This is a genomic window from Dehalococcoidia bacterium, from assembly GCA_022449765.1.
In the GTDB taxonomy this organism is placed as follows: domain Bacteria; phylum Chloroflexota; class Dehalococcoidia; order Lucifugimonadales; family Australimonadaceae; genus UBA2963.
This window is the reverse complement of record JAKUPZ010000006.1, coordinates 57,672-103,251: the sequence shown is the minus strand read 5'-3', so window position 1 is coordinate 103,251 and position 45,580 is coordinate 57,672. Positions and strand designations below refer to the sequence as shown.

Here is a 45,580-nt window from a genome sequence, read left to right as displayed (position 1 = left end):
GCTATGACAGAGATTCCAGCTTCAGTCATCATAATTGCTGCAGGATTTGGCTCCCGGCTAATGCCTCTTACAGAGAATAAGCCTAAGTGCATGCTTCCTGTTCAATCTATTCCAATTTTGCACAGAGCTTTGAGTACATTTGATGAATTGGGATTGGATGAAATAACAGTAATTGGTGGGTACCAGGTAGAGAATTTGATATTACCTAGCGGTGTTCAGCTCGTAATAAACCCTGAGTATCAATCAAATAACATCCTCCATTCGTTATCGTATGCAAGGAATGAATTTGCTTATGGGATGGATACGGTTGTGAGCTATGCCGATATAGTTTTTGCCAAGCGAATTGTAGAAGAGCTTCTTTCCGATTCACGAGGTGAAATTTCACTTTTAGTAGATACGCGATGGAAGCGCCGGTACGATGGTCGAGACTTGCATATAGTTGCTGACGCGGAGTGGGCTAATTTTGACAGTAATGGCAGGCTATTAAAAATTGGTAAAGGGCTCATTGAGTCTCACATTGAAACGGATGATTGGGGTGAGTTTATAGGTTTAATGAAATTCACTACCAAAGGAGCGAGTATTTTTTGGGATACTTTTGAAGAAATTAATCAACAATTGAAGCCTGATCAATCTTTTCAATCTGCGCCAGAGTGGCAGAAATCGTACCTTGCGGATCTATTTCAAGAACTGGTAGATAGAGGGATTCCTGTTAATTGCGTTCCTGTTGAAGGTGGATGGGAAGAGATTGATACCAAAGAGGATTATGATTATGCGCAAGACTTCAATTTCTCACAATAAAGATTATGTATTTTCGATGAGCTGAATGTAGTGAAAGGATTTTTGATTGAGCGGTATTGGTTTTAAGGAAATAAGAGCCTCTATGCACGAGGCAAAACTCGCTTCCGACCGAAGGAATTTTTGGGTCTGGATTGCAATGCGCCCACTATCTTTTCCCCTTACTTGGCTTGCATTGCAGCTTCGCCTTTCTCCAAACTTTGTTACTGGATTGTATTTTCTCGCGAATATAGCAGCAGCAGTCTTTTTTATTACCGCCAGTTATGAAGGAATGATTTACGGAGCATTGCTTTATAACTTGGGTCTTGTCCTTGATTGTGTTGATGGCAATATGGCTCGGACTACCGGTAAAACTTCTCCCTTGGGATGGTTTCTTGACACCTTGGGAGCAGATTTCTTCTATGGCGTATTTTTCATTCCTATTGGGATTGGAGTCGCTTTATCAGCAAACTCCAGTAGGTTCATTGAAGAGCCTTTGTGGTTCGTTGTACTGGGTTCATCTGCGACCGTTTCAATTCTTTTATATCGGATCTCCAGGATGCGCCTGCATTTAGCCTCTCTGCAATTAAATAAACCCAAAGATAGTGAAAGATCAAATAATGCTTTTCCGCAAGGTATTCGCAAAACAATTTTGGTTGTGTATAACAATGTGATGACTGCAGGAGGTAGCATGCTTCCATTGATTATTGCAGCTGCGATCTTTGAATTGGTGGATATATTTATTCTCGCGTACGGTCTTGTTGCCCCATTAGTTATTACCATTGTGATCGCCTATCACACTATACGTTTTGTAAAGGCCTCAGCTAAATAGATACCTAAGAGCAAGGGCGGGTTATAATAGCCGCACACTAACCAATATTTGGGTCATGGGATTTTCCTCAATGAATATCTATCGTGTAAATCCAACTGAAAGACTATCGGCTCTAAAAAAAATTTTGGATTCGAAAGGATTTGCGCGAGTTTTAGAAGCTCATAGCGGACTAAGTGGAATTGTTGCTGAAAGAACCCAAGTCAAAAGTCCAGACGGGACCTTGAAAGAGTTCGATGCCATTTGGGAAAGTAGCCTGACTGACTCTGCTACTAAAGGGCTCCCTGATGCTTCCATAGTAGGAACTGAGTCCCGTATACACACGATCAATGAAATTTTACAGGTAACCACTAAGCCACTGATTGTGGACGGTGATACTGGAGGCGAGATTGCTCAGTTTGAGTTTATGGTCAGTTCACTTGAACGAATTGGTGTTTCAGCTGTAATTATCGAAGATAAGGTTTTTCCTAAAAGGAATAGCCTTGATGCGTCTGCTTCACAAGAGCTTGAAGACCCTGAACGTTTCGCGGCCAAGATTAGCGCGGGCAAAGCGGCTACGGTTTCGCCGGATTTTATGATCATATCCAGGCTAGAGAGCCTTATAGCTGGCTACGGAGTGGATGACGCCCTGAAGCGCGCAGAGGTATATATAAATGCAGGTACCGACGGGATAATGATTCACTCAAACAAACCTCAACCAGAGGATTTGTTTTCTTTCGTTGAGCGGTACGAGAAGTTATGTAAATCATTAGGTAAAAGGCCTGCTTTGGTTAGCGTGCCTACGACATACAACCAATATAAAGAAGAGGAATTATCCTCTCTGGGATTTGACATTGTCATTCATGCCAATCACCAGCTGAGAGCTTCCTATAAAGCTATGCATGAGACAGCGACAATGATTTTAGAATCTGAGCGAAGCATGGAGGCTGATAGTTCTATTGCGTCGGTGAAGGAGGTCTTTTCGGTTGTTGGGTTTGACCGTGTTGTGTCTGACGATCGCGAGAGATCTCAGATCCTTAATCTTCCAGTCATTATCCCGGCGGCCGGTAAGGATCCGGTTTTTGATCAGCATCCTAAATCTTTGATTGAGATTTCAGGAAGGCCAATTCTTGATTACCAGCGAGAATCCATAGCAAAAACGGGTATTAAGAGAATTGCCATCGTGCGGGGCCATATGGGATCAGATTTTGACAGTCTTTACAAAAAAGATGAAGGGATAAATTTTTTAGAAAATACGAAATTCCTTGAAACAGGCTCTCTTCATTCTCTTTTAGTTGCACGCGATCGAATGGACGAAGGTTTTGCTCTTGTATATTCAGATATTTTGTTTGGCGCAGATATACTCCAGCGATTGATTCAGTCAGGCAAAGATATCGTTTTGGGACTAGATAATTCCTACAGGCACCACCAACACCAAATAAATAAGAAGCTTGACCTCGTAGCCACTCAGAAGGACATTGATTTTCGCCTAAGAAGACTATCTCCTCTTGAAGTTACTCAAGTTGTCAGTATTGGGAAAAATATTGATTTGGAGAATGCGGACTCAGAATTCATAGGCATGGGCTATTTTTCTGCAAAAGGTGCCGAAGCACTTATTAGAACCTACGAAGACTGCACCCAGAAACAAACAGGCTCTTTTCATGAATCAGGATCATTTGAAATGGCTTCTATCACGGATATGATCCAAGAACTTATACGTAGGGGTTTCCCTGTCCATGGGCTAGGAGTCACTCAGGGATGGATGGAAATCCATACTAATCAGGATATTGAAATTGCTGAGTCTGAGCTAGCAGCTTCATTAAATTAGAGGAGTACGTTGACTATTAGTGGCAATGACTTTTGGGAGTTTATGGTATCGAGGGATTACACATTTTTTGCAGGTGTCCCTGATTCTACATTTGGTCCTGCCTATAACGCGCTCACTTCTAATCCGCATCTGACTTACATCCCGGCAACGAGGGAAGACTCTGCACTAGGTGTTGCCTCTGCAGCATATTTCTCTGGGCAAAAAGGCGCAGTGGTGATGCAAAACTCCGGGCTAGGGAATGTAATAAATCCTCTTACGTCATTCAGTCTGATGTACGAGATACCAATTTTGCTGATTATTGGTTGGAGAGGATTCGGAGGCCACGGATCGGATGCTCCGGAGCATTGGATCATGGGAGAAAAAACGCCATCGTTCCTTGAACTTCTGGATATACCGTATGCAGTTCTAGATACAGAGCTGCATCATGAAAAAATCGACGAGCTTCTACAGTCTATTGAAATACAGCAAAAGCCTGGTGCCTTACTTGTTCCCCCCGGGGTATTTAATTGAACTCTAGGTATGAAGCAATAAAGACTTTAATGTCCTGCGTAAAAGAAACAGATGCTGTGATAAGTACGACTGGGATGATATCCCGTGAGCTTTTTTATCATCAGGATCGCTTGGGTAATTTTTATATGATTGGCTCTATGGGATTGCTGTCGTCTTTTGGCTTGGGTCTCGCGAAATTACACCCACACAGGAAATTCTTTGTTCTGGATGGTGACGGTAGCGCACTGATGAGCATGGGCACCATGGCATTGGTAGCTGCAGAGAAGCCGAGGAATTTTATTCATATTGTGCTCGATAATGAATCGTACGAATCAACAGGGGCACAACCTACCATCAGTAGATCTGTTCCAATTGGTGAAATTGCACAGGCTTCAGGTTATGCAAGTACTGCAAGCGTCAAAAGCTGTGCAGAACTTGCTGTAGAGCTAGAGCGATGCTTGGTCAAAGATGGCCCACATTGCATTCTCATAAAAGTAGGAATAGAACCAATACCGAATATTCCTCGCATAACTTATTCCCCCAATGAAATCAGGGACAGGTTTCGGTCTTTCCTGATGGAGAATACAGATGGATAGTACGGGTGATCAGTATTGGCTGCCTACTGAAATTATTTTTGGAGAGGGTGAATTAGATCACCTTGCAGAATATGTACCAGAGTCCGCAAAAAAAATACTAATAATTAGCGGATCAAAGGCACTTCGAAGCCAGGGAGTGCATGATCGCCTTCTGACTATGCTAGGTACTGAGAGAGTAGTTTTCTACGAAGGTGTGCCGTCTAATCCCGTACCCCAAGATATTGATAATGCCGTTAATGCTGCGGTGAGTAATCAATGTGACGTGGTGATTGGAATTGGTGGCGGGAGCGTAATTGACGTAGCCAAGTGCGTTGCACTTCTAAGTACACAACCTGCACCCGTGAAAGGATTCCTGCGAGGAGATCAGGCAATAAAAATCCCAGGCATACCATGTATTGCTGTTCCCTCCACGGCTGGTACTGGTTCAGAAGTCACAAAATGGGCAACAGTATGGGATCCTATCGAGAAGAGGAAATACTCCCTCGATCATGATTTCCTTTATCCCAAGGTCGCCTTAGTTGACCCAACGCTCACGTATTCGATGCCAGATTGGGTAACAGCGACCACTGGCTTGGATGCCCTTACCCAGGCGATAGAGGCCTACTGGTCTAAGGCTTCCCAACCTACATCCGATATGTACGCTCTTGCCGCTGTTAGGAAAATCATTAGCAACTTGAAAGATGCCTTTGATTCAAATGATCCTTTGGCACGAAGGGAGGTTGCGGCTGGAAGTCTTATGGCGGGCCAAGCTTTTTCTAACACCAGAACAACGATTTGCCATTCGCTTTCTTATCCCATGACTGCTAACTGGGGAATAGTTCATGGTCAGGCAGTTTCAATCACGCTGCCTGTTTTCCTTGAGGCCAATGCTGAAGTCCTCGCCGAGAAAATTGACCCTCTTCTAGAAGCATTGGAAGTTCCTAAACTAGGTGATGGAGTTTCCAGTATAAGGAATTTAATGGAAGCAATTGGTTTAAAAATCCGCCTCAGTGATTTAGGGATCGATGAAGTTGGGTTAAGCAGGGTTATTGATGAAGGTTATTACCCCGAGCGTGCAGATAACAATCCGGTGAAGTACACATCGGAGGAAATACGCTTGCTGCTTCAAGAAATTCTCTGATTGCTTATTTATAAGAAAAGTGCACAATTGCCTTTAGACTCAAGATTGAAATATTGGCTAGCGGTATAGGAGGAGCGAAATGATTATTGACATGCATGGGCACCTTAATGCCCCATCTGAGCTCTATGCATATAAGGCTGGATTACTTTCGAGCCGAGGCGCATATACTCATTGGAACGGTATACCAGATGAGAAGTTAAAACCTGTCATAGAAAACCATATTGCTACTGTTTTGGACCAAGTTGGAACGGATATGCAGTTCCTTTCTCCTCGACCTTTTCAGTTAATGCATTCCGAGAAACCTGGCCGTTTAGTAGACGCTTTTTGCAAAGCTAATAACGACTTAATTGCTAAGACTGTGGAAATGTTTCCCGCTAGGTACCAAGCGGTCGCGGGGCTGCCGCAGCTTCATGGTGAGCCCGTGGACGTTGTGTTTGAAGAACTAGATCGCTGCGTTAATGACCTTGGCTTTATCGGGATCATGATCAACCCTGACCCTTCTGAGGGATTGGATAACGACACTCCTCCTATGGGAGATGAATACTGGTACCCGTTGTATGAAAAAATGGTCAAGTACGACGTACCGGCAATCATTCATTCTGCATCTTGCAAGAATATACGTGAATCTTATACCGGCCACTTCATAACTGAAGAAAGCATACAGACTGTTTCACTTTGCGATTCGACGGTTTTTGAAGATTTTCCTGATTTGAAAATCATTATGTGCCATGGCGGAGGGTCTATTCCTTACCAGATTGGGCGCTGGCGTGCACTTCGGTGGCGTACACCCAATGCCAAGCCTTTTGATGAAAGTCTCCGCCAGCTCTATTTTGATTCAGTCTTGTACAACAAAGAAGGACTGGAATTATTGTTCAAAATTGTAGGCACTGATCGGTGTATGTTTGGTACTGAACGACCTGGGACAGGCTCTTCAAAGGATCCCAATACAGGATTATGGCTAGACGATTTAAAACCGGTAGTAGAGAGTATAGATTGGTTGACTGATGAAGACAGGTCAAACATATTTGAGGATGTTACACGTAAAGTGTTCCCGCGGTTTAAGGGTTAAACATGATAGATACTTATTATGATGTTTTTGAAAGCTCATGGGGGTGGATTGCTGTATGCGGCTCTGATAAGGGAATCAGATATGGAACATTGCCTGAGCCTACTTTGGATCGGGCAATTTTTGATCTTGAGTCTGTTATGCGCCGCCCTTTACCTGAATTGGAGCCAGGGAGTTTCAGTGCGTTTGGTCGACAAATAGAAGAATATTTCCAAGGAACAAGAAAATCTTGGGATGTTGAGCTCGATCTTGAAGACGCAACTGCTTTCTTTCGTAGAGCATGGGACGCCTGCCAGAGTATTCCTTTCGGAGAGACAAGAAGCTATAAATGGCTGGCGTTATCAGCTGGCAATATTAGAGCTTCTCGGGGCGCGGGTCAGGCAATGGCCCGGAATAGAATTCCTATTGTAATTCCTTGTCATCGTGTAATTGGTGAAGACGGTGGACTACATGGTTTTGGTGGACCTGGATTACCAATGAAAAAAAGGCTTTTGGAGCTTGAGAAAAATAATTAGGCAGCAGAAGTGTTAGCTTCTTCCTCAACGCTAATGGTGTCACTACTTCCGGTCAGTTCAATTAACCTTTCGGATAGTTCTTCGCAGAACCCAGTACGAATAATGGGCATTTCAAGCCTCCATTGAGTACCGTCTTTATGGATCATTAGATCTACTCGATCGTTCCCTGGGTATTCTAAAAGAGTTTGCAGTATGGCCTTTAATAGAAATTGATCTTCCTCTGGTTTATCAGTTTCAGTTAAATTAACTAAAAGCATTCTTGAATGATCATTATCTGCTTGGTTTGACTCGAAATGATTGATAGTGTCCTCCGTGACATGAGTCGACGAATCTAGGTTAGATTCTTGGATTATGGTCTTTTGATTTTGGGTATCAGTCTGTTGCAGAATGCTATTCGACTCACTATCAATTTGTAGAGGAGGTTTGAGCGCAATATTTTCTGGAACATCCAATTCAGATGCTTGATCGCAATGAACAGAAATCTCCTCATCTCTTCTTCTTACAGGTCCAGTTAGCTGGAGTAATGATCCTTCAATCCATAAATGTGAAGTTTTCTCATAAGCCCGACTCCAAATCGCAATGTCTATGGTAGATCCGTCAAAAATTTCCACTCCAGCGAAGCAAATACGCCTTCCTTGGCGATCAGCAGTTATCCTGACTGATGCAACTTCACCAGCAATAATCACTCGTTCCCCATCAGAAAATGCTTCTAGGAGATCTTTTGAAAGTACAGCACCTTCAGGTGCATAACGTGGGTCTAATATCCGGGGGCCTAAGGAAACTCCTAAGAGCTCCCGTTCCCAGCCAATTTTTTCACGGTCCGTAGGTTCGGGGGAATCCAGCAGTTGTACCTCTGCAAGAGGCGTGGGCACTGAAGACCCAAAAAGGTCGAACATAGTTGATTGCCCGCTTTCTTTTAGCTGGGCTTCACGTTGCATAAGCTGGGTAATTGAGTCTACGCTTGCAACAAGCTGGCCTCGTTGCCCGAAAACGTCCAAGGCTCCGACTTTGGATAAGCTTTCAATGACGCGTCGATTTGCGGCGTCCGTTCCCCCTCGTCGTGAAAAATCTGCAAGTGACTTAAACGGACCATTCTTTTTTCTATCCTGAACCAATGATTCAATAGCCAATGCCCCTACATTCTTTATTGATGCTAGCCCGAATCTTATTGATGGTTTTTCAGAAGCGGAGGAATCAATAGAGAAATCAACGTCACTGTGGTTAATATGTGGTGGTAGTACAGGTATATCCAATCGAGTACATTCAGCTACGGCAGGCCCAATTTTCTCCGCATTGCCTTCATAGGCGTTGAGTACACAGGTCAAAAATTCAATTGGGTAATTAGCTTTAAAGTAAGCGGTCCAATAAGCAACAACCGCATAACTAACGCTATGTGCTTTGTTAAATGCGTAGCCTGCAAAAGGCTCAATCAGATCAAATACTGATCCGGCAATTTTTTCATCGTAGCCTAGCTTAATTGCTCCTTCGGTGAAGTTTTCGCGCTCCTGTTGCATGAGTGACGATATCTTTTTCCCCATGGCTTTACGGACAATATCTGCTTGTCCCAGCGTGTAGCCAGCAAATTTCCTTAAGATGTGCAGAACTTGGTCTTGATATACGATGACTCCGTAAGTCTCTTTCAGAATCTCTTCTAGTGCAGGATGCGGATATTTAATAGGAACTTTGCCATACTTAGAATCGATGTATGTTGCTATATGCTCCATCGGCCCTGGCCTATAAAGAGCTACCATTGCAGCTAATTCGGCCAGGCTGCCAGGCTTAAGGTCTTTGATATAGCGTCTCATTCCAGGGCTTTCCAATTGGAAAATTGCAGTGGTTTCTCCGCTTGCTAGCAAATCATAGGTGGTGGGGTCGTCAAATGGGATTTCGGGCAGAAGTATATTCACTCCATGCCTTTCAAGAACAAGTTTTGCCGCTTTACTCAGGATTGAATAATTTATAAGCCCAAGGAAATCCATTTTAAGCAGACCAAGTTTTGCTACTGGTTCCATCGCGTATTGAGTCATGGCAACACTGGACTCATCCCCTTTAGTGGGACGCTGTAAAGGCACATGGTCAATTAGCGGGTCTTCTGAAATTACGACTGCTGCTGCGTGTGTACTAGCGTGCCTTGTTACACCTTCAAGTCCTTTTGCAGTATCAATAAGTAAGCGTAGCCTTGGGTCATTTTCGTAGGATTCCTTCATTTCGGGTGAAAGCTCGAATGCCTGGTCAATTGTCATGCCAACCCTAGTTGGAATGAATTTAGCCACCCGATCGACATCTGCATACGACATTCCCAGTGCTCTTCCGGAATCTCGAATTGCTGCTTTAGCACCTAATGTTCCAAATGTAATGATTTGAGCAACATGATCACGGCCATATTTCTCGGTGACATACCGTATAGCTTCCTCACGCCGATCATCTTGGAAATCCATATCAATATCGGGCATTTCTTTTCGTTCAATATTCAAGAAACGCTCAAATACTAGACTGTAATCAAGAGGATCAATGTCAGTAACTCCTAAGCAATAAAGGGCTAATGATGATGCTGCGCTACCTCTCACACCAAATACTATGTCGTTTTGCCTAGCGAATTTGGCAATATCCCAAACGACTAAGAAATAGTTTGGATATTGTGTTTCAGAGATAACATCTAATTCATAGCCTAATCGTTCCTTTGATGATTCAGTTGCTCCCTCAGGATAACGGGAGTCGAATCCCTGCCAGCATAGATTCCTGAGATAAGTATCCGCATTTTCATCGTTGGGCGTTCGGTATTGTGGTAGGTGTAAAGTCGAAAAATCTAGGCTGACGTCGGTTGAATCAGCAATCAATTGCGTGTTCGAAACTGCTTCAGGAATATCAATAAAAAGCTCTTTCATTTCCTCAGGGCTTTTTAGATAAAAAGATTCATCGGAAAAGCGAAACCTTGCTTCATCTTCTACAGTAGAGTTGGTACCAATGCAAAGCAATACATCATGCAGTGTGGATTCTTCTTTATCTACATAATGAAGATCATTTGTGGCTACTAATGGAATGTCTAATTCTTCACCAAGCTTAAGAATTCCTTCATTTAAGGGATCTAAGAAATCAAGATTTTCGTGGCGTTGTATTTCTAAATAGAATTCTGGGAATGAGTCCATGCACCATTTTGCAATTTCACGGGCGTTGTTGTAGTCACCGTTAATGAGTGCCGTCGATAATTCGGAGCTAGGGCATCCTGAGAAGACAATTAATCCGTCTGCAAGCTCCTCAAGGAGTTCGTGGTCAACTCTTGGTTTGTAGTAGAAACCTTCAAGATGGCCTTTTGAAGAAAGTTTCATTAAATTCCGGTAACCCTCATTATTTTTCGCAAGTACCGTTAAGTGTGTATAGGCTTTGTCTCCAGTACGTTTGTCGAACCTGCTTCCACCGGCAACATATAGTTCACAGCCGATAATTGGTTTTATGCCAGCCTCTTTGCACGCGGTGTAAAAATCTACAACGCCGTACATTGAGCCATGGTCTGTAATCCCCAAAGAGTTCATACCTAACTCTTTGGCGCGCGTGACCATAGTGGGAATCCGGCTTAAGCCATCAAGTAGGCTATATTCAGAATGGACGTGAAGATGTGTGAAAGACAATGCAATCCGTACCTTGAAAGTCTAGGTATTATATGAACAGAACTTGCTTGTACCAAGAGTATAAAGACGTATTTATAGGCAATAAATAGCACTACTGGGTTTTATGGAAAATACGATTTTCTAGGACGCCTTTGATTCAAAGCGAGTAGATAAGGTTAATATAATTTCGTTGACCGTAGTTGCTACGGACTGCTAGCCTCAAATAGCTAGAAAGTGTACAAATTACGTGGGCAAAAATTTTACTTATAAAAGCGCGATTAGCCGGCTGTTAAGCCTCGCTGATATGGAACGAATGGCTGGTAATATTCAGCCCGAATATAAATATGATCTTTCCCGTATGTCACGGCTTGCCGATTACCTTGGATTGACGCAACCTCCTCACTTTACTGTTCACATTGCAGGAACCAAAGGTAAAGGCAGTGTGGCATCTATGATAGCGAGCATCATTCAGGACAACGGGTACCGTGTTGGGCTATATACGTCTCCTCACCTTCATACTTTTAGGGAACGAATTAGGATAAATGGTGCACCTATTTCTGAGGCTCTTTTTGCAGAGTCGCTAGGACGAGTATGGTCTTATATTGAAGATAATAATCACAATGAAATAGCTCTTCCTACTACATTTGAAATGCTTACTTCGATGGCTATGGATATTTTTAAATATGAAGAAGTAGATGTAGCGATTTTAGAGGTTGGTTTGGGAGGTAGGCTTGATGCAACGAACGTTTTTCCCTCTGATGTCGCAGTAATCACCTCGATTAGCCTTGATCACACGGCAATATTGGGGTCTACTCTTTCTGAAATTGCATCAGAAAAAGCGGGGATAATTAAGAAAGCTCAACCAGTGATATCGGCTCCTCAAGCCTTGGAAGCATCTGCAGTTATAGAAATGAAGTGCCTGGAAGTTAAAGCTGAACTTTTGCAGGTTAGTTGCGATACATCTTTTGATCAGGTCTACTCTGATCTCTCTGGTCAAAAAGTTGAAATTGTTACACCAAATGATAGCTACACCATATCTTTGCCATTGCTGGGAAAGCACCAAGCGGAAAATGCTGCAGTAGCTATAACTGCTGTTGAGCAAATGCCATTTAATTTTACTCGAGCGATTATTGAGTCAGGAATAAATAAAGTTAAATGGGATGGTCGGTTCCAAGTAGTTAGAACCAGTCCTTATTTAATAGTAGATGGAGCACATAATCCGTACTCTATGGAAAAACTTGGAATCACAATAAGCGATCATTTCCCTGAATCTAAGGTGACTGTGATATTTGGCGCATCTAAAGATAAGCAATTGGATTTATTAGCGTCGGAAGTGAGTGCTTTTGCGGATCAAGTCTACGTCGTCAATTCACGTCATCCCCGATCAGCATCACCTGCTACAGTAGAGGATGTCTTTTCAAAGTACGGAACTGTTGTAGAAATTATGCAAGAGACGGATAGAGCTATAGATAGAGCATTACGATCATCCGAACAGAATGATGTGATTATTGTTACCGGTTCTTTGTTTGTAGTTGCCGAAGCCCTCGAATGGTATTTTGGAATTCCACCTGAGTGGTATCCTGAGCTGAGTCTCCCCAAAAGCTGAGAGTAATAAAATGGATCAAATGAAAAGACGGGTTGTTGTTACTGGGATAGGTGCGGTTACCCCATTGGGAGAGAATGCAAGCGATTTCTGGAATGGGCTTGTTAATGGAGTATCGGGTGTAGGGCCTATGACTTTAGCAGATCCCAGAGATTACCCATGTCAAATTTCTGGAGAAGTTTCGGGATTTGATCCGGAAAAATATATCGAGAGGAAAGAAGCACGCCGACTTGCAAGATTTTCTCAACTTGCGATTGTAGCTACGTCTGAAGCAATTGATCAGGCTGGTATCACGCCTTCGAAAATCGACACTGAAACTATGGGTGTCTGCATAGGGAATGGCAATGGCGGTTTTCCAACCATAGATGAGAGTATGCGTATATTAGTGGAGAGAGGCGGTATGAGGCTTTCCCCGTTTTTCTTTCCGATGATTTTGCCCAATATGGCTGCAGCAAATCTTAGCCGATACTTCAGTGCAAAAGGACCAAGTAGTACTATAGTTACAGCTTGTGCTGCATCAACTCAGGCCATAGCACATGCGGTTGATCTCATAAGACTCGGACGTGCAGAAGTGATGATTTCTGGAGGAACTGAAGCTGGGATTAGTCAACTTGGTCTCGCAGGGTTTTCTGTAATGAGAGCTCTTAGTAACCGTAATGATAGTCCTCAAAAAGCGAGTCGTCCGTTTGATGCAGACAGAGACGGCTTTGTACCTGCAGAAGGAGCCGGAATCCTTATTCTTGAATCACTTGATCATGCAAAAAAACGCGGGGCAAGAATATTGGCTGAAGTACTAGGTCATGGGGAATCCTCCGATGCTAATCATCAATTTCAACCAGATGATGATGGAGGGGGAGCGGCTAGGGCGATACGCTGGGCTTTAGAAGATTCAGGCGTCGGTCCGCATGAAGTGGATTATATAAATGCACATGGGACATCAACTCCGCTCAATGACGCCTCTGAAACAATGGCCATAAAAAGAGCGTTTGGAGACCTGGCTTATAAGATCCCGATTAGTTCAACAAAATCAATGATTGGCCACGCACTTGGAGGAGCCGGTGGTATGGAGGCGGTTGCCTGCATTCAGACGTTAACTAATCAAATTATTCATCCTACTATCAACTACACTACCCCTGATCCATCATGTGACTTGGATTATGTGCCCAACGAAGCTCGAAAAACTGATGTAAAAACTATACTTTCAAATAGTTTTGGATTTGGTGGTCAAAATGCATGTGTTGTATTTAAGGCATATCAGGAAGAATAATTAATTCTTTCATTAATAATTCTGCCTGTTCCGTGCTCAACTTTAACGGTATTTTCAACAGCACCGGACCTGGTGCCAATCATAATTAATGGTTCTTCCCCTCTATTATGGAGCTGATAGAAGGATCCACCCGTTATAGTGGCCATCATACCGGGCGTAAGAGTAGCCGTACCTCCGTCAGGGAAGCTCATTGTGAGCTCACCTTCAATCACTTGAAAAGTTTGATCTTGATTATGGCAATGCATTTCATCAATTTGATCGGGTTTGTAATAATGAACCCAAGCGTGAAACCTACTAGTGTCGAGCACAACTGTTCTCTTCTTTTTCTCATGGCCAAAAGCTCTGGTGTCATAGATTTCAATAGGCATTTTTCACTCCCATTTTTTCTTTCAGATTTATGGTACCCCTGCAGGGACTCGAACCCTGGCACATGGTTTAGGAAACCACTGCTCTATCCTCCTGAGCTACAGGGGCGCATGATCACATGTAAGATTTTACCATTCTTTCAGATGATAACTTGTAGCGGTAATTATTTTATAGAGGCAGCTTGGCATAAGGAGTAGCGATGAAAGTTTTAGTAGTCGGTGGATCATCGGGAATTGGAATTGCAACAGTTAAGACTTTTGTAAATGCCAACCATGAAGTAATTGCCACTTATAGAACTAATATTCCTGAAGGGGGAGAGGGGGCTTATTGGCTAAAGGCCGATATGCTCAGTGTCGCGGATATCGAATCAATTGCTGCGAATATATCGACTATTGATCTTCTGATTCTTCTACCCGGTGTCTCTTTAGGCAAAAACTTATCTCAATATCTAGATGAAGAGATGGAAGAAGTAATAGCGGTCAATTTTACAAGTCAATTTCGTACGATCCAAAGAGTCAGGCACTGTTTAGCGCCGGATTCCCAAATCATTTTCCTTGGTTCAATCGCTGGGCAAAGAGGCTCTGCTGATCCTGTATATGGAGCAAGCAAAGGTGCGGTGCATGCCTTGGCCAAATCTTTAGCAAAATCTATGGCACCACGAACTCGAGTTAATGTTATTGCACCAGGTATGGTCACAGACACTGGCATGTATGATGCTACTGATCCGGATGTTATAAAAGGCCATTTAGAAACCTCACCTACGGGACATTTTGTCAGCGCTGACGAAATTTCTAAAATTATTATGGATATGTCACTTCCACATTGGAGGCAACTTAATGGCGCCTGTATCGACTTAAATGGCGGGCAATACTTAAGGTAATTAATGAACGAGGAATTCCTTAAGTCTTTTTAAAGCTTCACGGATTTTTTCTTGTGAATTTGCAAAAGAGATACGGACGTATCCCTCACCATATTCCCCGAATGAAGTACCTGAAAGTAAAGATATGCCCGTTTCAGTCAGGATATTTCGCTCAAACTCTTCGCTTGTGTATCCTGTACCTGTGATATTCGGGAATGCATAAAACGCACCTTTTGGCATGGGGCATGTAATTCCAGTGATACTGTTTAATCCTTCAACAAGCAGATCTCTTCGTTCTTTAAATTCTGCAACCATTTGCCGAACTGATTGCTGAGATGATTCAATGGCGGATACCGAAGCAATCTGACTGAATGCTGCAGTACATGAAACACTATTTGTTACGAGCCTAGTGACTGGTTCCACGAGGAAATCAGGGAAAATACCAAACCCTACTCTCCACCCAGTCATAGCGTAGCTCTTGGACAGCCCATCTAAAACAATTGTTCTATCCCACATACCCGGGTACTCAGTAATTGATGAATGAGTACCCTCATAATAGAAATCTTTATAAATTTCGTCTGAAAGTACAGCTGCGCCTACATCTTTAGCGAGCATAGAGATTTTTTGTAAATCAATTTCTGGTATGACGCTTCCACAGGGATTATTAGGAGAATTTACTATTATTAATTTGGTTCGTGAGTTAACTTGCCCTTGTACCTCTTCCAGATCAGGGTTATATCCCAATCGCTCATGTAGTTGCATGGGAACCGGAGTTCCCCCTGCAAATCGAATCATTGATTCATATATAGGGAATCCAGGGTTAGGGTAGAGAACTTCATCTCCTTCTTCAATTAGGGCTAGGATTGTGAAGAACATAATTGGCTTGCCACCAGGCGTAACAATGATGTTTTCCCAGGGAATATCGCGGGCATATCTACGACTTGCATCAGCAGCTATAGCTTTTCGAACTTCAGTGATGCCTGCTGAAGGCACGTAATGTGTGTAACCTGTGTCCAGTGCACTTTTCGCGGAAGCTACAATATGCTCGGGCGTATCGAAATCGGGTTCTCCTATTCCTAAGAAGATAATGTCGCGGCCCTCAGCTTCAAGGGCTTTTGCACGTGCCAATGCCTCAAAAGCTGTTTCGGTTCCTAAAAGAGACATACGAGATGCTAGATGCATTTTGCCCTCCCATCGTCAGTAATATTGAATCTATATCCAACCGACCTCAATTTTTGCGTTACCCACCCGCAATTGCAGGCAGGAAGTGCACTTCCGAATGCGACTCAAGAGGCGTTAGTAATCCCATGTTGGTGGGTTCTCCGTCAATGACTGCAGCCAATCCTTTGGCAAGTCGGGTTGTATCTTCACTGTTAAGGAGAAAACCTTTTATCCCAGGGTATAGTGAATCAAGGTTATTGATTAATTGACGCAAAGTTCCCCCTTCTACATCAATACTGGTATTTCCTCCAATATGTTTTCGTAGAGACGGCTGCATGAATACTGTTGCCAAAATCTTTAGTTGCTCACGGTTCCGTGCGTATTTTTTGTATCAGACAACGCTTCTAAAATTCGACCAGGGTTCATTGGTGTCTTGTAGAGGCGAGTACCAATAGCGTCTGCAAGTGCATTCGCAATTGCAGGGGCGGGAGGAACAATTCCCGTTTCGCCAATTCCTCTCACTCCAAATGGGTGATTAACATTTGGTATTTCAACAATGATGGTGTCGATTTTTGGAAGATCTAGTGCAGTGGGCATTCTGTAATCAAGAAAACTTGCGTTTAGCATAATCCCGTCGCCTGTTGTGTAATATTCTTCATTTAGAGCCCAGCCTATTCCTTGCGCAGCTCCACCTTGGAATTGCCCTTCCACATAAGAAGGATGCACTGCTTTCCCTGCATCTTGGGCTGCAGTATACCGAAGAATTTGGACTTTCCCTGTAGCAGGATCTACTTCTAAATCAACTAGATGTGTAGCGAAACTTCCTCCGCCAGACCCTCTGACGTTGACCGTGCCAGTTTTGGCAATAGGGCCACCAGTTTGACCGAGCTTTCCTGCGGCTTCTTTAAAACTGTACTTTTGATCAGGTGCGTCTGCATTTTCAAAATGCCCATCAGAGAAGCTTATTTTTGAAGGCTCACACTCCCAAAGCATAGCAATGCGTTCTTTTATTTCTTCTACTACCAGATTAGCAGCCTCTATTGCTGCCTGCCCGCTTGCATAAGTTGTCCTACTTCCAGCGGTGAGATCGTTGTACCCAATGCTATCGGTATCTGCGACAGACGGATGAACGTCCTCTGCAGGAATTCCCAGAATTTCAGCCGCCTGCATAGATAATGTCGTTCTGGTGCCTCCAATATCTGGATTCCCTTCGACAAGAGAAACAATACCGTCATCATTAACGTTGATTGTTACAGAAGACTTATTTCCTGCACCGTTCCAGTAACCACTGGCCATACCTCGGCCCCGTAATTTCCCGTCGGCTGTTTCGCGCGTTATCTCTGATTTGAAATGATCTGATTCTTTAATTGCTTCTAGGCAGCCTATATTTCCTATACGAGGGAAAATGGGTCCATCAGGCCTGCGGGAACCTTCCTTAGATGCATTCATTAAATGGAACTCCATAGTATCAATGCCCGCTAATTTACAAAGTTCGTCGACTAAAGCTTCGCTGGCGAAGGTCGCTTGCGGTGTGCCTGGAGCACGGTAAGCTGCAGTTTTCGACATATTGATTACGATGTCATATGCGTCAATTCTTAAATTAGGGACCTCATAGCATGCAAAAACTCCTGCAGTGGCAGCGCTGATGGAGGAACCTGGATAAGCACCAGCCATGTATTTGATGTCAGCTGTAGCTGCAAGTATTTTTCCATCCGAGTCGATACCCATCTTCACAGTAACTTCACCGCCAGGGCCGGGACCTGTGGCGTTAAATACGGCTGGTCTGTCCATAAGTATTTTTACCGGACGTCCAGATTTTTTTGAAAGTAGCGAAGCTAATGGTTCTAAGTAAAGACCAATTTTCCCCCCGAATCCCCCGCCTATCTCCATTGGTACAACTTTTATGTCAGACATCGGCATATCTAGAATGGTTGCTAAGCCTTTTCGGACACCGAAGGGAGCTTGCGTGCTCGTGTAAGCCGTTAGCTTCCCATCGGGGCTGTAAAAAGCCGTGCCATTATGTGGTTCAATATAGCCTTGATGCGCACGTGAAATGCTGTAAGTTCTCTCTAGTACAGTAGACGATTTTTCGAATCCTGCTTCTGGGTCGCCAAACTCCGCTCTGGTGTGTGCAGCTATATTTGTCTGCGTAACTGATTCACCCAGATGATCACCAACCAATGCAGGGTGGATAATTACTGCGTCTTTTGCCATGGCATCTTCAATAGTGACAACTGCTTTAAGTGGCTCGTATTCAACTTCAATGAGCTTCAATGCCTCCAACGCAGAGTTGAGATCAGTGGCTGCCACAGCGGCAACCGGATGCCCTTTATAAATTACCGTATCGTATGCCATGACCCGTTCGCTCGCCCATTTTTTTTCCAAATCAAGCTCGGCCGAAGGCTGAAGGGGCATATCCTTTCCAGTTATTACGGCATAGACACCACTCGCCTGTTCAGCTTTACTGGTATCAAGCTTTTTTATTCTTGCATGGGCATAAGGGCTTCGAAGTACGGCTCCATGAATCAGCCCCGCTAATTTGATGTCTGCACCGTACAGCGCTCTTCCGAGGACTTTATCGACACCGTCGTGTCGAATTGGGCGCGTCCCAATTACCTTAAATTTCTGTTTACTTGGTTCTGAAACGGTGGTCATTTTAGCTCCTAGTAATTTCTCTTATTCAGATGCTTTTTCTACTGCTCGGATAATTTTATCGTAGCCTGTGCAACGGCAAAGGTTTCCAGCAAGCCACATGCGAATTCTATTCTCGTTAGGATGTGGTTCGCGATCAAGCAGAGCTTTGGCTGCGACTAAAAACCCAGGTGTGCAAATACCACACTGCAAGGCTGCCTCTTCTAGAAAAGCTTGCTGTAGCGGGTGTAGTCCATCAGGAGGAGCCATGCCCTCAATTGTATCTATAGATGCCCCTTCTACCTCAGCACCTAGTACTAGGCATGAATCAACGATTCGTCCATTAATTGAGACTGTGCAGGCTCCGCAGTTACCGTCGTTACAGCCTTCTTTGGTTCCAGTCAGCCCTAGTATTTCGCGTAGCGTCTCCAGCAGGGATTGGTACGGAGCAACTAGAAATTCTACGTTTTGTCCATTGAGTTCGCAGCTTACAGCTACTTTTTTGGGTTGATTTACTGAAGTCATGGCTTTCCTATGAGTTATTCTTTGCTCTTTCCAGAGCAGTGGCGAGTGTTCTTTGCGTAAGGACACGTACTAACTGTAATCGCTGGGCGGGCGTTCCCCTCATATCGTTAATGGGTGAAGCCTCTGTCACAGCTATTTCAGCTGCCTGCTCAAAGACATTCAAATCAGGTGATTTACCTGAAAGAAAATTAGAACTTTCTTCTGCGAATATGGGCGTAGGCCCAACCGCGCCAAGCGCAATTCGGGCATTGGTAATTTTCGTTCCAGAATCATCAAGCGTTATAGCGCTTCCTACGCTTGCGATCGCAATGTCCATTTCATTACGTGGTATAAATCTTTCATAAGCTGCCCCAAATCCTTCAGCTGGGAGTGGCATTTCGACCGATATCAGCATCTCATCATCCGCTAAGGTATTTTTGCCAGGACCAGTACAAAATTCTTCCACCGGTACAATGCGTGTGCCTTTACTCGATCTAATGTTTGCTACAGCGCTATGTACGATGAGCGGGCAAATACCATCAGCGCTTGGAGAAGCATTACAGAGATTCCCTCCAATACTTGCCCGTGACTGTATCTGTATGCCGCCAATTAACGAAGCTGCATCAATTAATCCTGGATAGAGCATCGCAACATCATTATTTTCATAAATTTGATAGCACGGAACAGCTGACCCAATAATTAAAGATTTATTCAATTGAAGAGTTGTCACTTCAGGGACGCGCTTAATATCAACAATTGCGTCAATTTCAAAACGCTCTCCTCTAAGCTGTACTAGAAGATCAGTACCTCCAGCCAATATACGGGCTCTGGGGCCATTCTGGGAGAGAACAGTTAAAATTTCTTCTATCGAATTTGCCGCAATATAATTAAATGGATGCAAGAGATCACCGTAATATATGGATATTGCTGTTCATCGCTATTGGCCCATTATCTCGGAAGCTCCTTGCATCCGCAATAACATATAGATTGGCGATTGTATTCCTTAAGTTTTTTCAATTAAGGAAATGCCCGTAAATTAATCACACATTAATTGAATTCGTTATTTTTACCCATTACTTGCTACCTGTCTGCCACATCACTACAATGCCGACGTCACTTTTATTGAGTGGACATAAAGAATAGGTTTTGGACCGGGAGGTAGTGGTTCGTGGCTGAGGAAACCAATCGATTGTTTGTGGGTAATATGCCATTCCGTATGACTCAAGATGAATTGTACGATCTTTTTGCGCAGGCTGGAGGAGTAGCGTCTGTTCACGTTCCTACCGATCGTGAGACAGGTCGCCCAAGAGGTTTCGGCTTCGTGGAGATGGACGATCCAACTAGTAAGGATCAGGCGATTCAGATGTTTAACGGGTACTCTGTAAGTGGCAGATCCTTGGTAGTAAACGAGGCGCGACCTCGTGAACAGCGGTCTTATTAGTCTGTAGACTACAAGGACGTTTAGACCGGCATTGCTACATCCATATACTTGTAGCCGGTGCCTGTGTTCATTAGCAAGGTCTCGTCATCGGGAGATAAAAATCCACTAGATAGTAGTTTTTTGTACCCTGCTAACGTAGCAGCGCCCTCGGGAGCTGCCCAAATTCCTTCGGAGATACCTATTTCTCGAGTTGATTCAAGGATTTCTTCGTCGGTAACCGTTATCGCGGTTCCAGAGCTTTCGCGAACAGCATCAAGAATTAAATAATCTCCCACTGCGGAAGGTACTCTGATCCCTGAGGCGATGGTTGAGGCATTTTCCCAAGGCTCTGCGAATCGCTCACCTTTCTCAAACGCCCGAACTATAGGGGCACACCCGCTTGCTTGCACAACTATCATTTTGGGGCGCTTGCTGCCTATCCATCCCAATCGTTCCATTTCATCGAATGCCTTCCACATACCAACTATTCCTGTTCCGCCCCCTGTTGGATACACGATGACATCGGGTAAGCGCCAACCAAGGTCCAGCGCAATTTCATACCCCATAGTTTTTTTCCCTTCAACGCGGTAAGGCTCCCGGAGGGTAGATACATCAAACAATCCTAATTCTGCTGCTTTTTCGCGAGATAATTTACCCGCATCAGATATCAATCCGTCGACAAGCGTAAGGTTTGCTCCTGCTAATATAGTTTCTTTTTGGTTTGCATCAGGAGCATCTTTAGGCATGAAAACAAAGCACTCTATGTCTGCTCGAGCACAATACGAAGCAAGGGACCCAGCAGCATTCCCTGCAGAGGGAACAGTCAGTCGCTTTAGTCCGAGTTCCTTAGCCTTTGATACTGCAGCAGAAAGCCCTCGAGCCTTGAATGAACCAGTTGGGTTGATACCTTCATCTTTAATAAATAATGTTTTCACTCCGTGCTGAGCTTCAAGTTTTTTTGCACGTAGCATGGGGGTTCCGCCTTCGCCAAGAGAAACAATATTGTCTTCATTGCGAATAGGCATCAATTCGAAAAAGCGCCACATGTTTCGTGGTCGTTGAATGAAAGAGTTAGGGTCTAAGGATTGCTTGGCAGCATCTAAGTCGTAACGCGGATATAAAACCTTCTGTGCGTTTGGAGATAGGCTGTGAGGTTCGTCGGCATTAAATATTTCGCCAGTTTCAGTGCATTCGAGGTGTGAGAGAAAATTATTCATTCTTAACCTATATAGGATAGAACGCCAGCTTGCTAGCCCAGCCAGCGTCGAACTTTAGCCAAAAAGCTTTGATTATCGATTTGTTCTATAACCTGACCTCGCCATTTTTTTTCGATGATTGGAGCAGGTTTTGCAAAGAATAAAATATAAGAAGTAACCAGTAACCCCGTGCCCACTAGTGCCAGAGGTCTTGAAAAATTTTGACCACTTATTTCTAGACCAGTGGCAATAATTAGGGAAAGTATGCCTATCTTTAACGCAGATCGCGTTTTGAAGAAACTCCAAAGTGGATGGACAATATTTTTTCTTGCTTTGTTGCGCGTTATTGATCTTTTACTTTCTGGCGAGTGAATATCAAAACTATCTATTTGTCCAAGGATATCCTCTATTTCATTTTCATAGCGGTTAGGCATTTAATATTCCTTAAAGCACGCATTGATACACATTATTAGTATAGTTCTTAGGGTATAGACTCTTGATGACATGTTGGAATATTAAAGCAGGACATCATTGCACCAGTTGATAATTTTTGACATACCAGCCCTTCATTGTGATGGCTGCATAGATTCACTCAAAAGCGTTTTAGAAAATTTCCCAGGTATTTCTTTAGTTGCTGGCGACCTTGAGTCGCTTACGCTTTCAGTCAGCTATGATGAATCCTCAATTACACCAGAAGCCATCAAACTACAGCTTGCGGCTGTTGGTTATGTAGTCGCAGGTACTCAATTCCCTAATAATTAAAACTAAATACCCAAGAATTGAATAGTGCTATGTGTTTTATGCAATTTGTTCAAGTTGATTAACAATGCAGTTAGCTCTTCAATGTAACGTGAGTTCGATAAAGGACCTGCATTTACAGGCCTTAACTTAGGAATATCAGATACTAAGCTAGAAACTTGGCTCATCACTGCTTCAGAGCTACTGCAGATAGCTACGTCTCCATGTAATTCAAGTGCAGGATTGAGTAGGTCCCGGGCACTCAAATTTTGGAAAGCGGCCGCAATGGGAGATTCAGGAAAAAGGATGCTTGTTAACTCGCCTGCGGACCCTTCCTCTACATTAACTGCGTGCATTTGGCCAGCAGAAAATTCTAATGGAGCAATGATGCTAATGATTAATTTGCCTCTAGTTAAAGGCTCTAATGTTGTAGATACGGGCTTTAATCCTTCAAAAGGGACTGAAAGGATTACTATTTCACTTTTTGAAACAGCCTCCTCATTACTGGCTCCAGTCACTAAAATACCTGATGCTAAGCTGGTGATTTCTGCCGCCGCTTCTTCAGCACGAGATTGATTTCTTGAACCTAAAATTACTTGGTGCCCAGCTATTCCAAATCGAAGAGCTAATCCTTTGCCCTCGGGGCCTGTCCCTCCAATGATTGCTATTTGTTTCATGAGTCTCCTAAATTAAACCCGTTATTCTTGCTAATTGCTCAGCGTGTTTTTCAAGGTCAAAAACTGGATTGAGTAGGAACTCATCTGTACCTAATTCTGACCATTGATGTAGTAATTCTTTGATTTTTGCTTCGCTTCCCCATATAGCTGCATGGTCTGCGTTGTCAGGCCTGCCATAATAATATCCGAACCATTCTCTTAGCCGGGATTGGGCACGAGATTCATTTTCATCAATTGCTAAGTAAAGCCTTTTGGAGATAGGAAATGTAGAAGGATCTCTTTTTTCTTCCTCCATGTAATCTTTTACCAATTTGAGCTTTCGCGGGAAATCTTCTAGAGAGGAACTTCCTGCACCCATCCAACCATCCGCCATCCTAACTGACCTTCTGATTGCTGGGTCTGCATTTGCTCCAAACCATATGGGTGGGTGAGGTTCCTGTAGCGGCTTTGGGTTGACCATTACCCCACTGAGATCATGGAATTGGCCTTTAAAATTAACTTCACTTTCAGTCCACAAGGATTTAATCACATTCACTTGTTCTATGAACCGACTGAGCCTTTTTTCTGAATTGACCCCGTATATGGGTAGCTCATCTGCACTATTCCCTAGGCCTACGCCCAAAATTAATCTGCCTCCGCTAAGGCAATCTATATCTGCCATTAGCTTCGCAAGGTGTACAGCATTATGCCGTGGTAACACTAGGACGGAAACACCCAGTTTTACGGTAGAGGTTTTTCCTGCTAAATACGCTAGAAAGCTTGTAGGGTGAATTGCGTTAGGCTTTCCAATAATCCGCTCTTGAGTCCACAGGCTTTGGTAACCGAGACTTTCTACCATTTCTACATAACGATTTATGAAAGAGGTATCTACTTTTCCCTCCGGGAATATATGAGGAGCAGCGATTCCTATTTTTGAATTAATCATGGATACGTATCACCTCTTAACCCTATAACTACCTTTGGATATGACCATTTTAGCAATGAGTCATAAAAATGTGGCAGAAACAGTTCAAATACTGAGGGAATTTGGTTAGACTATAAGAGAAGTTAACATACGTACTAGTACGTTAACTAAATTAACCAGAAGACTCTTATCTAGCATTGTATGATTCGTACGGACGATGCGATGTACGGGTAGCACCGATTGAAGAAAAGGAACCATGACCCAGTCTGATGTTTCGGAATATTACGGCGACTTGAATTACGATCGTTCTGATCTTCTTCCACCTTACCCATTTGGTGTTGACTTTGAGCTATCCGAAATTCCTATAGATTGTGAGCGTACTAAAATTGGTTGGGCGTTTGGTGCTTCTAGGCAATGGCGTGGCCCAGAAGGTCTACACATTCGTGAATATCACGGACGATATTTTGGTCATTATGATCGAGTAGACCCGAGAAAAAATTTAATTGGGCATTGGATTCTAGATGCTCCTTTTGAATTAGCAGTAGGGAGTACTGGGGTGATTGGGATGTTTGCAAGTTTGACTACCAACGCTCCTGCTGCTGTTACCTGGATCACCGCAACATTAGTTGCATCGATTGCAACTAGTACTGTAGCTCGGAGAATTTTTTCGTAAATACTACTTGCAGTATCCGGTAGTAAGTTGCATAATTGACATACCTTTAAATCAGTCCTGTGAGGCTGGCAAGGTGAGATTTTGAAAAATAGTCTTTTTTATATGTCACCTCTTGCCGTTCGGGTAAGAGGTTTTTTTTGAGCAACGAAACTCAAATAATGTCGAGTTACGACATGAGTAGAACTCTCATGCGTATTGCACATGAGATCGTTGAACGAAATCAAAACTCTTCAGATATTCTGCTCGTTGGCTTACAGCGTCGCGGTGTACCACTTGCAAACAGGTTGTCTCAAGCAATTGAGTCCTTCGAAGGATTTAAAGTTCCCGTCGGATCCCTGGACATCAATTTTTATAGAGATGATTTATCACAACGCCCCCTCCCGCTTATACATCCAACTAAACTACCAGTAAAGATTGACGACAAGATAGCAATTTTAGTCGACGACGTTTTTTACACAGGCAGAACATCTCGAGCAGCATTGAATGCTCTGATTGATTTAGGCCGGCCAAGCTTGATTCAGCTTGCAGTCATGGTAGACAGAGGACATCGAGAGTTACCAATTCGAGCTGATTACGTAGGGAAAAATATTCCTACTACTCAGAACCAAACAATCCAGGTCAGGGTCGATGAATATGATGGTACTGAAGAAGTTGTCTTGATTGAAGATAACCAACCGGAGCTTGCTCTATTATGAGTTCACGAGATTTATCTAACAGTCGGAGCGTACGCCCACTTCAATCTCGGAGACATGTTTTGGATCTTGATGATTTCTCGAAGGAAGAAATTATAGAAATCCTTGACTCGGCTCAATCCATGCGTGAAATACTGCATCGTGATATTAAAAAAGTTCCCGCATTGAGGGGAAAGGTTGTGTTGACGGTATTCCTAGAGCCAAGCACGCGTACTAGGGTTTCGTTTGAGCAAGCAGGCAAAATGCTCAGCGCCGACGTAATCAACATTTCTGGTTCGGGCAGTAGTGTTGAGAAAGGTGAATCATTACTCAACACTGCGAAGACTTTGCAGTCAATGCGAGCAGATTTAATGGTCATACGTAGCCCAGAAGCAGGAACTCCGTATTTTCTTGCCCGTAACCTCCAGCATATTAAGGTTATAAATGCAGGAGATGGTGCTCATGCTCATCCTACCCAAGCACTTCTAGATCTCATGACAATGAGAATGCATTTAGGTGATATGGAAGGTAAGAAAGTAGTTTTTGTAGGAGATTCTCTCTATAGCAGAGTTGTCAGATCTGACATTCTAGGACTGAGAGCTTTAGGCGCTTCAATAGTACTTTCTGGCCCTCCGACAATGACCCCATTTAATAAAGTACTTGCGCAGTCTGGAAAAGCACTGTCCCAAGTTAGGTTAGAACCTAATTTAGATGTTGCTATAGAGTCTGCGGATGTGATTGTGGCTCTCCGAATTCAGAAGGAAAGGCAGCAGTCAGGAGTTTTACCAAGTATGCGTGAATATACGCGTAGATGGATGATCACGGATGAGAGATACCAAAGGGCTAATCCTGGCGCATTATTAATGCACCCTGGCCCTCTCAACGAAGGAATTGAGATCGCGTCCTCACTCGCACACAGTGATAAAGCACAAATAGAGGAGCAGGTAACCAATGGAGTGGCCATTCGAATGGCACTCTTAAACGGACTTTTAATGGGAAATATGGGAGATTTACAGGAATGAAGACACCGGATCGATTGGTGATTAAAGGCGGTCGTATTATCGACCCTTTAAATGAAGAAGATTCAATAAGAGATATTTTTATCCATGGCGATAAAATTGTCTCAGGGGAAGAGTTTGATGCCACGCTTGCGAAAGTAATTGACGCTTCGGGTCTAGTGGTCACCCCAGGGTTTATAGACATTCATACTCACCTTCGAGAGCCCGGTTTTGAAGATAAGGAATCTATATCTAGTGGTACATCAGCTGCTGCAGCTGGGGGATTTACCACAATTTGCGCAATGCCTAACACGAACCCCGCAATAGATTCTGCGCATGTAGTTGACTACATCACACTGCAGGCAAGTAAAGCTGGTCCGATCCGAGTGTTTTGTTTCGGAGCAGTTTCTAAAGGCCGAAACGGGGTGGAGTTAACTGATATGGAAGAACTAGCTAGTGCAGGCGTAGTAGGTTTCACTGATGATGGAAGCCCTGTTCAATCTGGGCATTTAATGGAAATGGCTTTACGTTATGCGAGCGATTTAAAACTTCCGGTCATGGATCATTGTGAAGACTATTCAATGACTAAAGGGCTGGGTATACACGAAGGCAAAGTTTCTTACCGACTGGGATTACAGGGTTATCCGTCTGCGGCAGAAGAATCGATCATAGCTCGTGATATAGCAATTGCTGAACATACAGGTTCACACCTTCATATTGCGCACATTAGTACCTCTGGTGGAGTCGATCTAGTCAGGAGCGCCAAGTCTCGAGGCGTACATGTAACTGCTGAAGTTACTCCTCATCATTTGACAATGACTGAGGATTGGATCCTAGGTGAGAAAGATGACTATTCTAATCTTGAGATTATTACTGCAAATGCATATGACACAAGAGCAAAAGTCAGCCCTCCATTACGCACCCATCATGACAGAGAGAAGCTCATAGAGGGATTGAAGGATGGGACTATTGATGCGATTGCGACTGATCATGCCCCTCATACTTTTGGGGACAAAGCAGTTCCTTTTGATCAGGCTTCGGTGGGGATTTCAGTTTTAGAAACAGCATTTGGTTCATTAATGACTCTTGTTCACGCGAATATCATTAAACTACCGGATTTGGTTCATCGCCTTACTGTTGGTCCTGCGTCTGTATTAGGCGCGAAATATAACGGACTATCACATCTCGGGACAGGTAGTTTTGCGGATATCGTGTTGATTGATACTGAGGAAAAATGGACTGTTAATACAAATAAATTTAACTCTAAGGGTAAAAATACGCCTTTAGAGTCTTCAGAATTAAGAGGTAAAGTGAAATTAACAATAGCTAATGGCCAAATTGCTTACGAAGATATGCCTAATGACTAAAAAGGGTTACTTAGTTTTAAGCGATGGGTCGATATATCAAGGGATTTCATATGGATCAGAAGGTAATGCTTACGGTGAAGTAGTATTTAATACTAGTATGTCCGGGTATCAAGAAATTCTGACTGATCCTTCATACGCTGGGCAGATTGTTATTCCTACTTACCCAATGCAGGGGAATTACGGAGTGAACCAGAGTTACGAGGAATCATCCAAAATTCAAGTAGCATCTTTTGTAATTAGAAGCCATTCACCCACACCAAGTCATTTTGATGTACAAAATACGCTATCCGACTATTTGAAAGAACGCGGTATTCCTGGTCTTTCCGGTGTTGATACGAGGGCTATTACTCGACGCATTCGTTCGGAAGGCGTAATGATGGGAATGGTTACTACCGGTAACCCTCAAGAAGCTTTTGAAGAATTATCCAACAGCCCCGCTTACGATACTGTTAATTTTGTTGAAAGAGTTACTACGGCAAACGAATATATCTGGAACAATGAAGGTGCCTTAAAAATTGCATTAGTCGATTGCGGCGTGAAGTACAACATACTAAGGAACCTGGCTATACGTAACTGCAAAATTCACGTATTCCCCTCAAATGTTTCTTCTGATGAAATTCTCAATATTAATCCAGATGGCGTGGTTTTTTCGCCAGGACCAGGTGACCCTGTGCATAACCAGGGAACAGTTGCAACCGCTAGTTCTATAGTCCGAAAAATTCCAACCCTCGGGATATGCCTAGGTCATCAAATAATTGCACGCGCTCTTGGTGCAAGCACCTATAAATTGAAATTTGGACATAGAGGTGGTAACCATCCCGTCCAAGATCTTAATTCGGGCAAAGTTTATATAACTGCACAAAATCATGGGTATGCAGTTGATGAAACTGATTTGCCTGCAGGTCTAATTGTTACGCATAAAAATCTAAATGATGGAACCATTGAAGGTATAAGGCACGAAGAGCTGCCAATCGTTTCGATCCAGTACCACTCAGAAGCTGCACCGGGTCCGTTGGATAACGCATATATATTTGATCAGTTCATTGAGTTGGTGCAGAAATGACGCAAACGGCAAATAGAGATATAAGAAAAGTGCTTGTTATCGGAAGCGGTCCGATAGTAATTGGCCAAGCTGCTGAATTCGACTACGCAGGTACACAGGCATGCAAGGCACTTAGAGAAGAAGGAATTTCTGTCGTCTTAGTTAATTCTAATCCGGCCACTATTATGACGGATAAAGAGATTGCAGATGCTGTATACATTGAACCTCTAACAGTAGAGGTAATAGAGAGGGTAATTCAAAGAGAGAAGCCTGATGGTCTTCTGCCGACTCTTGGAGGACAAACTGGACTTAATCTTGCAGTCTCGCTTGATGAAGCAGGCATTCTTGATCAGTATGGAGTCAGATTATTAGGAACGTCGATTAATACCATTAAAACGGCCGAAGATAGAGAGCTATTTAGAAATTTATTAAATGATCTTGGAGAACCTATTGCCCCAAGCGAAATTGCTAACTCTATTGAAGAGGCTATGCAGGTCGGTTATGACTTGGGTCTACCACTAGTCGTGCGCCCTGCTTACACGCTAGGCGGTACTGGCGGAGGCTTTGCTACAACGTTTGAAGAACTACGTACTGTTGTTGAAAGTGGGCTAGCTGCTAGTCCGATTAATCAGATCTTAGTAGAAAGATCGATGAGAGGATGGCGTGAGGTTGAATATGAAGTTATGCGAGATTCTTCCGATACATGCATAACCATATGCAATATGGAAAATTTTGATGCGATGGGTGTCCATACTGGGGATAGCATAGTTATTGCACCAAGCCAGACTCTTTCAGACATTGAGTATCAAATGCTTCGTTCCGCGAGCATTAGAATTATTAGGGCGCTAGGTATTGAAGGCGGCTGTAATATTCAATTTGGGCTAGCACCCAATCCGATTATTGGCGATTCTTTGCCAGGTGATAATCCAAACCCTCTAGAATATTTTGTAATAGAAGTTAACCCTCGGGTCAGTAGATCATCAGCATTAGCATCTAAGGCAACAGGCTATCCAATTGCACGAGTTGCCGCAAAAATTGCAGTTGGATTAAGGCTTATGGACATACCGAATGCAGTCACGCAACGTACTGCAGCGGCTTTTGAACCAGCTTTGGACTACTGCGTTATTAAGATTCCTCGTTGGCCATTTGACAAATTTGCTACGGGTGATCGAGCAATAAGCACTCAAATGAAGGCCACTGGTGAAGTGATGGCAATTGACCGAAGCTTTGAGGCCGCACTGCACAAGGCTGTTCGATCATTGGAACTTGGTGGCCAATCCTTACTCTGGGAAGATCCTGCTTGGCAGAACGCAAAAGTTGAAAACCTCCCTCTTGACCCGACTGATCTTCGGCTTTGGGCTGTATTTGCCGCTCTTCGCAAAGAGGCAGATGTCAGCGAGCTGGCAAAGATCACACATATTGATCCATGGTTTCTACATGGGATGCAACGCATAGCGCATATGTACCGGAGACTGACTGAGGAAAAATTGGATCATAGTCTTCTTCAAGAGGCTAAATCAATCGGAGTTCCGGATGAAACCATAGCCGCTCTAGTAGGTCTATCAACTGAAGAAATTCGACAGTTACGGATAAAGGAAAATATTAAACCGGTCTACAAAATGGTTGATACCTGCGCTGCTGAATTTGAAGCAGTGACTACTTATTTTTATAGTACTTACGAACAGGAAAACGAAGCTACTCCTTTGGAAGGTGAAAAAGCGCTGGTAATTGGAAGTGGTCCTATTCGTATTGGACAAGGAATCGAATTCGATTATTGTTCAGTGCACGCAGCATGGGCTTTGGGTTCCTCTGGTGTGAGTTCTATTTTGGTCAATTCAAACCCTGAGACAGTTTCAACTGACTTTGATACTAGTGATCGACTTTATTTTGAGCCTTTAGATGAAGAAAGCGTTCGCGATATTGTAGACAATGAGCGTATAGGATCTAAATATCCTCCCTCGGTTGTGCAATTTGGAGGACAAACTGCAATTAATCTAAGTCAGGCGTTGGGAGAGGCTGGCTTGCCTATTCTGGGTTCATCTGCCGATGCTATAGATATTGCCTCTGATAGGGAGAGATTTGGGGAACTTATGAAAAATTTGGGTATTCCCCAACCTCCAGGAGCTACTGCTTTATCACTGGATGAAGGTCTAAAAATTGCCCAAGAAATAGATTTCCCTCTGGTAGTGCGCCCTAGTTATGTACTTGGGGGTCGCGCAATGGAAATTGTTGATAATGAAGTGGAATTTAAAAGGTACTTAGCTAAGGCTTTTGAAGCTGCGCCGAACAGACCAATTCTGATAGACAAATATTTCCAGGGAAGGGAAGTTGAAATTGATGCTGTAGTAGACGGTGAGAAGGTTCTTATCCCTGGCATAATGGAGCATATTGAACGGGCTGGTGTTCATTCGGGTGATTCAATGGCCCTTTTCCCTTCTAATAATTTATCTGAGTACGAGAAGGACATTATTGTCGATTACAGTACACGGATAGGCTTGGCCCTAGGAGTCAAAGGGCTGATGAATATCCAGTACGTAATAATGAATGAAAGTCGACCTTACGGCATTACTCTTTCAGCTGATTCTGGTCTTTCCTCAGTGTATGTTATCGAAGTAAATCCACGTTCTAGCAGAACAATACCTTTCATTTCTAAAGTCACTGATATCCCAATGGTTCAAATAGCGACTAATGTAATGATTGGGCAGACATTACGGCAGCAAGGATATGAGGGAGGGTTGTACCCTATCCCTCCTTTGTCCAGTGTAAAAGCTCCAGTATTTTCGATGTCAAAATTAACAGGAGTAGATACCTATTTAGGTCCAGAAATGAAATCAACTGGAGAGGTAATGGGTGTAGACATAGAGCCTAGATTTGCAATCGCTAAAGCTCTTGTAGCTTCAGGATTAATGCTTCCAACATCTGGGTCCTTATTGGTTACTATTGCCGATAAAGACAAAGCAGAAGCAGTGCCTTGGCTTAAATCAATCGCTTCTTTAGATTACCAGCTTTATGCAACTAAAGGGACTGCGTCATTAATGCGAACTATTGGTATAGATGCCATAGAAGTCAACAAAGTTGGCGAGCCGTATCCCAATGCATATTCAGTGGTTGCAGATGGTACTGTGAACGCTGTTATTAACACCGTTGAACAAGTAGCACAGTCATTGAAAGATGGATTTGAAATAAGACGATCTGCAACAGAAAGAAGAATTCCTTGTTATACATCTATGGATACTGCTCGAGCTGCAATAGAAGCTTTAGTAGATAGGGGTAATGATTACAACGTAGCGTCAATTGTTGAATATGTGCAAGGTAAAATAAACATTGCTGAATGATTTATTTGTACAATGCCCGCGTTAATTAGCAGTGCAGTTATCACATAATATGATTGAAAAATCCGGGCCTGAACCTTTAGAAGATACTCCCCAACCTAACCGAAGAGGCGTTGTTTCTAGGCGCTCGCCAAAAACTGATAGCAAGGCAGGGAGTTTGACAGAATCTTCTAACCCTGAACCCCTTGAACAGGCAGTTGCTCCACGACCTAAGAGAACGTACCGACGCAAGCCAATACGCAGAAGTACAAGTGAAAAAAGCGACCCTGAGCAAGAAGTAAGTCCTCTGGATACTAATCAAGAATATGTTTCAACTCCCCCATTGAATGCTAGCCAACCATCTGCTCCTGAGGGTAAAGCCAAAGCCTTTATGCATCCAAGTGAGCAAGAGTTTGCCGATTTACTCGATTATTACAAAATTAATTATTTATATGAACCAAGATCCTTTCCATTGAAATGGGACGGCAATCGAGTAGTTCAAATGTTCACACCTGATTTCTATTTGCCTGAATATGATCAGTATTTTGAACTCACTACGATGAAGCAAAATTTAGTTACCCTTAAGAATCGAAAATTACGAACTGTGCGTGAGCTATATCCTGAAGTGAACGTGCAATTGCTCTACCGCAGGGATCTTATGAGGCTGATGGGTAAATATGGATTTGGCCCCCTTGCAGATGCTCCGATTGAGGGGACAGGAAAAATCCTGTTCAGTGAAGAAGTTGTTCAAACTAGAGTTGAGGAATTAGCTAAAGAAATCACTAAGGATTATGAAGGTGAGGAGCCTGTTCTCATAGGAGTATTGCGAGGCGTTGTAGTTTTCATGGCTGATCTCATGCGGTCTATTGATTTGGATTTGCAAATTGAATTTATGGAAATAACTCACTATGGCGAAGAAACAGACGGTGGCATAGAAGTGCTGAGGGACTCATTGACTGAGCTTAAGGGCAAGCACGTGATTATTGTAGAAGACATAGTTGATACAGGTTTAACACTTCGATATTTGGTAGAGCATTTGCAGGCTAAAGAGCCTGCAAGTATTAAGATTTGTACGCTTCTTGATAAGCCTGTTCGCAGAATGGCAGGGATTCCAATCGGATACGTGGGTTTTGAAATCCCTGATGAATTTTTAGTCGGATACGGCTTAGATTACATGGGTAAATTCAGGAATTTACCCCACCTAGCCATCTTGAATCGTACAGAACCGAAGGCAGTTCCTCAAAGATAATTTACATTTACATTTGAACCTTTTGCTTACTTGAGATACCCTCACGCTATCTGACATTAGTTGGATGAAATTTACAGGCGCAGCGGAGGAATTTGACTATGGTCATGCAAGGCACTGATATGAAAATCGCCGAAACCCCAACGGATGGGTTGACGGATTTTCGTAAACCTGATGCGTACGAAGACTGGTTGGAACGCGAAAAAGTGATGGTCCACAAGAGCTTCTATATCCCCAATTGGCATGAAGTTGAGGTAGGCCCATGGGAACGAAAAGGAGGCGAAGGCGCAGTTGTTCATATTGACAATGTCCATCTCCCCAACGACTTACATGTAGTTGATATTAGGCCTGGTGGAAAATCAGAGCCAGAACATCACATGTACGAGATAAATTTTTATATCGTTTCCGGTAGAGGAGCCACAACTGTTTGGCTTGATAACGACAATAAGCAAACTTTTGAATGGAAAACAGGCTCGTTGTTTACAATCCCATTAAATGCTTGGTATCAGCATTTCAACGGCTCTGGTGATGAAAAAGTTCGCTATATGGCGACTACCAATGCTCCTCACATGATGCGTTTCTTTAGGGATGATTCATTTATTTTTGAAAATGACTTCATGTTTCATTCTCGTTATTCCAATGATGAATCATTTTTCTCAGGTAGTGGAACTTTGTATAACAAGCGAATATGGGAAACCAACTTCGTTCCTAACGCCCCTGATATGGCCTTATATGGCTGGAAGGACCGAGGCGCAGGTGGAATTAACGCCATGTTAGAAATGGGTAAGAACGATATGGGCAATCACATATCTGAATTCCCGATTGGTACTTATAAAAAGGCACACCGACACGGACCTGGTGCACATTTGTTTTTGCTTAGTGGGGATTCTGGGTTTTCATTGTTGTGGACTAAGCCTGACAGGTCGGACATGATTAAATGCGATTGGCAGGTAGGTACTGTTGTAATTATTCCCGGAGACGGAACATATCACCAGCACTTTAACTCTGGAACTACGAGAGCACGTTACATGGCCCTTAGAGGAGGGAATGGAGGTTTCTTAGCTCCTAACCAAAAAGCAACAGCAGATGTTAGCTTAAAGGAGGGGGGAATTCAGGTTGAATACGAAGATGAAGATCGTGAGATTCATGAAATCTTCGAAGCAGAGCTTGCTAAGAGCGGGGCACAATGCAACATGAAAGCTTTCATCCCTTATTGTACTGGGGTGGAAGGTGTAACTGACGCTAGAGCCACATAGAGTACGTATATGGATCAAAAAAAGGGGCAGACATTTTTGTCTGCCCCTTTTTGATCGCTTAATTATCTAATAACAGGGTAATGGAACTGTAGGATCGTCTCCCATTTGCTGAAATAGGGGGAATTAGATAAACCCCTTTTATGCCAGCAGTTTTCATTTCGGCGAACTGTTTTTTAGCGATCACTTCTGAGGATATTCCTTCCTCTAAATCGCGAAGAAATGCTTTTGGAGGGTTGCCAAAAATTGGACCATCCGAAGTTAGCATTTGTAGCCCCCAAAAAACTGGAACACTTAGTTCTTTACCGGTGATTTTTCTATAGGCTGTCAAAAAATTTTGATACTCGGTGATTTCATAAATAGGCTGGGAAATAAAGAAATTTGCTCCAGCTTCTATTTTTTTCTCAGCAAGGAGGACTTCTTTAGTCAGATCCCTTGTGGTATCAAGAGCTGCACCAATACAAAAAGTAGGAGGAGGCTGAATCGGTTTTCCTCGATAATCCCAACCTGCAGACAATTCGGCTGTGCTTGCGATCAGTTCAGTTGGTTTATAGTTCCTTACTTCAGTTGCACCTAATGCTAACTCTTCCTGAGAAAGAGAGTCTCCACCAAGTAATAACACATGACTTAACCCTGCCATGTATGCACCTAAAAGCTGAGACTGTATAGCAATTTTGTTCATATCGCGCGTGGCAATTGTGAAAATAGCAGGCTTCCCTGTTTTTTCCTGTAATGAACGTGCCACTGTTATCGAATCAACCCTTGGCGATCTTCCTGGGTTATAGGCAACAGAGAAATAATCAATAGGGAGCTTTTCAATAGATTCGACATTTAGCTGACGAGGGGATCTCGGAGGCGAGTAGTCACAAATAACTAAAGGAGTATCAGCACTTGTGTAGGATTCAACCAGATTATGCATCAAACTTTCCTGTGGAATGGTTTAGAAAACTTCCGCAATGTTTCATTAGAGGACATTTATTGCAAGAAGGAATTTTCTTATGGCAAAGTTCTTTTGCATGTGTATCTAATAAAGCATGGTACTCATTGAATAATTTAGCATCGCGCGGTAGATGATTCTCAAAGAGAGCTTTGAATTCGTCATACTTACTCACCTCAAGATTTGGTATTACTCTACTAATGATCCTTTGTGTGTAGGAATCGATTACAAATGATGGCATATTTGCTACATAGAGAACAATGTCATCTGCTGTCTCAGGACCAATTCCATATACACCAAGCAATTGGCTTCTAAGTTCCCTAAGATTCATGGATTCCCATTGTGAAGGGTCATCGTTATAAAATTCTAAGAAAGCACATATAGCTTTTAGCTTTATTGCTTTCGAATTGAAATACCCGCTCGGTCGGATGGTTTCCGCTAAGACTGAAATATCAACAGAACGGATCGCACTTGGAGCCATTAAATTAGCTTCCTTTAAATTCAGGATCGCATATTCCGCATTTTTCCATGCAGTGTTTTGCGTCAAAATAGCACCAACTATAGTTTCAAACTGACTTTCACTTGGCCACCAATCCTGATCACCATAGTACTCATGTAATAATTCGAAAATCAGCATAAGCTTTTTGGGGAAATCGATTAAATTGCTCATTAATTTAGTAATCCCTTACCTAGACACTCACATTGTCTATGCTGATAGACTCAATATATGGATAAGTTTATCAATCGGCTTGAAGGAATATCACGCCTGAATAAAAGTTTACTATGCGTAGGTCTTGATCCGTGGCTACCTTCAATGCCTATCAAGGATATCGCAGAATTTAACAAAGAAATTATTCAGGCAACTTCCGACTTAGTTTGTGCGTATAAGCCACAATTTGCATTTTTTGAAGCTGAAGGCCTTCAGGGTCTTAGGGCGTTAGAGAAAACGTTAAATGCTATTCCTAGCGGTATACCGGTCATTCTTGACGTTAAAAGAGGAGATCTTGGCAATACATCAGTTGCTTACGCAAAAGCAGCGTTTGAAGTATGGGGCGCTGATGCAGTTACTGTCAGCCCTTATATGGGATTAGATTCGATTCAACCGTTTATTGATTATTCGGATAAAGGGATTTTCATTTTGATTAGAACATCAAACCCTGGTGGAGCAGATTTCCAAGAATTATCCGTAACTGATGCCGACTTAACCACTCGCCCTCTTTATGAGCATATTGCGCATAAAGCTAACAGTTGGAATACATCAGATAATTTGGGGTTAGTTGTCGGAGCGACTAACCCAGCAGAGCTAAAAGAAATTCGCGGGATATGCGACACTTTACCTATATTGATTCCGGGGATCGGCGCTCAGGGTGGTGATTTGAAGAGCTCTGTTAATTATGGTGTAGATTCCAACGGCAGAAGAGCCATAATTAATGCCTCAAGAAGTATAATTTTTGCTTCAAACGAAATAGATTTTGCCAATGCAGCTAGGAACGAAGCTTTATCTTTGAGAAATGCTATCAACTATGAATTACTAGAAATGGGCCATAAATGGGAATGAATTTCCAGTTTGGCTCGCGTGTAATACTTAGAAAGCCTCATCCATGTGGTAGTTATGAGTGGCGAGTAGAGAGATTAGGGGTAGATATAGGAATGCGCTGCCTTAATTGTGGCCACTATATAGTGACGACGCGTCAAAGATTAAGCCGAAACGCACGGGAAATTCTTGAGCCCTCTAGTCAACTGAATTCTTAGTTGGAATTGTTATTCGAAACAAAACAGGGGTCATAACGGCCGCAATTAACATGAGTATCCCAACAACTGAGATGGAAATAGAAAGGCTGGTTAATTCTGCAAGTGGTCCAAATACGAATGGTCCAATAAATACACCTAATGCCCAATATATTCCAACAACTGCCATGAATACCCCTCTTTGTTCTGGCAAACTTGCCATTGCAGTAAGGCTTGAGTTGAATACGCGGCCTGAATTAAATGCCAATCCCAGAGTGAACATCATTAATGTTGCAATTAGAAATATATCTCCTATGAAAACAATGGAAAGCAACAATACACCATTCCCTCCCATTGTCAGTGCATAGGTAATTTGCTGGCCAGCTTTTGTAATGAATTTAGCGAACGTAAAGCCTGCAATTACAGATCCAATTGCATGTGTAGACATTAAGAAACCATATTTGTCCATCGCAATCATTCCAAAAGTTATAGCTGCGTCCTTATCAAGGAAACCAAATTCTTCGAAAAGGGCAGCTCCTATAGAGCCCATTACGCCCATCTGAAGTGACGTGCCAAAAGCCAGTATGGCTGGCAGTACAATTGCTTTTTTCAGGAACACTTTTGGTACTGGCGATAGGATTTCCTTTAAAGTCCGTTGGGATGGATTAGGAATTTTAGGCGTAATAGCAACCACGATCATAGATGCAATAGAGATAATTGCCACTAGTATGAACCCTGTCTCAAAACCAAAAGTAGCGGCTACTACTGCAGCTCCCCCATTTCCAATTATCGAGCCAGCTGATCCGAAACCAAAGAAGCGGCCCATGATTGCTGCTGGCCTGTCTTCATCAATACGGGTGCCATAGGATTGCGCCGCCACCCAATAGATTGATCGTGAACCTCCAAATAATGCTTGCGCGATGATCATCCAGAAAACGGACTCTGAGAAAGCCAATGCAAATGAGCCACATGCCATTGCAGCCAGAGCGCATTGCATGACCCATCGTTCGCCTAACCTATCAGAAAGTATTCCCCCAAAGAGACGTAGCCCTACTTGAAATACTCCTTGACCTGCAATTATCAGTCCCAAGCCAGCAGGGCTGTAGCCTAGTGAGAGAATGTAGAGTGGGACAAGAACAATAATGGCACCTAATACTAGACTGTATGCAGTTGTATGCGCATATAATCCGGATTCGGCCATCCTTGCTTTTGTAATTCCGCTCATTTGTTAAATCCCATGCGTATTGCTCTGTATTGCAATTATTTTTTGTCAGAGCCTTTTGATTCTTGTAATGTTTTGACAATAGATTTTAAAGATTCAATCTCCATTCGGAGCTGTTTAATCTCAACTTGTAATGAAGTTAAGTCAGACTTGTTTACCATGGTGATCTCCCGTTTCTTTATGTGTGGACGTAACTACTTATAAATTTCGATAGCCGGAGGTTATATGCTTCGGGTAAAGCAGACAAGGACATTCGAACTGTTAGGCTTGTCCCACTAAAGCTCATATACTTGATTTCACTGGTTATGTATAAGTTAATTATCGAAGTATGTTGCAGCTAATACTATTGATGCGTTCATTCAAAATTTAATCAAAGTACGTATGCAGGATATTCCTAGTATGATTATAGAATGGAATTAAGTGCAGTTTTTTTTGACCTAGATGGGGTTCTGGTCGACAGTTTTGAAGCTAACTTGGCATTACTTAATGGCGTTGCCCGAAATTTTGGCTATCCAAATATTGACAGCAAGGTTGCTAAAGAGCTTTTTTCTACTTCAATTGAAGAAGCAATAAAGGAGCACTATCCAGAGATTAAGAATTACCATTTCGGAAAATACATGCAATCAAACCCAAATGTTTATTTTGAAAACCTTCAAGAAAATAAAGGGGCGAAAGAACTGTTAGATAATTTGGAAATGCGGGGAATTCACTCTGCGGTAATTACTAATGCAAATTCCGCAGTTGCACGTGATATTTTAGAAACAAAAAACTTACTCCCCAACATTCTTGTTGGAGCCGGTGATGAATACCGTGCAAAACCTGCCCCCGATATGATATTCAGAGCTTGCGAATTATTAAATGTGCCTCCCTGGGAAGTTTTATTTGTTGGAGATTCATCCAAGGATCGTGATGCAGCTATGGCTGCAGGATGCTTATTTGCAGGGTTTGGGATAACAGGTAATTTTACTATTAGGGAACTATCTGAAGTTTTGCCTATACTAGAAGGTGCTGGTCCTTCATCTTAGCTAGATAGGAAAGGCTGAAACCGTACTATTAACGCTAACTGGTACTTCAGCGCCAACTGTAGCATCGATATGAATACCCATTATGGAAGTAAGAAGTTGCCCCGAAGGCAGAGCAAGCTCGACTGTTTTATAAGTGCCTCTAAATTCAACAGAAATAATCCTTGCCATAACTGATTCATTGGAGTCATTGTTGAGTCGGATTGATTCTGGCCTTATGACAATGTTTACTTTCTGATGGTCGCCAAAAGTTTCAGATAGCAATACTTTCCCCAATTCGCACTCCCCAATTGAACTATTTGCAGTGCCTTCAAGGACATTAATGTCTCCTAGGAACCTTGCTACTTCGATAGATTCAGGTGCGGTATATATTTCATGTGGAGTACCAGTTTGAACTAAGTTGTTCTCTAGCATTATTCCCACAGTATCTGACATCGCGAAAGCCTCATCCTGATCATGGGTGACAAAAATTGTAGTAACGTTTGCGTTTTTGAGGATTTGTCGAATTTCATTACGTACGTGTTGCCTAAGCTCAGTATCTAGATTTGAAAAAGGTTCATCTAGAGCAATGATACTTGGGTTAGGGGCAAGCGCGCGTGCGAGGGCCACACGTTGCTGTTGTCCTCCCGATAATTGATGAGGCATACGATGTTTAAGACTCGCGATCCCAATTGTTTCTAATATGGAGTCAATGCCAGAAAAATTTTGAGTATTTGATTGCACTCCGAAGGATACATTTTTATACACATTCAAATGAGGGAAGAGCGCGTAATCTTGGAAAACCATACCTACTTTACGATTTTCAGGTGACAGGAAAATAGATTCATTTGAGGCAATTTTACCTCCGATTGAAATGGTTCCGGAGTCAGGTTTCTCAAAACCTGCAATCATCCGAAGAGTAGTCGTTTTCCCACCTCCGCTTGGACCTAATAGGGTGAATATATGCCCATCAGGAATTTCAAAACTGACGTTGTTAACCACGTTTGTTCCATCAAACGATTTACATAGATTCTCGATTGTCAGTGTTGATGGGCTATTAGATTTTGATGAGCCCGTAGTTGTATTAGTCTTGCCGAACATACAATAAAGATAAGGGCGAACCAAGTAAAATGCAATGGATACCTAAAGTTAAGGTGCGTTGTCTTGCAGGCGATCCATCTGCTCTTGGATTTTTTTCAGAGTGTATTGCGTTTGTATTCGTTTTCTTCTGGCTTGATATTTACCCTTGCTAATGATGCCCGCCTCAAATGCGTGGCTCAAATCGCTTAACTGCTTGTCTATCGAAATGTCGGACTCAATGCTATAGGGTTTTCTATTTCGAGAAATAAGATAAACAAGCAAGTAAATGAGACAAAGAGCGAGAATTACAGGAACAATAAGCAGTGTGTACCAGCTGTTTAAAGAGTTACTGATTTTGGTGATCAATGACGGTAGTTTTAGATCGGACAAATTAATTTCCAACTCAGTTGCAGGCTCGATGTCTGTAGCCTCTAGTAATCGAAGTAATTTCCCATTTAATTCTGTAGCACCAAGATCTTTTAGCTGTGAAGCGCGTGGAGTTCCAACATTAGTAGGAACAACTAGGCGAAAGGATTTAGCACCAAAACGTAGAATTCTAGACAGGGAGATATTTTGTTCGGAGTAATTCACTCTGTAAACAAATTCAATCTGGTGTGGCGATTCAACGGTTGGAGTGATTGGAGTTGTTAAGGCAAACCCACGATCGACTTCCAGGACTTGGCCTCCTATTAAATTAGAACGAACGTCTAAATTGTAGGCACCTTTTGGGAGAGCAAAGCGCAAGAAATTGGGCATGCTGGGAGTACCGTCTGCTTGGTCAGCTATAAATGTCTGATTACTGGAATTAACAATACTCACTCGTTCCAGAATTTCTATAAATCCTTCCTCAGGCACCGCTCCGGTTACAATAATTGAGTGATTTTGAACTTCAAGAACTGATATGTCTTTTGTGGAATCAAAAACAGTAATTTCTATAGGCTTTTGAAAATCGTTATAGTTACGTCTAGATGAGTAAGTCGCTCCCTTATATTGGGTACTAATAAAATAAATTCTGTTAGGGATTGGATTAATTTCGAACTCAAAAGCACCTTGAGCATTCGTATTTACTGATGTCTCTCGAACAGAACTTACTCCTTCAAGAACGTTTAAGGTTACCAAAATATCTTTTGGTCCAGAGGTGTCCGGGTTACTAGGTAAGATTGTTCCAGTAATTTTTGTAGCACTGTCTGCTGCATAAATGGCTGGAATAGTTGGAGCTATCAGAAAAAGTATAAAAAGCAAGGATAAAATTTTGAGCATCAAATTGTGTTTGACCTATTCATTTGCGAATTTTTGACTTACTTCAGAATAGATAGAATCCAATATTTGCGTGGCCTCTTGCTGATTGACCAGTAATGCGGCGGCTTTTTCACGAGCTACATTAAGCTGTGTGGAGTATTCTTCAGGAGTTATATTCTTGAGGAAATACTCTTGCTGGAGGATTCTAATTTCTTCATAGACACGTTCGCGAGAACGACGGGATATTTCCTCAATCTCTTCTATAGGGTCAACAATTTTTTGTGACTGATTCCTGTTTGCCCATATTGGATAACCCACAATGGTAATTGAAATTAGAATAAGTAACGTTGTTATTGCAAATGTCATAATTGCTAAGTACTCATTTGATGACTAGATGATTGTTCGTTTGCGAGCAGGCCATAGTGCAACGATTGTACCTAATATTACAAAAGGTCCTGATAACCACATCCACCAAACTAGAGGGTTTACCAGTATTCTAAATGCTGCGGTTTTACCGTCAGGCTGTGTTTCACTAAAAATCACATATAAATCTTCAATTGGAGTCGATCTAATAGCCGCTCGAGTAGAAAGCATCGAGAATGAAGGATATATTCCCTGCCACGCTCCAATTGAGCCTAATTCATTGTCACCTTTAGTAATTTTAAGATCTGCTATTCTTTCCGTTCTATCAGGAAATATTTCTGTTCGGATTCCTGTAAATTCAATCGAATAATCTTCAATTTCGGTAGATTCTCCGATTGCTAAGAAAACATCTTTTTCAGAATTGTAAAAGGATGAACCTAAAATTCCGAATGCGAGCATTATTATGGCTATGTGTACGATGTACCCGCCATATCTTGGTCGGTTGGCGAGAATTAGATCACAAAAGGCAAGTAGATAATTTCGACCAGTCGATGATTGCCTTGCTTTTGTCCCACGTATCCATTCCTGGAAGACCGAAATTGCGGCAAGGGTGGATACTGCAATTCCAATGATAACAATAGGTTTGGTTATTTGGAAAAGCAGCGATATTGCGATAACTACAATGGTTGTGCTGACTAACGGAACTATAAGAATGCGATTAACTTGAGATAGGTTTGATTTTCTCCACGGGAGAAGAGGGCCTATTCCCATTAAGCATATAAGCCCTAGCATCAAGGGACCATTGACTTGATTGTAATACGGTTCACCAACGGTGATGGTTTCACCTGTAGTGATTTCAGAAATGATTGGAAAGACAACCCCCCATAGAGTAAAAAATGCGATTGCTAGTAAAAATAAATTGTTGACAAGGAACGCAGTTTCACGCGAAAGCGCAGACTCTAAGGACGTACTGCCCTTCAATAAGGACATTCGGTAAAAGAAAAGCCCAAACGAAATGATCGTTGAGACTGCTAGGAACAATAAGAATACCCAGCCAAGTGTTGAGGCACCAAAGGAATGAACTGACGGAACTGGTCCTCCTCTATTAATGAATATTCCAAATGCCCCAAGCGCAAAACTAATATTGATCAACGCAATATTCCACATTCGAAACATCCCACGGCGTTTTTGTACCATTATTGAATGTATAAAAGCTGTAAGTCCAAGCCAGGGCATGAAAGCGGCGTTTTCAACTGGATCCCATGCCCAATACCCTCCCCACCCTAGGATGGTGTATGCCCACCATGAACCAAGTAATAATCCGATAGCAAGTAACACCCATGCCACCAAACCCCATACTCTACCTATGTCTACCCAGTCGTCATTAATTTGACCGGAAATAAGGCCGGCCATTGCTAAGGAAAAAGGCACCGAAATAGAAATTAATCCTGTCATGATCATTGGAGGGTGAATGAACATCCCAGGGTGGGTTAGTAGGGGATTAATTCCTTTTCCGTCGACAGGGATTAAGTCTTGTGCGCTAAATGGATTAGCAAGTGAAATTAGAACGACTATAAAGAAAAGAATGATTACGGAAATGACACCGTTAGTATAAGGGCTGAGTACACCAACTCTACGAGGAATCATGCTCAATGAAATTGAGGACATAAGGCTTAATGCAAACGCTACAAAGAGTAATGAACCTTCGTTGCCTGCGTAGAAAGCCACCCATGTATAAATACGTGGCATAGCGAGGTTGCTATGCTCTGCAACATAGATAATTGAAAAATCATGCTGTAAAAATGCTGCTACTAACACACAAACCGCAATAAGCAACGAAAAAGTAACTAGATAATTAGCATTCCGTGCACTGAGGACTGCGCTTCGCAGGTCTTTTTTAGCTCCAAAGAATGCCATAGAAATGCAATAAACATTCAGAAGGAGTGCGATTAATAAAGTTGAAGTGCCTAAATTTGCCATTTAATCCATTTATTTAATATCGAAATTTTCGCCAAGCTCTTGATCAATCATACTTAAGGATTTACGTATTTTTAGTTTCATTTTTTGAGGCTGGACGAGCCTTTCAAGTTCGGCTTCCGGTCTGGAGTGGCGAAGCCTCCTTACTACAAAGGTTATTGCTCCAAGGCCTAGAATCAGGGCTATAGGAGGTAATATCCATATTAATGCGAAAAATCCCTTCATCGGAGGAGAGGCTAAGACTTCTTTACCATATGCATTAACCATTAAATTAATTATCTGATCGTTGGACTTCCCCTTCAATAGCTCCTCTCTAATCACTTCTCTCATGGAAGATGCTATAGGAGAGTTAGATTGATGCAGGGTTTGTCCTGAACATTTGGGGCACATTATGTTCTTATGCAGCTCTACTGACCTTAATTTGAGATCGCTTGGAAGCTCAGTTTCAGCTATCGCATAGGCAGTGGTAGCAACTGGCAGAGCAAGCATTAATACTATGCTTAGTGCAATTAGCTTTTTACTCATAAAGATATTTGTATCACCTAGCAGTAATTATACTTAACCGCTAGTTCTGACGGAAATTAAGCAGCTCCAATGAGCGCTCGATTTCGGGTGTACCATTAACCACTTCTAGGGTTTTCTCGCGCTCTGATACAGATGCATCAATAAGTGCTATGACTGCCCAAATATCGTCAGGGGATAGTAAGCCTTCAAACGCAGGCATATACCCATACCCAGCTGCTATTGACTGATAAGCTTTCCCCGCACTGAGTACATTGGTACCACTTTTTCTGATTACGACTACACCGTCGCCATCTCCGAACGCGGGAGGTTGAGTCACATTATAGGCGGCAAGAATTTCTCCAGTAGGACCATCACCATTGCCCGTGAGACCATGGCAAGTAGAGCAGTTTTGCCTATATACCAGTGCTCCTCTACGCGTAGCGTCAGATAATGGGTTAGCTTTAGTTTCTATATCCTGAAGGTCGGCTATACGGATATAACCGCCGGTAACTGGGTATGACTCTGAAGGAGGTAGGAGCCGTGGAGGCTCTTGAGCTTTATAGGTTTGGTTGTAGTGCATCTCTTGGAATATATCAATCGGGTACGTTCCTGTAGATCTAAACGGGTCTCCAGGGGTACATCCCGCTATCAATACTGAAATGAGTACAATAGCGGATAATTGAAAGAGATTGCGGTTACCAAGTGTTTTCAGCACTTATTATTCCTCTTCCTTCTTTATTTCTTCAGCCCCAGCCTTTTTAAGTAAGGACTCGGCTTCTGCTGCCTGCTCAATCGGGCAATCCACAATGATGCCAATATAGCCCTCGGTGATTCTAGTGTC

45 protein-coding genes and 1 tRNA gene (1 of these 46 running past the window's edge) are annotated in these 45,580 nt (G+C 42.7%); 24 read left to right on the top strand and 22 right to left on the bottom strand.

Features of this window, described 5'->3' with window-relative positions:
* The 8 genes from MK127_04235 to MK127_04200 form a co-directional block, all read left to right on the top strand.
* Positions 1–798, top strand: a 798-nt coding sequence (locus MK127_04235; protein MCH2532004.1) for a phosphocholine cytidylyltransferase family protein, incomplete at its 5' end; no start/stop codon positions are given.
* Positions 799–844: 46 nt separating this feature from the next.
* Positions 845–1,606, top strand: coding sequence for a CDP-alcohol phosphatidyltransferase family protein (locus MK127_04230; protein ID MCH2532003.1), 762 nt, complete (start codon positions 845–847; stop codon positions 1,604–1,606).
* A 70-nt stretch (positions 1,607–1,676) separates the two neighbouring features.
* Entirely contained in the window at positions 1,677–3,410 is a 1,734-nt protein-coding gene (gene aepX, locus MK127_04225) for a phosphoenolpyruvate mutase (protein MCH2532002.1), read from the top strand.
* A gap of 9 nt (positions 3,411–3,419) precedes the next feature.
* Positions 3,420–3,920 (top strand): hypothetical protein, encoded by a 501-nt coding sequence (locus tag MK127_04220; protein MCH2532001.1) that lies wholly within the window; start codon positions 3,420–3,422, stop codon positions 3,918–3,920.
* The gene (locus MK127_04215; protein ID MCH2532000.1) at positions 3,917–4,495 is read left to right on the top strand and encodes a thiamine pyrophosphate-dependent enzyme; all 579 of its coding nucleotides are present in this window, start codon (positions 3,917–3,919) and stop codon (positions 4,493–4,495) included. Before MK127_04220 ends, MK127_04215 begins: the two co-directional genes overlap by 4 nt.
* Complete coding sequence (locus MK127_04210) at positions 4,488–5,615, top strand: iron-containing alcohol dehydrogenase (GenBank protein MCH2531999.1); 1,128 nt, start codon at positions 4,488–4,490, stop codon at positions 5,613–5,615. Before MK127_04215 ends, MK127_04210 begins: the two co-directional genes overlap by 8 nt.
* 79 nt (positions 5,616–5,694) lie before the next feature.
* Complete coding sequence (locus MK127_04205; protein MCH2531998.1) at positions 5,695–6,684, top strand: amidohydrolase; 990 nt, start codon at positions 5,695–5,697, stop codon at positions 6,682–6,684.
* A gap of 2 nt (positions 6,685–6,686) precedes the next feature.
* The gene (locus MK127_04200) at positions 6,687–7,196 is read left to right on the top strand and encodes a methylated-DNA--[protein]-cysteine S-methyltransferase (protein MCH2531997.1); all 510 of its coding nucleotides are present in this window, start codon (positions 6,687–6,689) and stop codon (positions 7,194–7,196) included.
* Here the strand turns inward: MK127_04200 and MK127_04195 are convergent.
* A complete protein-coding gene (locus MK127_04195; GenBank protein MCH2531996.1) occupies positions 7,193–10,822 on the bottom strand; it encodes a DNA polymerase III subunit alpha in 3,630 nt (1,209 codons plus the stop codon). The genes MK127_04200 and MK127_04195 overlap by 4 nt on opposite strands.
* A 292-nt stretch (positions 10,823–11,114) precedes the next feature.
* Between MK127_04195 and MK127_04190 the strand changes: the two genes are divergently transcribed.
* On the top strand, positions 11,115–12,407 hold the full coding sequence (locus MK127_04190; GenBank protein MCH2531995.1) for a bifunctional folylpolyglutamate synthase/dihydrofolate synthase: 1,293 nt from the start codon (positions 11,115–11,117) through the stop codon (positions 12,405–12,407).
* A gap of 19 nt (positions 12,408–12,426) precedes the next feature.
* Entirely contained in the window at positions 12,427–13,671 is a 1,245-nt protein-coding gene (fabF, locus tag MK127_04185; protein MCH2531994.1) for a beta-ketoacyl-ACP synthase II, read from the top strand.
* Here the strand turns inward: fabF and MK127_04180 are convergent.
* Both MK127_04180 and MK127_04175 read right to left on the bottom strand, forming a co-directional pair.
* A complete protein-coding gene (locus tag MK127_04180; protein ID MCH2531993.1) occupies positions 13,659–14,039 on the bottom strand; it encodes a cupin domain-containing protein in 381 nt (126 codons plus the stop codon). The two genes, fabF and MK127_04180, sit on opposite strands and share 13 nt — an antisense overlap.
* A gap of 30 nt (positions 14,040–14,069) precedes the next feature.
* Positions 14,070–14,145 (bottom strand) — tRNA-Arg (locus MK127_04175).
* A gap of 91 nt (positions 14,146–14,236) precedes the next feature.
* Here MK127_04175 and MK127_04170 point away from each other — a divergent pair.
* Positions 14,237–14,917, top strand: a complete 681-nt coding sequence (locus tag MK127_04170) for an SDR family oxidoreductase (protein MCH2531992.1) — start codon at positions 14,237–14,239, stop codon at positions 14,915–14,917.
* Here MK127_04170 and MK127_04165 read toward each other — a convergent pair whose 3' ends face one another.
* Genes MK127_04165 through MK127_04145 form a run of 5 tightly spaced genes read right to left on the bottom strand, consistent with a single transcriptional unit; the run spans position 14,918 to position 20,093 of the window.
* A complete protein-coding gene (locus tag MK127_04165) occupies positions 14,918–16,078 on the bottom strand; it encodes a pyridoxal phosphate-dependent aminotransferase (GenBank protein ID MCH2531991.1) in 1,161 nt (386 codons plus the stop codon). It lies immediately after the preceding gene.
* Between the two features lie 58 nt (positions 16,079–16,136).
* Positions 16,137–16,409, bottom strand: a complete 273-nt coding sequence (locus MK127_04160; GenBank protein MCH2531990.1) for a MoaD/ThiS family protein — start codon at positions 16,407–16,409, stop codon at positions 16,137–16,139.
* 5 nt (positions 16,410–16,414) lie between these two features.
* Complete coding sequence (locus MK127_04155; GenBank protein MCH2531989.1) at positions 16,415–18,712, bottom strand: xanthine dehydrogenase family protein molybdopterin-binding subunit; 2,298 nt, start codon at positions 18,710–18,712, stop codon at positions 16,415–16,417.
* A 21-nt stretch (positions 18,713–18,733) separates the two neighbouring features.
* The gene (locus tag MK127_04150; GenBank protein ID MCH2531988.1) at positions 18,734–19,213 is read right to left on the bottom strand and encodes a (2Fe-2S)-binding protein; all 480 of its coding nucleotides are present in this window, start codon (positions 19,211–19,213) and stop codon (positions 18,734–18,736) included.
* A 7-nt stretch (positions 19,214–19,220) separates the two neighbouring features.
* Positions 19,221–20,093, bottom strand: coding sequence for a xanthine dehydrogenase family protein subunit M (locus tag MK127_04145; GenBank protein ID MCH2531987.1), 873 nt, complete (start codon positions 20,091–20,093; stop codon positions 19,221–19,223).
* Between the two features lie 303 nt (positions 20,094–20,396).
* Between MK127_04145 and MK127_04140 the strand changes: the two genes are divergently transcribed.
* The gene (locus MK127_04140) at positions 20,397–20,633 is read left to right on the top strand and encodes an RNA-binding protein (protein MCH2531986.1); all 237 of its coding nucleotides are present in this window, start codon (positions 20,397–20,399) and stop codon (positions 20,631–20,633) included.
* 20 nt (positions 20,634–20,653) lie between these two features.
* On the opposite strand, the gene MK127_04135 is transcribed toward MK127_04140, so the two are convergent.
* Both MK127_04135 and MK127_04130 read right to left on the bottom strand, forming a co-directional pair.
* Positions 20,654–21,829, bottom strand: coding sequence for a threonine synthase (locus MK127_04135; GenBank protein ID MCH2531985.1), 1,176 nt, complete (start codon positions 21,827–21,829; stop codon positions 20,654–20,656).
* A 32-nt stretch (positions 21,830–21,861) separates the two neighbouring features.
* On the bottom strand, positions 21,862–22,242 hold the full coding sequence (locus MK127_04130) for a hypothetical protein (protein ID MCH2531984.1): 381 nt from the start codon (positions 22,240–22,242) through the stop codon (positions 21,862–21,864).
* Positions 22,243–22,339: 97 nt separating this feature from the next.
* Between MK127_04130 and MK127_04125 the strand changes: the two genes are divergently transcribed.
* Positions 22,340–22,570, top strand: a complete 231-nt coding sequence (locus MK127_04125) for a heavy-metal-associated domain-containing protein (protein ID MCH2531983.1) — start codon at positions 22,340–22,342, stop codon at positions 22,568–22,570.
* A 2-nt stretch (positions 22,571–22,572) separates the two neighbouring features.
* Here the strand turns inward: MK127_04125 and npdG are convergent, their stop codons facing one another.
* The gene (npdG, locus tag MK127_04120; GenBank protein ID MCH2531982.1) at positions 22,573–23,223 is read right to left on the bottom strand and encodes an NADPH-dependent F420 reductase; all 651 of its coding nucleotides are present in this window, start codon (positions 23,221–23,223) and stop codon (positions 22,573–22,575) included.
* A 7-nt stretch (positions 23,224–23,230) separates the two neighbouring features.
* Complete coding sequence (locus MK127_04115; GenBank protein ID MCH2531981.1) at positions 23,231–24,148, bottom strand: LLM class flavin-dependent oxidoreductase; 918 nt, start codon at positions 24,146–24,148, stop codon at positions 23,231–23,233.
* A gap of 235 nt (positions 24,149–24,383) precedes the next feature.
* Between MK127_04115 and MK127_04110 the strand changes: the two genes are divergently transcribed.
* The 8 genes from MK127_04110 (at position 24,384) to MK127_04075 (ending at position 34,691) form a co-directional block, all read left to right on the top strand.
* Positions 24,384–24,800: a hypothetical protein gene (locus MK127_04110; protein MCH2531980.1), complete on the top strand. Its 417-nt coding sequence runs from the start codon at positions 24,384–24,386 to the stop codon at positions 24,798–24,800.
* Positions 24,801–24,958: 158 nt separating this feature from the next.
* Complete coding sequence (gene pyrR, locus MK127_04105) at positions 24,959–25,495, top strand: bifunctional pyr operon transcriptional regulator/uracil phosphoribosyltransferase PyrR (protein MCH2531979.1); 537 nt, start codon at positions 24,959–24,961, stop codon at positions 25,493–25,495.
* Positions 25,492–26,493, top strand: coding sequence for an aspartate carbamoyltransferase catalytic subunit (locus tag MK127_04100; GenBank protein MCH2531978.1), 1,002 nt, complete (start codon positions 25,492–25,494; stop codon positions 26,491–26,493). Before pyrR ends, MK127_04100 begins: the two co-directional genes overlap by 4 nt.
* A complete protein-coding gene (locus MK127_04095; GenBank protein ID MCH2531977.1) occupies positions 26,490–27,836 on the top strand; it encodes a dihydroorotase in 1,347 nt (448 codons plus the stop codon). The genes MK127_04100 and MK127_04095 overlap by 4 nt, the downstream gene beginning before the upstream one ends.
* The gene (gene carA / locus MK127_04090; GenBank protein ID MCH2531976.1) at positions 27,829–28,899 is read left to right on the top strand and encodes a glutamine-hydrolyzing carbamoyl-phosphate synthase small subunit; all 1,071 of its coding nucleotides are present in this window, start codon (positions 27,829–27,831) and stop codon (positions 28,897–28,899) included. The genes MK127_04095 and carA overlap by 8 nt, the downstream gene beginning before the upstream one ends.
* Entirely contained in the window at positions 28,896–32,213 is a 3,318-nt protein-coding gene (gene carB / locus MK127_04085; protein MCH2531975.1) for a carbamoyl-phosphate synthase large subunit, read from the top strand. Before carA ends, carB begins: the two co-directional genes overlap by 4 nt.
* A gap of 49 nt (positions 32,214–32,262) precedes the next feature.
* The gene (gene hpt / locus MK127_04080; protein MCH2531974.1) at positions 32,263–33,438 is read left to right on the top strand and encodes a hypoxanthine phosphoribosyltransferase; all 1,176 of its coding nucleotides are present in this window, start codon (positions 32,263–32,265) and stop codon (positions 33,436–33,438) included.
* A 98-nt stretch (positions 33,439–33,536) separates the two neighbouring features.
* Positions 33,537–34,691 (top strand): cupin domain-containing protein, encoded by a 1,155-nt coding sequence (locus tag MK127_04075; protein ID MCH2531973.1) that lies wholly within the window; start codon positions 33,537–33,539, stop codon positions 34,689–34,691.
* 58 nt (positions 34,692–34,749) lie between these two features.
* On the opposite strand, the gene MK127_04070 is transcribed toward MK127_04075, so the two are convergent.
* Together MK127_04070 and MK127_04065 are read right to left on the bottom strand one after the other, a co-directional pair.
* Positions 34,750–35,607 (bottom strand): methylenetetrahydrofolate reductase, encoded by an 858-nt coding sequence (locus MK127_04070; protein MCH2531972.1) that lies wholly within the window; start codon positions 35,605–35,607, stop codon positions 34,750–34,752.
* Entirely contained in the window at positions 35,600–36,295 is a 696-nt protein-coding gene (locus MK127_04065) for a hypothetical protein (protein ID MCH2531971.1), read from the bottom strand. The genes MK127_04070 and MK127_04065 overlap by 8 nt, the downstream gene beginning before the upstream one ends.
* A gap of 57 nt (positions 36,296–36,352) precedes the next feature.
* On the opposite strand from MK127_04065, the gene pyrF reads away from it, so the two are divergent.
* Positions 36,353–37,183: an orotidine-5'-phosphate decarboxylase gene (gene pyrF / locus MK127_04060; protein MCH2531970.1), complete on the top strand. Its 831-nt coding sequence runs from the start codon at positions 36,353–36,355 to the stop codon at positions 37,181–37,183.
* Positions 37,180–37,377, top strand: a complete 198-nt coding sequence (locus tag MK127_04055; protein MCH2531969.1) for a DUF951 domain-containing protein — start codon at positions 37,180–37,182, stop codon at positions 37,375–37,377. Before pyrF ends, MK127_04055 begins: the two co-directional genes overlap by 4 nt.
* Here MK127_04055 and MK127_04050 read toward each other — a convergent pair.
* Positions 37,358–38,578 carry an MFS transporter gene (locus tag MK127_04050; GenBank protein MCH2531968.1) on the bottom strand — a complete coding sequence of 407 codons (1,221 nt, stop codon included), beginning with the start codon at positions 38,576–38,578 and terminating at the stop codon, positions 37,358–37,360. The genes MK127_04055 and MK127_04050 overlap by 20 nt on opposite strands.
* A gap of 407 nt (positions 38,579–38,985) precedes the next feature.
* Here MK127_04050 and MK127_04045 point away from each other — a divergent pair, with 407 nt between their 5' ends.
* Positions 38,986–39,600, top strand: a complete 615-nt coding sequence (locus MK127_04045) for an HAD family hydrolase (protein MCH2531967.1) — start codon at positions 38,986–38,988, stop codon at positions 39,598–39,600.
* On the opposite strand, the gene MK127_04040 is transcribed toward MK127_04045, so the two are convergent.
* The 7 genes in view from MK127_04040 to MK127_04010 are tightly spaced (at most 48 nt apart) and all read right to left on the bottom strand, a layout consistent with a single transcriptional unit that may run on beyond the window.
* Positions 39,601–40,677: an ABC transporter ATP-binding protein gene (locus tag MK127_04040; protein ID MCH2531966.1), complete on the bottom strand. Its 1,077-nt coding sequence runs from the start codon at positions 40,675–40,677 to the stop codon at positions 39,601–39,603. It abuts the gene before it with no gap.
* A gap of 48 nt (positions 40,678–40,725) precedes the next feature.
* Positions 40,726–41,898: a hypothetical protein gene (locus MK127_04035; GenBank protein ID MCH2531965.1), complete on the bottom strand. Its 1,173-nt coding sequence runs from the start codon at positions 41,896–41,898 to the stop codon at positions 40,726–40,728.
* Between the two features lie 33 nt (positions 41,899–41,931).
* Positions 41,932–42,261, bottom strand: a complete 330-nt coding sequence (locus MK127_04030) for a hypothetical protein (protein ID MCH2531964.1) — start codon at positions 42,259–42,261, stop codon at positions 41,932–41,934.
* Positions 42,262–42,285: 24 nt separating this feature from the next.
* Entirely contained in the window at positions 42,286–44,238 is a 1,953-nt protein-coding gene (ccsA, locus tag MK127_04025; GenBank protein MCH2531963.1) for a cytochrome c biogenesis protein CcsA, read from the bottom strand.
* Between the two features lie 9 nt (positions 44,239–44,247).
* Entirely contained in the window at positions 44,248–44,760 is a 513-nt protein-coding gene (locus MK127_04020) for a cytochrome c-type biogenesis protein CcmH (GenBank protein ID MCH2531962.1), read from the bottom strand.
* Positions 44,761–44,800: 40 nt separating this feature from the next.
* On the bottom strand, positions 44,801–45,454 hold the full coding sequence (locus MK127_04015; GenBank protein MCH2531961.1) for a cytochrome c: 654 nt from the start codon (positions 45,452–45,454) through the stop codon (positions 44,801–44,803).
* A gap of 3 nt (positions 45,455–45,457) precedes the next feature.
* Positions 45,458–45,580: the 3' end of a DUF3341 domain-containing protein gene (locus MK127_04010; protein ID MCH2531960.1), read on the bottom strand. The gene runs 390 nt beyond the window's last position; the window shows 123 of its 513 coding nt (coding positions 391–513); its start codon lies beyond the right edge, outside the window — the gene reads right to left on this strand; the stop codon is at positions 45,458–45,460.

Excerpts from the sequence above, each read along its gene's own strand:
- MK127_04150 (MCH2531988.1), bottom strand. The coding sequence starts at position 19,213 with ATGACTTCAGTAAATCAACCCAAAAAAGTAGCTGTAAGCTGCGAACTC.
- MK127_04020 (MCH2531962.1), bottom strand. The coding sequence starts at position 44,760 with ATGAGTAAAAAGCTAATTGCACTAAGCATAGTATTAATGCTTGCTCTG.
- MK127_04140 (MCH2531986.1), top strand. The coding sequence starts at position 20,397 with ATGCCATTCCGTATGACTCAAGATGAATTGTACGATCTTTTTGCGCAG.
- MK127_04110 (MCH2531980.1), top strand. The coding sequence starts at position 24,384 with ATGACCCAGTCTGATGTTTCGGAATATTACGGCGACTTGAATTACGAT.
- MK127_04055 (MCH2531969.1), top strand. The coding sequence starts at position 37,180 with ATGAATTTCCAGTTTGGCTCGCGTGTAATACTTAGAAAGCCTCATCCA.
- MK127_04095 (MCH2531977.1), top strand. The coding sequence starts at position 26,490 with ATGAAGACACCGGATCGATTGGTGATTAAAGGCGGTCGTATTATCGAC.
- fabF (MCH2531994.1), top strand. The coding sequence starts at position 12,427 with ATGAAAAGACGGGTTGTTGTTACTGGGATAGGTGCGGTTACCCCATTG.
- MK127_04210 (MCH2531999.1), top strand. The coding sequence starts at position 4,488 with ATGGATAGTACGGGTGATCAGTATTGGCTGCCTACTGAAATTATTTTT.
- MK127_04045 (MCH2531967.1), top strand. The coding sequence starts at position 38,986 with ATGGAATTAAGTGCAGTTTTTTTTGACCTAGATGGGGTTCTGGTCGAC.
- pyrF (MCH2531970.1), top strand. The coding sequence starts at position 36,353 with ATGGATAAGTTTATCAATCGGCTTGAAGGAATATCACGCCTGAATAAA.
- MK127_04200 (MCH2531997.1), top strand. The coding sequence starts at position 6,687 with ATGATAGATACTTATTATGATGTTTTTGAAAGCTCATGGGGGTGGATT.
- ccsA (MCH2531963.1), bottom strand. The coding sequence starts at position 44,238 with ATGGCAAATTTAGGCACTTCAACTTTATTAATCGCACTCCTTCTGAAT.
- carB (MCH2531975.1), top strand. The coding sequence starts at position 28,896 with ATGACGCAAACGGCAAATAGAGATATAAGAAAAGTGCTTGTTATCGGA.
- MK127_04100 (MCH2531978.1), top strand. The coding sequence starts at position 25,492 with ATGAGTTCACGAGATTTATCTAACAGTCGGAGCGTACGCCCACTTCAA.
- MK127_04170 (MCH2531992.1), top strand. The coding sequence starts at position 14,237 with ATGAAAGTTTTAGTAGTCGGTGGATCATCGGGAATTGGAATTGCAACA.
- MK127_04065 (MCH2531971.1), bottom strand. The coding sequence starts at position 36,295 with ATGAGCAATTTAATCGATTTCCCCAAAAAGCTTATGCTGATTTTCGAA.
- aepX (MCH2532002.1), top strand. The coding sequence starts at position 1,677 with ATGAATATCTATCGTGTAAATCCAACTGAAAGACTATCGGCTCTAAAA.
- MK127_04180 (MCH2531993.1), bottom strand. The coding sequence starts at position 14,039 with ATGCCTATTGAAATCTATGACACCAGAGCTTTTGGCCATGAGAAAAAG.
- MK127_04050 (MCH2531968.1), bottom strand. The coding sequence starts at position 38,578 with ATGAGCGGAATTACAAAAGCAAGGATGGCCGAATCCGGATTATATGCG.
- MK127_04190 (MCH2531995.1), top strand. The coding sequence starts at position 11,115 with ATGGCTGGTAATATTCAGCCCGAATATAAATATGATCTTTCCCGTATG.
- MK127_04165 (MCH2531991.1), bottom strand. The coding sequence starts at position 16,078 with ATGCATCTAGCATCTCGTATGTCTCTTTTAGGAACCGAAACAGCTTTT.
- MK127_04205 (MCH2531998.1), top strand. The coding sequence starts at position 5,695 with ATGATTATTGACATGCATGGGCACCTTAATGCCCCATCTGAGCTCTAT.
- MK127_04070 (MCH2531972.1), bottom strand. The coding sequence starts at position 35,607 with ATGCATAATCTGGTTGAATCCTACACAAGTGCTGATACTCCTTTAGTT.
- MK127_04115 (MCH2531981.1), bottom strand. The coding sequence starts at position 24,148 with ATGATTAATTCAAAAATAGGAATCGCTGCTCCTCATATATTCCCGGAG.
- MK127_04155 (MCH2531989.1), bottom strand. The coding sequence starts at position 18,712 with ATGACCACCGTTTCAGAACCAAGTAAACAGAAATTTAAGGTAATTGGG.
- MK127_04030 (MCH2531964.1), bottom strand. The coding sequence starts at position 42,261 with ATGACATTTGCAATAACAACGTTACTTATTCTAATTTCAATTACCATT.
- MK127_04130 (MCH2531984.1), bottom strand. The coding sequence starts at position 22,242 with ATGCCTAACCGCTATGAAAATGAAATAGAGGATATCCTTGGACAAATA.
- MK127_04040 (MCH2531966.1), bottom strand. The coding sequence starts at position 40,677 with ATGTTCGGCAAGACTAATACAACTACGGGCTCATCAAAATCTAATAGC.
- pyrR (MCH2531979.1), top strand. The coding sequence starts at position 24,959 with ATGTCGAGTTACGACATGAGTAGAACTCTCATGCGTATTGCACATGAG.
- MK127_04075 (MCH2531973.1), top strand. The coding sequence starts at position 33,537 with ATGGTCATGCAAGGCACTGATATGAAAATCGCCGAAACCCCAACGGAT.
- carA (MCH2531976.1), top strand. The coding sequence starts at position 27,829 with ATGACTAAAAAGGGTTACTTAGTTTTAAGCGATGGGTCGATATATCAA.
- MK127_04135 (MCH2531985.1), bottom strand. The coding sequence starts at position 21,829 with ATGAATAATTTTCTCTCACACCTCGAATGCACTGAAACTGGCGAAATA.
- npdG (MCH2531982.1), bottom strand. The coding sequence starts at position 23,223 with ATGAAACAAATAGCAATCATTGGAGGGACAGGCCCCGAGGGCAAAGGA.
- hpt (MCH2531974.1), top strand. The coding sequence starts at position 32,263 with ATGATTGAAAAATCCGGGCCTGAACCTTTAGAAGATACTCCCCAACCT.